Source organism: Pseudoalteromonas distincta, from assembly GCF_005877035.1.
Lineage (GTDB): Bacteria > Pseudomonadota > Gammaproteobacteria > Enterobacterales > Alteromonadaceae > Pseudoalteromonas > Pseudoalteromonas distincta.
This window is the reverse complement of sequence record NZ_CP040559.1, coordinates 173,014-230,684: the sequence shown is the minus strand read 5'-3', so window position 1 is coordinate 230,684 and position 57,671 is coordinate 173,014. Positions and strand designations below refer to the sequence as shown.

The 57,671-nt window shown below is 39.4% G+C and carries 54 protein-coding genes (1 of these 54 running past the window's edge); 29 read left to right on the top strand and 25 right to left on the bottom strand.

Going from position 1 to position 57,671, the window contains the following annotated elements; genetic code table 11:
• Nucleotides 1–1,414 carry the 5' portion of a catalase/peroxidase HPI gene (gene katG / locus FFU37_RS17780; RefSeq protein WP_138490160.1) on the bottom strand. Its footprint begins 767 nt before the window's first position, so the window shows 1,414 of its 2,181 coding nt (coding positions 1–1,414); its start codon is at nt 1,412–1,414; its stop codon lies off the left edge, out of view.
• Between the two features lie 905 nt (nt 1,415–2,319).
• Here katG and FFU37_RS17770 point away from each other — a divergent pair.
• Complete coding sequence (locus FFU37_RS17770) at nt 2,320–3,210, top strand: tetratricopeptide repeat protein (protein ID WP_002959108.1); 891 nt, start codon at nt 2,320–2,322, stop codon at nt 3,208–3,210.
• 666 nt (nt 3,211–3,876) lie between these two features.
• Here FFU37_RS17770 and deoD read toward each other — a convergent pair.
• The gene (deoD, locus tag FFU37_RS17765) at nt 3,877–4,581 is read right to left on the bottom strand and encodes a purine-nucleoside phosphorylase (protein WP_024596283.1); all 705 of its coding nucleotides are present in this window, start codon (nt 4,579–4,581) and stop codon (nt 3,877–3,879) included.
• Complete coding sequence (locus FFU37_RS17760) at nt 4,581–5,813, bottom strand: phosphopentomutase (protein ID WP_138490159.1); 1,233 nt, start codon at nt 5,811–5,813, stop codon at nt 4,581–4,583. The genes deoD and FFU37_RS17760 overlap by 1 nt, the downstream gene beginning before the upstream one ends.
• Nucleotides 5,814–6,005: 192 nt before the next feature.
• Here FFU37_RS17760 and udk point away from each other — a divergent pair, with 192 nt between their 5' ends.
• The 3 genes from udk (at nt 6,006) to FFU37_RS17745 (ending at nt 8,886) form a co-directional block, all read left to right on the top strand.
• Nucleotides 6,006–6,638 (top strand): uridine kinase, encoded by a 633-nt coding sequence (gene udk, locus FFU37_RS17755; RefSeq protein WP_024596281.1) that lies wholly within the window; start codon nt 6,006–6,008, stop codon nt 6,636–6,638.
• A gap of 17 nt (nt 6,639–6,655) precedes the next feature.
• On the top strand, nt 6,656–7,882 hold the full coding sequence (locus FFU37_RS17750; protein WP_138490158.1) for a NupC/NupG family nucleoside CNT transporter: 1,227 nt from the start codon (nt 6,656–6,658) through the stop codon (nt 7,880–7,882).
• A gap of 293 nt (nt 7,883–8,175) precedes the next feature.
• The gene (locus tag FFU37_RS17745; RefSeq protein ID WP_138490157.1) at nt 8,176–8,886 is read left to right on the top strand and encodes a substrate-binding periplasmic protein; all 711 of its coding nucleotides are present in this window, start codon (nt 8,176–8,178) and stop codon (nt 8,884–8,886) included.
• A 446-nt stretch (nt 8,887–9,332) separates the two neighbouring features.
• Here FFU37_RS17745 and FFU37_RS17740 read toward each other — a convergent pair whose 3' ends face one another.
• From FFU37_RS17740 to FFU37_RS17685, 12 genes are all read right to left on the bottom strand, one after another.
• Nucleotides 9,333–9,542: a cold-shock protein gene (locus FFU37_RS17740; protein ID WP_002959120.1), complete on the bottom strand. Its 210-nt coding sequence runs from the start codon at nt 9,540–9,542 to the stop codon at nt 9,333–9,335.
• A 240-nt stretch (nt 9,543–9,782) separates the two neighbouring features.
• Nucleotides 9,783–10,499, bottom strand: coding sequence for a hypothetical protein (locus FFU37_RS17735; RefSeq protein WP_138490156.1), 717 nt, complete (start codon nt 10,497–10,499; stop codon nt 9,783–9,785).
• Nucleotides 10,496–11,236, bottom strand: coding sequence for an iron transporter (locus FFU37_RS17730; RefSeq protein WP_138490155.1), 741 nt, complete (start codon nt 11,234–11,236; stop codon nt 10,496–10,498). The genes FFU37_RS17735 and FFU37_RS17730 overlap by 4 nt, the downstream gene beginning before the upstream one ends.
• Complete coding sequence (locus FFU37_RS17725; protein WP_138490154.1) at nt 11,223–11,576, bottom strand: cupredoxin domain-containing protein; 354 nt, start codon at nt 11,574–11,576, stop codon at nt 11,223–11,225. The genes FFU37_RS17730 and FFU37_RS17725 overlap by 14 nt, the downstream gene beginning before the upstream one ends.
• A complete protein-coding gene (locus tag FFU37_RS17720) occupies nt 11,569–12,882 on the bottom strand; it encodes an ATP-binding protein (RefSeq protein ID WP_138490153.1) in 1,314 nt (437 codons plus the stop codon). The genes FFU37_RS17725 and FFU37_RS17720 overlap by 8 nt, the downstream gene beginning before the upstream one ends.
• A 26-nt stretch (nt 12,883–12,908) precedes the next feature.
• Nucleotides 12,909–13,568 (bottom strand): response regulator, encoded by a 660-nt coding sequence (locus FFU37_RS17715; protein ID WP_138490152.1) that lies wholly within the window; start codon nt 13,566–13,568, stop codon nt 12,909–12,911.
• 7 nt (nt 13,569–13,575) lie between these two features.
• Nucleotides 13,576–14,223: a tetratricopeptide repeat protein gene (locus FFU37_RS17710; protein WP_138490151.1), complete on the bottom strand. Its 648-nt coding sequence runs from the start codon at nt 14,221–14,223 to the stop codon at nt 13,576–13,578.
• Between the two features lie 21 nt (nt 14,224–14,244).
• Nucleotides 14,245–15,015, bottom strand: coding sequence for an SDR family oxidoreductase (locus FFU37_RS17705; protein WP_039488810.1), 771 nt, complete (start codon nt 15,013–15,015; stop codon nt 14,245–14,247).
• Nucleotides 15,012–15,701, bottom strand: coding sequence for an iron-containing redox enzyme family protein (locus tag FFU37_RS17700; RefSeq protein ID WP_138490150.1), 690 nt, complete (start codon nt 15,699–15,701; stop codon nt 15,012–15,014). The genes FFU37_RS17705 and FFU37_RS17700 overlap by 4 nt, the downstream gene beginning before the upstream one ends.
• Complete coding sequence (locus FFU37_RS17695; protein WP_138490149.1) at nt 15,694–17,163, bottom strand: AMP-binding protein; 1,470 nt, start codon at nt 17,161–17,163, stop codon at nt 15,694–15,696. Before FFU37_RS17695 ends, FFU37_RS17700 begins: the two co-directional genes overlap by 8 nt.
• Entirely contained in the window at nt 17,160–17,813 is a 654-nt protein-coding gene (locus FFU37_RS17690) for a thermostable hemolysin (RefSeq protein ID WP_138490148.1), read from the bottom strand. Before FFU37_RS17690 ends, FFU37_RS17695 begins: the two co-directional genes overlap by 4 nt.
• A 152-nt stretch (nt 17,814–17,965) precedes the next feature.
• Nucleotides 17,966–20,047 carry a TonB-dependent siderophore receptor gene (locus tag FFU37_RS17685; protein ID WP_138490147.1) on the bottom strand — a complete coding sequence of 694 codons (2,082 nt, stop codon included), beginning with the start codon at nt 20,045–20,047 and terminating at the stop codon, nt 17,966–17,968.
• Nucleotides 20,048–20,215: 168 nt separating this feature from the next.
• Here FFU37_RS17685 and FFU37_RS17680 point away from each other — a divergent pair, with 168 nt between their 5' ends.
• From FFU37_RS17680 to FFU37_RS17660, 5 genes are all read left to right on the top strand, one after another.
• Entirely contained in the window at nt 20,216–20,839 is a 624-nt protein-coding gene (locus FFU37_RS17680) for a fused MFS/spermidine synthase (RefSeq protein WP_033020771.1), read from the top strand.
• A complete protein-coding gene (locus FFU37_RS17675; RefSeq protein WP_138490146.1) occupies nt 20,832–21,716 on the top strand; it encodes a spermidine synthase in 885 nt (294 codons plus the stop codon). The genes FFU37_RS17680 and FFU37_RS17675 overlap by 8 nt, the downstream gene beginning before the upstream one ends.
• Before the next feature lie 133 nt (nt 21,717–21,849).
• The gene (locus tag FFU37_RS17670) at nt 21,850–22,317 is read left to right on the top strand and encodes a MarR family transcriptional regulator (protein ID WP_002959150.1); all 468 of its coding nucleotides are present in this window, start codon (nt 21,850–21,852) and stop codon (nt 22,315–22,317) included.
• 8 nt (nt 22,318–22,325) lie between these two features.
• Nucleotides 22,326–23,390: an HlyD family secretion protein gene (locus FFU37_RS17665; RefSeq protein ID WP_024595850.1), complete on the top strand. Its 1,065-nt coding sequence runs from the start codon at nt 22,326–22,328 to the stop codon at nt 23,388–23,390.
• A 10-nt stretch (nt 23,391–23,400) separates the two neighbouring features.
• Complete coding sequence (locus tag FFU37_RS17660; protein ID WP_138490145.1) at nt 23,401–24,450, top strand: DUF2955 domain-containing protein; 1,050 nt, start codon at nt 23,401–23,403, stop codon at nt 24,448–24,450.
• A gap of 113 nt (nt 24,451–24,563) precedes the next feature.
• Here the strand turns inward: FFU37_RS17660 and FFU37_RS17655 are convergent, their stop codons facing one another.
• Nucleotides 24,564–25,721: a benzoate/H(+) symporter BenE family transporter gene (locus tag FFU37_RS17655; protein WP_002959155.1), complete on the bottom strand. Its 1,158-nt coding sequence runs from the start codon at nt 25,719–25,721 to the stop codon at nt 24,564–24,566.
• 378 nt (nt 25,722–26,099) lie between these two features.
• Here FFU37_RS17655 and FFU37_RS17650 point away from each other — a divergent pair, with 378 nt between their 5' ends.
• From FFU37_RS17650 to FFU37_RS17620, 7 genes are all read left to right on the top strand, one after another.
• Nucleotides 26,100–26,804, top strand: a complete 705-nt coding sequence (locus FFU37_RS17650; RefSeq protein ID WP_138490144.1) for a protease inhibitor BamI-like protein — start codon at nt 26,100–26,102, stop codon at nt 26,802–26,804.
• Nucleotides 26,805–26,930: 126 nt separating this feature from the next.
• The gene (locus FFU37_RS17645; RefSeq protein ID WP_002959157.1) at nt 26,931–27,674 is read left to right on the top strand and encodes a zinc-dependent metalloprotease family protein; all 744 of its coding nucleotides are present in this window, start codon (nt 26,931–26,933) and stop codon (nt 27,672–27,674) included.
• Between the two features lie 119 nt (nt 27,675–27,793).
• Nucleotides 27,794–29,122: an IS4 family transposase gene (locus tag FFU37_RS17640; protein ID WP_039588252.1), complete on the top strand. Its 1,329-nt coding sequence runs from the start codon at nt 27,794–27,796 to the stop codon at nt 29,120–29,122.
• A gap of 172 nt (nt 29,123–29,294) precedes the next feature.
• Nucleotides 29,295–30,611, top strand: a complete 1,317-nt coding sequence (locus FFU37_RS17635) for a DUF5666 domain-containing protein (protein WP_138490143.1) — start codon at nt 29,295–29,297, stop codon at nt 30,609–30,611.
• 105 nt (nt 30,612–30,716) lie between these two features.
• Nucleotides 30,717–31,250 carry a hypothetical protein gene (locus tag FFU37_RS17630; RefSeq protein WP_039488825.1) on the top strand — a complete coding sequence of 178 codons (534 nt, stop codon included), beginning with the start codon at nt 30,717–30,719 and terminating at the stop codon, nt 31,248–31,250.
• A complete protein-coding gene (locus tag FFU37_RS17625) occupies nt 31,250–31,942 on the top strand; it encodes a response regulator transcription factor (RefSeq protein WP_138490142.1) in 693 nt (230 codons plus the stop codon). Before FFU37_RS17630 ends, FFU37_RS17625 begins: the two co-directional genes overlap by 1 nt.
• The gene (locus tag FFU37_RS17620) at nt 31,932–33,266 is read left to right on the top strand and encodes a sensor histidine kinase (RefSeq protein WP_138490141.1); all 1,335 of its coding nucleotides are present in this window, start codon (nt 31,932–31,934) and stop codon (nt 33,264–33,266) included. The genes FFU37_RS17625 and FFU37_RS17620 overlap by 11 nt, the downstream gene beginning before the upstream one ends.
• Nucleotides 33,267–33,363: 97 nt before the next feature.
• On the opposite strand, the gene FFU37_RS17615 is transcribed toward FFU37_RS17620, so the two are convergent.
• A complete protein-coding gene (locus FFU37_RS17615; RefSeq protein ID WP_138490140.1) occupies nt 33,364–34,584 on the bottom strand; it encodes an alkaline phosphatase family protein in 1,221 nt (406 codons plus the stop codon).
• A 163-nt stretch (nt 34,585–34,747) separates the two neighbouring features.
• Here FFU37_RS17615 and dgt point away from each other — a divergent pair, with 163 nt between their 5' ends.
• Nucleotides 34,748–36,214, top strand: a complete 1,467-nt coding sequence (gene dgt, locus FFU37_RS17610; RefSeq protein ID WP_138490139.1) for a dGTPase — start codon at nt 34,748–34,750, stop codon at nt 36,212–36,214.
• 72 nt (nt 36,215–36,286) lie between these two features.
• Nucleotides 36,287–37,930, top strand: coding sequence for a cell surface protein (locus FFU37_RS17605; protein WP_138490138.1), 1,644 nt, complete (start codon nt 36,287–36,289; stop codon nt 37,928–37,930).
• Between the two features lie 293 nt (nt 37,931–38,223).
• On the opposite strand, the gene FFU37_RS17600 is transcribed toward FFU37_RS17605, so the two are convergent.
• From FFU37_RS17600 to FFU37_RS17590, 3 genes are all read right to left on the bottom strand, one after another.
• Nucleotides 38,224–39,102, bottom strand: coding sequence for a bile acid:sodium symporter family protein (locus FFU37_RS17600; RefSeq protein ID WP_138490137.1), 879 nt, complete (start codon nt 39,100–39,102; stop codon nt 38,224–38,226).
• Between the two features lie 295 nt (nt 39,103–39,397).
• Nucleotides 39,398–39,979, bottom strand: coding sequence for a uracil-DNA glycosylase family protein (locus FFU37_RS17595; protein WP_138490136.1), 582 nt, complete (start codon nt 39,977–39,979; stop codon nt 39,398–39,400).
• A gap of 150 nt (nt 39,980–40,129) precedes the next feature.
• Nucleotides 40,130–40,486, bottom strand: a complete 357-nt coding sequence (locus FFU37_RS17590; protein WP_039488837.1) for a VOC family protein — start codon at nt 40,484–40,486, stop codon at nt 40,130–40,132.
• 227 nt (nt 40,487–40,713) lie between these two features.
• On the opposite strand from FFU37_RS17590, the gene FFU37_RS17585 reads away from it, so the two are divergent.
• Genes FFU37_RS17585 through FFU37_RS17575 form a run of 3 tightly spaced genes read left to right on the top strand, consistent with a single transcriptional unit; the run spans nt 40,714 to nt 42,985 of the window.
• On the top strand, nt 40,714–41,055 hold the full coding sequence (locus FFU37_RS17585) for a hypothetical protein (RefSeq protein WP_138490135.1): 342 nt from the start codon (nt 40,714–40,716) through the stop codon (nt 41,053–41,055).
• Nucleotides 41,052–42,653, top strand: a complete 1,602-nt coding sequence (locus tag FFU37_RS17580) for a PepSY-associated TM helix domain-containing protein (RefSeq protein WP_138490134.1) — start codon at nt 41,052–41,054, stop codon at nt 42,651–42,653. The genes FFU37_RS17585 and FFU37_RS17580 overlap by 4 nt, the downstream gene beginning before the upstream one ends.
• Nucleotides 42,650–42,985, top strand: coding sequence for a DUF3325 domain-containing protein (locus tag FFU37_RS17575; RefSeq protein WP_138490133.1), 336 nt, complete (start codon nt 42,650–42,652; stop codon nt 42,983–42,985). The genes FFU37_RS17580 and FFU37_RS17575 overlap by 4 nt, the downstream gene beginning before the upstream one ends.
• Before the next feature lie 209 nt (nt 42,986–43,194).
• Here FFU37_RS17575 and FFU37_RS17570 read toward each other — a convergent pair whose 3' ends face one another.
• Entirely contained in the window at nt 43,195–43,716 is a 522-nt protein-coding gene (locus FFU37_RS17570; protein ID WP_007583597.1) for a lipocalin family protein, read from the bottom strand.
• 130 nt (nt 43,717–43,846) lie between these two features.
• Between FFU37_RS17570 and FFU37_RS17565 the strand changes: the two genes are divergently transcribed.
• The 4 genes from FFU37_RS17565 (at nt 43,847) to FFU37_RS17550 (ending at nt 46,208) form a co-directional block, all read left to right on the top strand.
• A complete protein-coding gene (locus FFU37_RS17565) occupies nt 43,847–44,302 on the top strand; it encodes a YaiI/YqxD family protein (protein WP_002959175.1) in 456 nt (151 codons plus the stop codon).
• Between the two features lies 1 nt (nt 44,303).
• Nucleotides 44,304–44,861, top strand: coding sequence for a DUF6942 family protein (locus FFU37_RS17560; RefSeq protein ID WP_138490132.1), 558 nt, complete (start codon nt 44,304–44,306; stop codon nt 44,859–44,861).
• Nucleotides 44,862–44,880: 19 nt separating this feature from the next.
• The gene (locus tag FFU37_RS17555) at nt 44,881–45,273 is read left to right on the top strand and encodes an ACT domain-containing protein (protein WP_002959178.1); all 393 of its coding nucleotides are present in this window, start codon (nt 44,881–44,883) and stop codon (nt 45,271–45,273) included.
• A gap of 122 nt (nt 45,274–45,395) precedes the next feature.
• Nucleotides 45,396–46,208 carry a TIR domain-containing protein gene (locus FFU37_RS17550; protein ID WP_039488845.1) on the top strand — a complete coding sequence of 271 codons (813 nt, stop codon included), beginning with the start codon at nt 45,396–45,398 and terminating at the stop codon, nt 46,206–46,208.
• Between the two features lie 198 nt (nt 46,209–46,406).
• Here the strand turns inward: FFU37_RS17550 and FFU37_RS17545 are convergent, their stop codons facing one another.
• The 4 genes from FFU37_RS17545 to FFU37_RS17530 form a co-directional block, all read right to left on the bottom strand.
• Entirely contained in the window at nt 46,407–47,063 is a 657-nt protein-coding gene (locus tag FFU37_RS17545) for a class I SAM-dependent methyltransferase (RefSeq protein WP_138490131.1), read from the bottom strand.
• Nucleotides 47,064–47,091: 28 nt separating this feature from the next.
• On the bottom strand, nt 47,092–50,742 hold the full coding sequence (locus FFU37_RS17540) for an SbcC/MukB-like Walker B domain-containing protein (RefSeq protein ID WP_138490130.1): 3,651 nt from the start codon (nt 50,740–50,742) through the stop codon (nt 47,092–47,094).
• Nucleotides 50,739–51,986, bottom strand: a complete 1,248-nt coding sequence (locus FFU37_RS17535; RefSeq protein ID WP_039488853.1) for an exonuclease SbcCD subunit D C-terminal domain-containing protein — start codon at nt 51,984–51,986, stop codon at nt 50,739–50,741. The genes FFU37_RS17540 and FFU37_RS17535 overlap by 4 nt, the downstream gene beginning before the upstream one ends.
• A gap of 78 nt (nt 51,987–52,064) precedes the next feature.
• The gene (locus FFU37_RS17530; RefSeq protein WP_002959190.1) at nt 52,065–52,301 is read right to left on the bottom strand and encodes a hypothetical protein; all 237 of its coding nucleotides are present in this window, start codon (nt 52,299–52,301) and stop codon (nt 52,065–52,067) included.
• Between the two features lie 579 nt (nt 52,302–52,880).
• Here FFU37_RS17530 and FFU37_RS17525 point away from each other — a divergent pair.
• The 4 genes from FFU37_RS17525 to FFU37_RS17510 all read left to right on the top strand — a co-directional run bounded on the left by FFU37_RS17525 (nt 52,881) and on the right by FFU37_RS17510 (nt 57,632).
• The gene (locus FFU37_RS17525) at nt 52,881–55,328 is read left to right on the top strand and encodes a M1 family metallopeptidase (RefSeq protein ID WP_138490129.1); all 2,448 of its coding nucleotides are present in this window, start codon (nt 52,881–52,883) and stop codon (nt 55,326–55,328) included.
• Nucleotides 55,328–55,822, top strand: a complete 495-nt coding sequence (locus FFU37_RS17520; RefSeq protein ID WP_138490128.1) for a DUF6702 family protein — start codon at nt 55,328–55,330, stop codon at nt 55,820–55,822. Before FFU37_RS17525 ends, FFU37_RS17520 begins: the two co-directional genes overlap by 1 nt.
• 321 nt (nt 55,823–56,143) lie before the next feature.
• Nucleotides 56,144–56,761, top strand: coding sequence for an HAD family hydrolase (locus FFU37_RS17515; protein ID WP_138490127.1), 618 nt, complete (start codon nt 56,144–56,146; stop codon nt 56,759–56,761).
• Nucleotides 56,762–56,906: 145 nt separating this feature from the next.
• Entirely contained in the window at nt 56,907–57,632 is a 726-nt protein-coding gene (locus FFU37_RS17510) for a YebC/PmpR family DNA-binding transcriptional regulator (protein WP_002959197.1), read from the top strand.
• The last annotated feature ends 39 nt before the right edge of the window (nt 57,633–57,671 follow it).

Genomic DNA, 57,671 nt, shown 5'->3' with positions numbered 1-57,671 from the left:
CCCACGCTGTATTTATTAAATCACTCGCACTTACACCGCAATCAAGTAGCTGTGCTTTTAAGCTTATGATTTCATCGTCTGATAATGTGTAATCAACTGCTGGAATAGGATCTTGCCAAATTAGGTCTTCGCTTGGTACATCTTTACCTAAGTAACATGCTTTAGGACCTAAATCGCGGTGAGTTAGCTTAAACCATGCGCGTGCAAATACATCAGAGAAGTATTCAAAGTCGTTATAAAAACGCTCAATAATTTTACGGTACGCAGGGTCCACTTTCATGGCCATATCGGCATCGGTCATCATTGGGTTTAAACGAATTGATGGATCTTCTACGTCTACTGGTTTGTCTTCTTCTTTAATATTTACAGGCTCCCACTGATGAGCGCCAGCTGGGCTTTTAGTAAGTTCCCATTCGTAATTTAAGAGTAAGTGGCAGTATCCGTTATCCCATGTTGTTGGGTGTGTGGTCCATGCGCCTTCAAGGCCTGAAGTTACAGTATGACGACCAAAGCCGCCTTCTTTGGTACTGTTCCAACCTAAACCTTGCTCGTGTACGTCTGCTGCTTCTGGCTCTGGGCCTAAATGCTCTGCTTTACCATTACCATGAGTTTTACCCACTGTATGGCCGCCCACTGTTAATGCTGCTGTTTCTTCATCGTCCATCGCCATGCGAGCAAATGTTTCACGTACATGAGCCGCTGTTTTAAGAGGATCTGGTATACCATTAACACCTTCAGGATTAACGTAAATTAGGCCCATTTGTACTGCGGCTAATGGATTTTCCATTGTGTCTGGTTTTTCTACATTGTCGTAGCGCTCATCACTTGGTGCTAACCATTCTTTTTCAGCTCCCCAGTAAATATCTTTTTCTGGATGCCAAATGTCTTCACGGCCGCCCGCAAAGCCATAAATTTTTAGACCCATTGATTCGTATGCCATGTTACCTGCAAGAATAAATAAATCGGCCCATGAAAGTTTGTTACCGTATTTTTTCTTAAGTGGCCATAAAAGTCTGCGTGCTTTATCTAAGCTTGCGTTATCTGGCCATGAATTTAAAGGCGAGAAACGTTGGTTACCAGTACTTGCGCCACCACGACCATCAGATAAACGGTACGTACCCGCTGAGTGCCATGCCATACGAATCATTAAACCACCGTAATGGCCCCAATCGGCAGGCCACCAATCTTGGCTGTCGGTCATAAAGGTTTTTAAGTCGGCTTTTACTTCGTCTAAATCTAGAGATTTAAATTCTTCTGCGTAGTTAAAATTAGTACCGTATGGATTTGATTTAGTATCGTGTTGATGAAGAATGTCTAAGTTGAGTGTGTTTGGCCACCAATCGGTGTTTACTTTAGAAACAACTGAATTACTACCGTGCATAACAGGGCATTTACCCGCTGTTGGCTTGCTCATTGTAAAATCCTTAAAATAGAAAAGTAAAATACTTAATCAATCAGTATTATTGCTTATGTGTTTATAACTTTTTAAAAAGTAACGGTTATTTTTATTTAATAGGCTTACTTTTTACTCAGCGTGCCTACCTAAGTGCTTACGTATCCTTAATATAGGCGTATAAATTATGCTACGCCAGCCTCAACATACTATTTAAAACGATTGCTCCAATTTATATTTTTGATTGCCCTTACGTTAGTGATGTATTTAACAATAGGCTTAAAGTCGGGTTTAAAATAATAGTAAAAAAGTCAGATGGCGCTCATATAAAGTATTACGCAAAATAAAAATTTAAAAATCGGTGAATTAACCTTAATCTTTTTACTAGACCTGTGATCGAATTGAAAAATTTCGGCGTAATGGTATGTGAAGGGTTTGAAAGTGGCTTTAGTTTACTAAAGCGCACATTGGAATACCCCCCTTCACCATGAAATTGTAGTTAGATAGTTATAATGATAAAGGTGCATTACTTAAGCCCAATGCACCTTTACTTTATGAACCGAATACTTTGAGTATTCTTATATTTTTAACTAGTTGAATTGAATTAAGTATTTGTTCATAAAGATTCAGTTAGTATGAAGTTGTTCTCCTGTGAACCCCTACGACATATTGTTGTTTTAAGCAGTTTTTGCCAGCTCACCTTGAGCTGGTTTTTTTTTGCCTATTTTTACTCAAATTACCTGAGCATGGGTAATATGCTCACGCTTTACCCTATTATTGCTAAGCTCACTAGGCTAAAAAAATTTTACAACTATTGCTCCTATCTAAATTAGGTCAATTTTAATCCACAAAGAACAACACGCCCTAGTGCCATTAAGCCCTGCATGTTAAAGTTATTACAGTAATTAATTTAATTAGGCGTACCAATGCGTTATTACCTATCTGTACTTTTTGTTTGTTTAACTTTGTTTTCAGGCATAGTGAACTCTGCTGAAAAGCAACCAGCTTCACCTACAGCACAACAAGAGCAACAAGCTCTTCAACAACTCAAAGAGCCTATGTATAAGCCGCTAATGGAGCGTTACATATTAGATGAGCTAAAAGCAGTTAGGCAAGATCAGCAAAAGCTTCGTGAAGATGTAACTAAGCAGGTTACTCATGCGCAGCTTGATACTGCAGATCGCGCATTAACGTACACTACAGATACCATTAATAATGTATTTTTTATAATTACCGCTACGGCGTCGATTTTAGTTTTAGTGGGTTGGAACTCGTTGCGCGATGTTAAAAACAAAGTAGAAGATATTGTAAATACGCGTGTGAGTGTAATTACAGACGAGTATGAAGACCGATTAAAAATTCTTGAAGAAAAATTACGCGTTCGCTCAGAAGAAATACTCAGCAACCAAGAGCGCATATCGGTGACTAACGAAGTTCATTCGTTGTGGATGCGCGCAAACCTAGAAAGTGATTTTGCGAACAAAATTGAAATTTTTGATGAAATACTCAATCGCAAACCTGAAGATGTTGAAGCCATTGCTTATAAAGCCGATGCATTACTAGAAATAAACGAAACAGCACAAGCCATTGAGCTGTGTAACCAAGCCATTGATATAGATAGTGACTATGGTTATGCCTATTGGCAACGAGCCTGTGCTTATGCACTTACGCACAAACATGCTGATGCATTAGCCGATATTAAAATGGCACTTGAATACTCTCCAAACTTACGTAATGAATTATTACACGAGAGCGCATTTGCAAGCCTGCATGACAACGACAGCTTTAATACAATAGTGGCTGGTGAAGTTGTTTAAGCACTAAGAATTTGGCCTGTATGATTAGGCGCAACACCATAAAAAAGGGCTTTGGCCCTTTTTTTGTTTTTAAAGGTAAATTTTGTTGTGTAATTAAGTAATTAGAAGCTACGCTTCTCGCGCGAGCAAGCTCTGCGCCTACGTGGAAAACTTAACGCGGTGGTTAAAACTCACTTATAGACGCGCTGCTTGCAGGCGTTTAAAAACGTAGTTTTTAGGATGGGTGATTAAGTAATTAGAAGCTGCGCTTCTCGCGCGAGCAAGCTTAGCGCCTACCTGAGAAACTTACACTCAGCAGTTTAATTTACCTGTAGACGCGCTGCTTGCAGGCGTTTAAAAACGCAGTTTTTAGATGGTTGAATTAATACCAACCCGCAATAATACTTAATCATTTTTAGGGGCTAAACGTGTCGCTACCTGCGTTAAAAAATTCTCATTTAGAACAACTAAATAGCGAATTTTTTGCCTAGCTATCAACACGTTTTTCCATCCTCAAAATAGATCACTTAATTAAGCGAATTGGTATAAGTAATTAGAAGCTGCTACCCATTTTTTCAGGCATAAAAAAAGCCGCATAAAATGCGGCTTTGGAGGTTAGTCTCACTTCACTTTGGGCGTGTCTCCAAAACTTAGTGAATACGTTACCAAGGAACTGTTATGTATTATTTAAGCTATTGACTCTAATGCAATTTTAACCATTTCGTTAAACGTGCTTTGACGCTCATCAGCAGGTGTTGCTTCACCGGTGATTACGTGGTCACTTACTGTAAATAATGCCATTGCGTTTGCGCCGTATTCAGCTGCAACGCCATATAAACCGGCTGTTTCCATATCTACTGCTAGCATGCCTAACTTGTCTAAGTCTTTATAGAACGAGTCGTCTGCTTGGTAGAAAGTGTCGGTTGTAAATACGTTACCTACTTTTGCTTCTATTCCTAGCTCTTTAGCGGCGTTTACACCGTTTAAAAGTAAGTCAAAGTTAGCAATAGCAGCAAAATCGTAGCCACGAACACGTGCACGGTTTACGTTTGAATCTGTGCTTGCACCTTGTGCAAAAATTACGTCACGGATTTTGATATCTGTGCCAATACCGCCACACGTACCAATACGTATAATATTTTTAACGCCAAAGCTTACAATTAGCTCACGTGCATAAATAGACATTGATGGAATGCCCATGCCTGAACCCATGATGCTTACTGGCTTACCTTTGTAAGTACCAGTGAAACCGTACATATTACGAACACCTGTAACTTGTACTGCATCATCTAAAAAGTTTTCAGCAATATATTGCGCACGTAGCGGATCGCCTGGCATTAATACTGTTTCGGCGAAATCACCAACGTTTGCACTGATATGCGGAGTACTCATTAATTGTTTTCCTTTTTATTTGGCGTTGTTAGCTCATTTAAAAAGCTGTCGCCGTAATCAAGCGCAGATAAGTTAAACCACTGTGCCAGTGTTTGACCGATATCTGCAAAGCTGTTGCGTTCACCTAGAGGTGTGTTACTCATACCTGGTTTATATGCAATAACCGGTACGTATTCGCGAGTGTGCTCAGAACCTGGAAAGGTTGGGTCACAACCGTGATCTGCAGTGATCATTAATATGTCATCTGCGTTTAACTGCTTTAGTATAGTTGGTAAATAGTCATCAAATTCTTTTAATGCTTTAGCATAACCTACTGGGTTACGGCGATGACCAAATTTTTCATCAAAATCAACTAGGTTAGTAAAGATTAAGCTGTGTTCTGGTGCGCTTTTCATTACTTCGCTGGTTTTTTCTAGCAAGTTCATAAGCCCAGGTGCTTTATGCTTTTGGGTTATGCCCTGATGCGCGTAAATATCTGAAATTTTACCAATACTAATTACTTCGCCGCCGTCTTTTGCTAACACATCTAGCAATGTTGGTGCTGGCGGAAGCACTGAATAGTCGCGACGATTACCCGTTCGAGCAAAGTCTTGGCTATTTGAACCCAAAAATGGCCGCGCAATCACTCGTCCTATATTCATTTCATCAAGTAGCGCCCGTGCGATTTCGCAAACTTGATAAAGCTTCTCTAGGCCGAATGACTCTTCATGCGCGGCTATTTGAAACACGCTATCAGCTGAGGTGTAACAGATTGGTTTACCTGTTTTTACGTGCTCTTCACCTAGCTGTTCTAAAATGGTTGTTCCCGATGCATGGCAGTTGCCTAAAATGCCAGGAATACCAGTACGAGCTATAAACTCGTCTATAAATTTTTGTGGGAAACTTGGCTGTGTTTTTGGGAAATATCCCCAATCAAATAACACAGGTACTCCTGCCATTTCCCAATGACCTGATGGCGTGTCTTTTCCGCTAGATAATTCTTTAGCGTAACCCCATGCTCCTTGAGAAGCTTGGCGGTCTGAAATTAAACACGGTTCTCCACCGGCAGCTTCACATGCATCCACTAACCCAAGTTTTGATAGGTTAGGAAGCGATAATGCAGCGCCTGTTTCGTCGTAATATGCTTTTAGTAAGTGAGCGAATGTATTAGCCCCAAGATCGCCGAATTTATCTGCATCTGGTGCTGCACCGATTCCTAGGCTATCTGCCATTAAGATAATTGCTCTTGCCATTTTGACCTCACTTTGATTCTAGGTGGTTACTTTATCCGCTGATCGATTTTTCCGTACAGGACAAAAGTCCTGTTTCATAAAACCTAAACATTATAAATTTGCATTCTTAAGCGAAGCAAAAGAGATTAATCGTGTCTTTTTTGCTATTGTGATCTACCAACAATATATCCTTCTGTGTGGGTGAGAACTTTAGTGACACGAACTACTATTATAGCTATTGCAGGCGCGTCTGCGTCGGGCAAATCTCTTTTTAGCCAAACTATATACAATGAATTGGTTAATGAGCTTGAACCAGGCGCTATCGCCATTATTGAAGAAGATGCTTACTACAAGGATCAGTCGCATTTACCGATGGCGCATCGTACGCAAACGAATTACGACCATCCTGATGCATTTGAACATGCGTTAATGCTTGAGCATTTAACACAGCTTCGTAGTGGAAATTCAGTTGAAGTACCAACGTATGATTATGCACAGCATACACGTAGCGAGAAAACTCGCCGAGTGCCTGCTGCTAAAATACTCATTGTTGAAGGTATTTTATTATTGAGTGACAAAGCGCTTAATAAAGAATTTGATATTAAAGTGTTTATAGATACGCCTTTAGATATTTGCTTAATGCGTCGTATGCAACGTGATATGGAGCAACGAGGCAGAACATTACAATCTGTTGTTGAGCAGTATCAAGCAACTGTTAGACCGATGTTTTATCAATTTATTGAGCCTTCTAAGCATAACGCAGATTTAGTTGTGACTCGAGGCGGTATGAACCGCGTTGCGATTGATATAATAAAAAGTAAGATAAAATATTTACTACAAGAATAACAACGGGAAACATTTGTATGACAACATTTATGAGCTTAGTGGGCATGTGTGTGCTACTAAGCATTGCCTTTGCGGCATCAACTAATCGCAAGGCAATTAATTTAAGAACCGTTGGTATAGCATTTGCGATGCAAGTAGTTATTGGCGGTTTTGTCCTGTTTTTTGAAGCAGGAAAAAATGTGTTAACGAACATGTCAGCAGCCGTATCGTCGGTTATTGGTTATGCAAACGACGGTATTGGGTTTTTGTTTGGCCCACTTGCCTCACAAGACACATTAGGTTTTATTTTTGCGATTCAAGTTTTGCCCGTTATCGTGTTTTTCTCAGCACTTGTTGCTGTGTTGTATCACCTCGGCATTATGGATTGGATAATTAGGATTTTAGGCGGCGGTTTACAAAAATTATTGAAAACCTCTCGCACAGAATCGCTTTCAGCAACGGCAAATATTTTTGTTGGCCAAACTGAAGCACCGCTAATAGTTAAGCCATTTATAGCAACAATGACTAAATCGGAATTGTTTGCAGTGATGGTAGGTGGCTTAGCCACTGTGGCAGGCTCTGTAATGGCTGGTTACGTTATTATCGGCGTAGATCTTAAGTATTTAATAGCAGCGAGCTTTATGGCTGCTCCAGGTGGTTTTTTAATGGCCAAGATGATTGTGCCAGAAACTGAAACGCCTAAAGATAACTTAGCTGATTTAGATTTAGATGACGAAGATAAGCCTGTAAATGTAATTGATGCAGCTGCATCAGGTGCAGCAAACGGTATGCATTTAGCACTTAATGTTGGTGCAATGTTACTTGCTTTTGTAGCGCTAATTGCACTACTAAACGGTTTATTAGGCGGTATTGGTGGGTGGTTTGATTACCCAACATTAACGCTTCAAGAAATATTAGGTTATGTATTTGCTCCTGTTGCATGGTTACTAGGTGTGCCATGGGATGAAGCAATTATAGCCGGCAGCTTTATTGGTCAAAAGATAGTAGTGAACGAGTTTGTTGCTTACTTAGACTTTATAAATTATCGCGATACGTTAAGCGCGCACACACAAGCAATTGTTACTTTTGCTCTATGTGGCTTTGCTAACCTATCATCGATAGCCATTTTACTAGGTGGGTTAGGCGGTATGGCGCCTAGTCGGCGGAAGGATATCGCACGCTTAGGGCTCAGAGCAGTGTTAGCAGGATCTATGGCTAACCTTATGAGCGCAGCAATTGCTGGGTTTTTCCTCTCGCTAGCTTAGAAACTTATTGAGATGAACACCGGTGTTGCAAAACAAGAGGATAGCGCTTTAAGGGGTTAAAGCTCTATCTGACTTGAACGATACTTCACCAAGGGCCGCAAGGCCCTTTTATCGTTTTAGGCCTTCCAGATTTATACACTTCCAACCTTCAAGCTATTTAACCTTATTTATGGTTATACATAACTCAAATAAACCAATATCTTAGTAACAAAGTCACATAAATATTTTTTGTGTTTTTCGTATTTTCAGCCACACTTATATTACTTAAGCTAACCGACTAACGATCCGCTATTGTGAAATATATTCTTTATTCTCTTTTTTTAATTTGTTCTGTGTATGTTCAAGCAAAAGAACCCATCCTTGTTGTTACAGAGTTAGCACCGCCAAACCAAGTGTTGATTGATGGTGAGGTAGCAGGTGAAGGCACTCAATTTATTAGAGATATATTTGCTGAGGCTGATCTAACACCTAACATTCAAATGTACCCTTGGGCACGTGCTTATAAAATTGCAGATGAGCTTAAAAATACCTTTATATACAGCCTTGCACGCACTGTAGAGCGAGAAGACAAATTTTATTGGATAGGACCTGTCGGACGTTTTGAACTAGGCTTTATTGGCCTATCAGAGCGAGATGATCTTATTATAAACACTACTGAACAAGCCAAAGTGTACAAAATTGCTATGCAGCGTAATGACTTTTCAACACAAACCCTCGCAAAACTGGGGTTTGAAGTTGTTTTAACCTCTGATATTCAAAAGTCATACTCTTTACTACTCGCTAAAAAAGTAGATTTAATTGTAGATGATCCTTTATATATGAAGCAGATGAGCGACTACCTAAAGCTCAAACCGGCACACTTAAAGTTTATTTATAAAATAGATGAGCTAACAATTGATGCTTATTTAGCTGCGAATAAAAAAACAGATATGCATTTAATAGAAGCACTGCAAGCTGCTTTTTTAAAAATAAAGCAAAAAAAAGGGCTCCCTTATGAAAGATAAATCATTGAAGGTAAGTATGCTTATGGGCGACAAAATCATCTTTCATTTTTAACTTTTTATATTCTTTGTTAAATCGCTTTATGACACACAACTACTTACTTATTAAATTCGATGCAATTTAGCATGCGCACAAATAGGTAATTTTTGCAGCCTTACAGCACCTTTCCCACTTTATAGTCAAAGGTTCCAGCTGATGCATTACTGTAAATATGAGCCAAAAATTAGATCTATTTTCTTTTTAAAAAATTATAAGAAGAGAAATGGGCGGTATTAATCACAAGCTTAAACTCACTTGCATTAACACAATTGCTTAAAAGAATGGCTTAGAAGAATAGAAAAACAAATACTAGGAGGGGCTAATAACAGGCGTTGCTTGGTTTATGTCAAATTTCAGACACAAAAAAAGCGCCTTAAGCGCTTTTTTTCATTTTACTTAAAAAGTAAAATTATACAGCTGTGATGTTATCAGCTTGTGGACCTTTTTGACCTTGTGAAAGAGTGAACTCTACACGTTGGCCTTCAGCTAAAGTTTTGAAACCTTCGCTTTTGATTGCTGAGAAATGTGCGAAAACGTCTGGGCCATTTTCTTGCTCGATGAAACCAAAACCTTTAGACTCGTTGAACCACTTAACTGTACCTGATACGATGTTAGACATTGTAATATCCTGATATAAAATAAAAAATATGCTCATAAGAGCGGGTGTAGCAAAAAATGAGATGGTACTTTAAAAACTTCAGGACGGTACTACAAGTATTACTTATACAACATCGAAATGGAGATTTATAGCTTACATGCTTTCTTTCTAGCTGCAGCCCACTATATAGATTTTTTAAAATATGTCAAGTACCTATCTATAATCAGAGTGATAAACAACCAAAACCGCTTTCCTTGGTTATTAAAATTCAAATTCTAATGCGAGCCTAAAACTATGGTTTTTTTCTGATTGACTTACTTCGGTGATAAAACCCGCTTCCCACTTTAATTGCTTTTGCCCATCAAAGCGCTGTAAACCTATAAAACCAGGCCCTATACCGACAAAGTCTTCTCCTACGTAGACTTCAATAGATGGCTGAAAAGCAGAACGATAGCGATAGCGATATTGTGCTCTAAACTCGCTTTTCCATTCATTTTGAATATCCTGTCCCCACTCATAAACCAAAAAAGCGTTTAGTGTAAGGCTCGTTTTTCCAAATTCTTTTTCGATCACAAAACCCGAAGTTGCTTCATACACATCTTCATTATGTTTTTTTTCAAGCTCAAATAATGCCCCCCAATCGGCCCATAATTTACCTTGCTCAATTAATTGCCAGCGTAGCTCAAGCTCATAAGCTTCTAAACCAAAGTCACCGTTATCGTCTCGCTCACCAACGATGTAACCTTCTAGCGCCATTGTATCGTTAATAGCACCGCCACCACCCAAACGCTGCGCTAGTATGTTGCCACTATCTGTTTGGTGCGACACTAACCGCCATTCAAACTCTCGCTCAAAAGGTAAAACATAGGGGTGATATACCTTATCAACAACAATTCCATCGGCCTTTGCTGGGGTTGAAAGTACCAACAAACAAAAAACGGTAAAGCTAAGCGCTAAATATAGGTTGAGTGCTTTCATACACGTTCCTTAGAAATTGAAGCCGAAATAACATAACAAAGTGATAAAAATATCACGCTACTTGTACTATATATAAGTACACTCATTAGATCCGGGGTAGCCTCGTAACCAACCAGGGCGCGCAGTACGCGCCCGAGTTCAGAGTTTTCGCTTAATACATCGCGTAAATCCCACACGGTTGCGGTGTTGGTAATTAAGTCTATTTGGCTTGCCAAATCCAGTGCAACTAATAACTTAGCCGCGCTGTTAAAAGCAAGCAAAGTAAAAAGCGGATACATACCAAAGCGGTGCTTAATTGCATTCATTAAAAAGTACAGCAATACGCTAAAACTTAAACAAATTCCAACACCTAATAAAGTGCCAATAAATAAGCTTTGCCCTGCATCATTACTTTGCCAAAAACTGGTGAGGTAAATAATATAGTGGCTTAAATACAATGTTATTGTGCTTATAACAGCAATATAAAAAGCCGCTGATTTTTGTTTTATTGCAAATACTAATACGGCTATAAATATAGTAATACATAGCCCTATTTGTGAGTACTCTAGCCCTTGGTGTTCAAACCACTGGCTCACCCATGATGCACTTTGCATGTACATAAACGACATGAGCGCGCCAATTAGTAAAGCAGATCCTATTTTTAAAGCGCTTTGTTTTTTAACCACTTGTAGTAGCACTAATAAAATAGCCACAGGTAGCAATTGATTAAGACTCATGACTAAACTAGTTATTAGCATGCTGCGCCTCCTCATCACCAACTATTACAACGCCCCTTGCTGTATTGGGCGAAAACTCACCAAAAAATTCGTAATACCCTTTACTAAGCGGCCCTATATAAATAATGCTTTTACGGTTTGGGTAGAGTACTTTTTCTCTGTTTAGATCAAAGCTATCAAACTCTTCTGGTGTGCTATCTTGGTTTTCTATCAATAGTTTTACTTTTTTATTCGCGGGAATGGTAATTTGCGAGGGATAAAACAAATGATCTTTTAAAATAATAAGGTACTCTTTACTCGCCGCATTGAACGACAAAAATAGCAAACAACAAAGGCACCGATTAAATAAACGTTTAGTCACTCTTCACTCCTGTAAAAGTAACCTTAACGGTTAGTCCGCCTAAAGGGCTATTCGCTAAATGAATAGTTGCGCCATAAATAGCAATTATGTGTTGAACAATCGCCATACCTAAACCGGCACCTTGCTCGCCTGATGGATGCTGATCGCCACCTACGCGATAAAAACGATTGAATATTCGCTCTTTTTGCTCTTCAGTCATACCCGCACCAGAATCATCAATTTGCCAACTAAAGCCGTTATTACTTGATACTAATTTAATTATAATTTGACCATTTTTGGGTGTGTACTTTATGGCGTTGCTAAGTAAATTAGCGATGAGTGTGGTTAATGTAAACTCATCACCATTAATAATAAAGTCATCGCCTTCAAGACTAATGGTTTGGTTTTTTTCATCTATTTTGTCGTATTGCTCCGATACGACTTGCTGAGTAATCGTTAGCAATGATTGTTCGCTAAATTGCCTCTGCCATTGTTCAGGCTGAGTGCGTCCTAAAATTAGCATTTGCTCAACAATATTACTTAAGCGATTAATGCCCTGCGACATAGCTTGTAATTCTTGATGGTCTTGCAGATTACTTTGTTTATTAGCCAAATTATGCACATTAATTTTTAAACTACTAAGCGGGGTACGTAATTCGTGAGCTGCATCTGAGGCAAAAAAACGCTCCCTTAAGTAGGCAGTTTCTACGCGTTTAAATAAGTCGTTTAAACGATTAATAACAGGTTTAATTTCCTCGTCGGTTACTTGCCAGTTAATTGGCGTAAAGTCGTTCGCTTGGCGAGACGCCAACTGCTTAGATAATCGAGTAAGGGGGGTTAATGCGTATTTAACAAAAAAGCTAATAAAAATAGCAAGCAGAGGGACTGCCCATAGCATAGGTAACATTGCAGATAAAATAACGGCTTCAGCTAATTCAAAACGCTTTGCCATAGGTTCAGCAACGATGACTTTACGGGTATTTTTACTCATCACAAATACTCGCATACGCTGCCCTGCTACATTAGCCGTTTGAAAGCCCTCGCTAAAACTAACATGGTTATTCGTTAAACTCGATGAGCCACTAAGTAAATTATTATTTTGCCAAATTTGATACAACAACTGAGCGCTATTATTACTTACTTGTACTGCATCTGTGCTTAGTGCCAATGGTTGCTCAATTAAAACGCCAGCCACTATTTTAAGTTCATCATCAAGCAAACTTTCGCCGTGGTGCATACTTTTTTGATAGCCTTTTACTAATGCTAAAAAGCAAGTTAGCACCATCATTGAAAGTAAAATTAAGGTCAGACGTTTACGAATTGACATTTTCAACCTCGAAAAACAAATACACTCTAACGTTTACCAACCACGTAGCCAATGCCACGTAAGGTTTTAATAAAATCACTAGGGAATTTTTTACGAAGATGATGAATATGCACCTCTATGGCATTAGAGCCGACTTCTTCACCCCATTGGTAAAGTTTGTTTTCGAGTTGTTGTTTTGATTGTACCCTTCCCTGATTTTCCATCAGCGCTTTTAAAAGCATGTATTCTTTTCGAGGTAGTGCAAGTGACTGCCCACTTAGCTTAACTGTATGAGCAGAGGTATCCATTACTACATCACCACAGCGTAATAAGCTTGATTGTGTTTGATTAATGCGCCGGCTTGCTACACGTAAACGGGCAAATAGCTCAGCGGGGTCAAACGGCTTTGCAAGGTAATCATCTGCCCCCATATCGAGCCCTTGGACTTTGTCGTCAATACTGCCGCGTGCAGTTAAAATAACCACTGGTATTACTTTTTTTTGCGCTTTAATATGCTTTAAAACTTGCGAGCCGTCGCCATCAGGTAATCCTAAATCGAGAATAACAAGCTCAATATCACCACTAGAAAGGCACTCTAGGGCGTGTTTTACTGTGCCACTGTGCTCTACGCTGTAGCCCTCTTGGCGCAAAGAGCGAATAAGCCCTTGCGCCACTAAACGATCGTCCTCAACGAGTAATAAATGCATTATGTGTTTATCTTTTTAATTTTTTATCTACTTTTGCCAATAACTGACTTATTGCTTGTTGACGATATTTATCTGCTTTTGCCCGAGTATCACGAATCCCAGCAGCTTGTGCTACAAGTAGTCGCGCTTTAGCTTGTTTATAATCGCCTTCGTCATACAAGTATTCACCGTATAAGTAATTAGTATCAATGCCTTCGAGATTAAAAGCGAGCGCTTGTTTAAATAATTTTTCAGCTTTGTCGTCATCACCAAAACCAATTGGCCAACCAGGTACTTTGCTATAAAGCGTTGCAAGGCTTGCGTAAGCGGAGCCATTTAGTGCAGTGCCATCAATCGAGAGTGCATTTTCGAGTGACGCTTTTGCTTCTTTTGCTAAACCAAGTGCGCCCAAGCCCCCTTTTGCGCCAGCAAAACTAGCTAACACAATGCCATTCCAAATATGTGTTTGCGCTGAGCTTGGATAGTTTTTAACAAATAATGCGCTTTGCTCACTTAGTTGCGTAAACGCGTCTATTTGCGCATCGTCTTCAAGTTCGTAATTAGCAATTGCCCACTTTTGTTGAATATCGGTTAAGTCTTGCGCTTCATCTGCGTGTACTGTAGTTGCAAATACAGAGGTTAGTATTAAATAAAATGCGAGTGTAAATTTATACATAATTTTGCCTTTGTGTGTTTGTTAACTTAAAAAACGTTTAATTTTAGGAAGTTGCTTTGCAATAGCGTTATCAACAACGCTGGGGAATACGCCATTTATGCGTGCAAATAATTTTTCAGGAAAACCAATAAAGCGCCTTGTTTGGTTTGAACTTATAAGAGCTAATAACTCTTGAGCAACTAATTCTGGCGAGTCCATTTTATTGCCGAGCTCTTTATTCATTGCCCGCGCTTTACTGCTATTAATGGATGTATCTGTTGCTCTTGGTGCTAAATAGGTCACTTTAACGCCTGAACCATTCAACTCACGTGATAACGCTTCTGTAAAGCCACGTAAACCAAATTTACTGGCGCAATAAAGCGTTTGAAACGGGTAGCCAATACTGCCAAACGATGATCCCACGTTAACAATGGTGCCTTTGGTATACGCTAACTGCCCTAAAAATAGCTGGCATAATTTAATAGGCACCGACAGATTAGTAATGAGCATATTATCTATTTGCTCATTACTTGTGTGCTCAAGGCTTTGCATTGTATTTATACCGGCGTTATTAATAAGTAATTTAACGCCGCCGAGTTGCTTGGCTTTTATTGCTAGGTTAATACGTGCTGTATCGTCGGTTAAATCGCCCGTAAATATTTCACTGTCTGGGCATGCACGGCTCAACTCCTCAAGGGCTTGGGTATTTCGCCCTACAAGTAGTAACTTCCACCCTTTTGCATATAGGGCTTTAGCAATCGCTTGCCCTATTCCGCCTGTTGCACCAGTGAGCACACACAAAGAACTACTCATGCCAATTTGCCTTGTGCACGTGCTTTAAAAAATGGTTCGTCATCGAGTCCACGAAATATATCGCCGTATAAACGATAAAAGCGCTTTGCACCATGAAGTATGGCTTGCTGATCCGCCTCATCCGTTATTTGGTTCATTAGGTTTTCAAAAAACTTTACATGCTCTATATCAAGCGCGCCGTGAGAGGTTAAATAACTAAATGCTTTTTTAGGTAAGCCCACAGCATTTGCAATGTTTGAAGCGGCGCCATCCGCAAGCGCTATAGAAGTGCCTTCAAGCACATGCACCATGCCAAAAAAGCTCAACGGATTTTTACGTGCAATGGAGTCGTACGCATACGACACCATCATTTCGGTAGCAAATTGCGGCTGACTACACCGTACTGTTTCTTTGTCAAAACCACAGGCTGCAATGTCATTAAGTACCCACTCTTGATGACCAATCTCTTCTTCAATGTATTCTGCGACGGCTTCGCGCAGCCATTCTTGATCGTCGGTTAATCGTGCACCAACCGACATCATTAATGGCACAGTATGCTTAACATGATGATACGCTTGCGCTAAAAACGAGGCGTATTCTTCAAGTGATGCTTCGCCTTTAAAAACACGCTGAATAATCGGCGCTGCAAGCAGGTAGTTTTGCTCTTGTTTAGTTTGCTCTTTAAGGGTGTTAAAAAAATCACTCATTAATTACTTCTCCAAGTCGGTAAAATTGATCAAACACAGCATGGTATTGCTTACTTATGGCATCTCGTTTTGGGCGATTATTTGTTGTTAATAATCCTTGTTGCACACTTAATGGGGCAGCTAAACGATGCCACTTTTGAATTCGAGCATAGTCGGGTAGTTGTTTATTAATTGTCTTAATGTACTGCGCTAACACTGGGTTACTTAGCTTTGTATCGGCGTAAATAATGGCACTGAGAAAAGGTCGCCCCTCACCAAACACAACGGCTTGTAAAATACCGCTTTGACTGAGTAATAGTGATTCAGGCCACTCGGCACTGATGTTGCGCCCCATGCTGGTAATAATTAGATTTTTTAATCGGCCTTTTATCAATAAAGTATTTTGACGCTGCTCGACTAGATCGCCGGTTGCATACCACTGGTTTTTGTTGTGAGGTTGATGGTTTAAGTAACCTAAAAACAAATCGCCTTTTATAAAAAGCTGGTCATTTTCAATTTTGGTTTGAATATGAGGTAACACAGAGCCGGCACTGTGGATGTTATCGTTTGTGGGTGTATTTAAACTAACTACAGATGCCGCCTCAGAAAGTCCATAACCTTGGTACACCGGTAAGTTTAAGCTACGTGCTTTTACTATTAGCATTTCGCTGACAAGCGCACCACCTACGGCAATAAACTGTAACGAACTAGGCGGTTGCCACCCATCTTCTGCAAAAGTAACTAAGCATGCTAATAGTTCAGGCACTAAAATAAGCGTATTTGGCTTAACTTTATCAATAGCAGCTATAAGCTGTGCGGGCTGTTTTAATGCAGTACCAACAAAGCCTAATTCATTTAACGGCATTAAATGCACTGTACCGCCACTTTTTAAAGGGGCATACACACCGGCTATATTTTCAAGCAATACAGCAAGCGGCAATAAACATAAATGCACAGGCTTTTTAATATTAATTTTATCGCACAGAGATTGAGCTACCTGCATTTGGCTATTTGCAGATAAACACACGCCCTTTGGTTGCCCAGTCGATCCTGACGTAAATGTTACTTTTTGAGTATCTGGAAAATAACTGACGGGTTTAGCTACAACAATTTCGTAAATATATAATGTGTAACACTCAAATAAAGTAATTGATGCGGTCGGCTCCCCAAATAAAGGGTTTGGTATGTCGCTCATAAATATATTAGCGCCGCATTGCGCTAGTACATATTGAGTTTGTTGTTCACTAAAAAAGTGAGCAATTGGCACAGCCACTTTATTCGAAACCGCAGTAGCGGCATCAATAACAAGCCAAGCTGGCGTATTATCGAGCTTATAAGCGATACATTTGCCGTTAAAGCTATGTAGTATTTTTACTATTTTTTGTATTTGCTGGTTAAACTCATCCCCGTTAATTTCAAGTGTTTGTTCTTTATTGTGGGCAATAATTAATGGCGATATTGCATGGGTATTATAGTAATTCATACGTTCACCAACGCATTTACCAAAGAATTGATATTTGAGTGGTTTTGCTGCATCAAACTATAAAGCATTGGGGTATTTAATACTTGTTGGTGAGCTTGCTCTAGGCTCACAATGCATACGGTAGGCTGATTAGCGTAGTAACTTCCCCAACTTAGCGGATGCTCAACAACAAAACTGTTTGCCACAGCAATTTCAGTGCAGTTAACGCCTAATAAGCGCAGCAGTGCACGTACTTTTTTAGTGGCGCAAAATACTAAATGTTTTGCTCCTACACTTTGCAGGGCTTCATTAACAACAATAAAATGCCCAAGCGTTGCTTTGCGATGTGTAGAGCATAGATTGCCAAGCTCAAATACTTTATTACGCAGTGTGTCCTCAGGTAAAAAATGCTCAATGGGCTGTGCTAAGTATTGCTCTATAAATAGAGGAGCTGTTGCTTGCCTTAAACCCAATGTGCATTGCCCTTCGTTTGTCGTGTATTGGCAAAGTAATGGCATAAAAGAGGTAAGCGTGGCGTTGTAAGCGACTAAAAACCCTTCTTTAACTGTGTTTTCTAACGCACTTCTATGCTCATCATTAACGCGAGCACTAACAAAGCGTGAGTTATTTTGAATATAAACGGGTGATGAAGGTAGGTGTGCTAATTGCATAAACATCGCTCATATAAAGTGTATGTTTGTAACTTAGCGAGCGAAACTTAAAGAAAACTTAAGAAACCTTAATTTAAATAAAAAAGCGCCTTAATTATTAAATTAAGACGCTTCAGGATGAAAACTGTTTAAAAGCTTAATAAGCTAAGCTATTAAAAATTATAAGCTATCGACATTTTAAATTGCGTAGGCGCCCCCGGATAAACCCACAAAGCGTTGTAACTACTTTGAGCGTAGTCTTCATTAAAAATGTTATTAATGCTCACATTTAGCTCTGTTTTATCTGTTAGATTTAATTGACCAAACAGGCCGACCAATTGGTAACTTGGTAGTCTAAAGCTCAAATCTGCGGCATCACCTAGGCGGCTGCTGGTATATTGGTAACTTGCACCAAATTCAAGCTCTTTACCCATTAACGCTGTTTGGTGGCTAAGTGTAAGGTTTAGGTTATTTTTTGGTACATTAACCAGCGGGCTGCCTTTTTCAATTGGCACGCCCCAATCGGCATTAATAATGTCGTTTGCTGTGGTGGCGTCTATGTAGGCGTACGATAAGTTAAACGCGGTTGCATCAGTAATATAGGTGTTTAAATCAAGCTCAAACCCTTTGCTATCAGCTTTACCAATAGGCGCCGAAAATCCAACATTTACAGGGTCTGCCACTAACATATTACTTTTAGAAGCATCAAAAAATGCCACAGTACCGTTTACACCTAAGTATTCAAACTTAGCACCAACTTCAAACGAGTCGCTGTACTCAAAGCCAAACGGGTCGCCGTTTGCATCAGTACCGCTCAGTGGTAAAAAGCCTTCAGAGTAACTGCTGTAAAAGGTTATAGTATTATTTAGTTCATACACTACGCCAACGCGTGGGCTTATTTGGCTCTCAGAACTGGTTGAAAACACACCGCTGTTGGTTTCTAAAATATCTTGGTCTACGCTATCAAATCTAAGACCAAGTAAAAGTTTAAACTTATCAGTGATATCCATTTGATCTTGAATGTAAATACCGTAAGCGTTTTGCTCTTCATCATTTTCATAAAGTAGCGAAACAGCAGGACGTTCACCAGAATAATCAGGCTCAAAAATATCAATAGTATAAGTGCCATTACCGCCACGATAACGAGAAAGCGCCGTGCGCAAATCGTATTTATATGCATCAATACCTATTAATAAATGATGCGAAATGCCGGCTGTATCTAAACTTCCACTAACTTCAAACTTTACACTTAAATCTTCTACTTCGTAGTCACGATAGCGCTGCTGGCGGGTAAGTGTGCGGCCATCGTCAAATAACGATTGGCGTGACGGTGCAAGTTCTGCATCTGACGAAAAACCCGTTAAGCTAGAGTCTCGATAATTTGCACCTACAACGAGTGACCATTCATCGTTAATATCGTGATTTAACGTAATTTGATGGCCTCGAGAGTAAACCTGAGTGTCTCCATCGTTTGGGTTACCTAAATAGCGCGAGCTTGGTACGGTGTCAAAATCGTTATCGAGTACGACAACACCACGGTCGAATAGCTGAGCTAAATCTACGTATTCAAACTCATAAGTTACACTGGTCGATGTGTTTATTTGATGATAAATAGACGGCGTAATCACTTTTTTATTGGTGTACACCTCATCGCGGTAGCTGTCACTATCTTGCCATGCGCCATTTATTCTAAACGCGGTGGTATCGTTAATGCCTTGAGTGTAATCGCCTTCAACGCGATTAAAACTGTCGCTACCTAAGCTTAGTTTTAGCTCACCCTGTGAATCAAACTGTGGCTTTTTAGTCACAATATTTACAGTCCCGCCTGGCTCTGATCGCCCATAAAGTGCTGAACCTGGGCCTTTTAGTACTTCAATGTAGTCAATGTTAGATACATCACGCGGGCCGCTAAAACCACGCCCACCGCTAAAGCCATTAACTAAATAGCCCGATGGCATATTTTCGTTACCCGAAAGGCCACGAATAGAAAAGCTATCCCACAATGCACCGCTATTGTTTTTACGTGAAATACTAGCTGAAAAATCAAGCGCATCTTGTAGTTGAGTAATTCCTTTTTTATTAAGCTCAGCACTATTAATACTAACTATAGATTGTGGCATTTGCTTTTGAGGAATATCACCGCGATAAGCTTGTCTATAAGTGACAGATATTTTTTCGATTTCTTCTTTTTGATCTTGCGCGATACTGGGCGCACTAATTCCTAGGCAGGCTAAATAAATTAAAGAGTACTTCATGTGATTGATTAACTAAGTAAGTGTTATAGTATAACAAAATTGTAGCATGTGTTACTTTATAACAAAACTTCTTTTTAAAAAATCACTGAGCGATTAATTAATGCACTAGCGACTGCCGTGTCATCACGTTAGTATAGTGTTCTACTTAAGTTACATAACGATAATTACATGAGCATAAAAACAAACGCGTTAATTTACTTTTTAGCTTTTTGCAGCGGTTTTTGCATTATGGGGATTGAACTTTTAGGAGGGAGAATTCTCGCCCCTTTTTTTGGTAGTAGCGTACATATTTGGGGCAGTATAATTACAGTATTTATGCTTAGTTTATCTTTTGGGTATTTACTTGGCGGTAAACTCAGCACTAAAAATGCATCACTTACCAAATATGGTTTAATATTTTTAATAGCCAGCATTATGGTGGTGCCTATTACATTATTTTCGCAGCCAATAATGGAATTTATATTTACCCATATTGAAGATAGCCGCTACGGCTCACTCTTAGCGTCAACTGCTTTATTTTTTATACCTACCGTTATTTTAGGCATGATCTCGCCCTACTCTGTGCGCTTACTGGTAACCGATAGCGATAAAAGCGGCCAAGTCGCTGGGCGTTTATACTTTGTAAGTACGCTTGGCAGTGCACTGGGTACTATTATTACTTCTTTTTACTTTGTACTCGCGTTTGACGTAAATACAATTATTAGCGCCTTTGCTCTAACGCTTGGGTCACTGGGTTTAGTCGCGATTGTAATTAATACCTTGGTTAGTAATAAGGAGCTTGCTCATGCTTAAATATTTACTACTGCCGTTAATTGCATTTTCGGGTTTTGCGTGCAGTAAAGTTATCCACGAAGAGCGCTCGCTTTATCGCAATATTATTGTTGAAGAAACGAGCGACTTACGTTGCCTTAAATTTAATACTAAAAGTAACCAAACAAGCCAAAGCTGTATGTATAAAAACAATCCCGACAAACTTGTTTTTAATTACACAAAATTGACTTTTGCGAGCCTTTTAGTAGCCGATAACCCTAAAAATGTACTTATTATAGGGCTAGGTGGCGGTACGCTTTCTAACGTTATTCATGAGCTATACCCCACTGCAAAAATTCATAATGTTGAAATAGACCCAGCAGTAACTAAAGTTGCACGCGATTACTTTAACTTTATAGAAAACGATTTAGTGACATCAAGCGTGCAAGATGGCCGTATTTTTATAAAACGTGCCGCTATTAAAAAACAAAAGTACGATTGGATTATTTTGGATGCATTTAACGGCGACTATATTCCGGAGCATTTACTTACTAAAGAGTTTTTTGAAGAAGTACAAAGCGTATTAGCCGAAGGCGGTGTTGTAGCTGCAAATACGTTTTCAAGTAGTAAACTTTATCAGCATGAGTCGGCAACTTACCACGCTGTATTTGGCGACTTTATAAATGTAAGTCGCGAAAATCGTAGTAATCGTATTATTTTAGCGGGACTTAAATCAATGCCGAGCGAAGCGCAAATTAACACGCGTGTAAATGCTCTCGCCCCTAAATTAGTAAAATACGGTATAGACATAAAAGCGATTAGCCAATTTATGCAATTTACTAAAAACGCCCAAGATTGGCCCGCAGATACAAAAGTACTTACCGATCAATACTCCCCTGCTAATTTACTTAACTTTTAAACTCCTGCTAAACCTCACCATTTTTACAAGTGAGGTTTAGCAAATATTTTGCCACTTCCCGCACTTACACATATTTACTTAGCAAGCTAAGTAATGATAAAATAGTTAGCTTGCTAACTATGTTGGGATGGCTATGCCTACACACAAACCTTTTCACGAAACGCTCGATTTAACTGTTATCGGTAATATGGGCCGAGTTCATCGCTTATGCCGCGAAGCGGTAACCATTGCGGTTGAGCCTTTAGGGCTTACTCAATCGCGCTGGACTGCGCTAATGCATATTAGTATGCGTGGTGAGGGACTAACACAACTTGAACTTGCTAATAGCTTAGGGATAGAAATGCCCTCACTGACTCGTACACTTAAGCAATTAGAGGAGCAATCGTTAATCGTTCGCCGTGTAGACAAACATGATAAGCGCAGTAAAAGACTCTATTTTACTGAGCAAAGTGATGCCATTTTACATTCATTGCAAGAGACTATTTCCGATATAAAAAATCAGTTATACAGCGGTTTATCTGTTGAGCAACTAGATGCGATTGCATTTGGTTTGATCAAAATGGAGCAAAACGCCCTTAAATGTATTCAAGTTAATAAGTAAGGCTAAAAATGACACCGGATCAAAAGTTTGCACGCTATGTAAGGTTTTCTCTCATAGGGTTTATCTTAGTATTTATTTACTATTTAGTGGCCGATATGGTTTTGCCTGTGACACCACAAGCACGTGTTTATCACCCTGTTGTGCAAATATCACCGCAAATTAGTGGCCGAGTCACTAGTGTGCAAGTTAGTAATAACCAATCAGTTAAAGCAGGCGATATATTATTTAGTATCGATGAAGGCCCATATAATTTAGCTAAAGAACAAGCTCAACTCGCCCTTGATGATGCCAAATTACAAAATAAACGCCTTGATACCAATGTTAAAGCGCTTGAGGCACAAATAAGTGCTGCAAACGCTAAACAGCATGAGCAAAAACTATTAAAAAGCAGAGGCGAAAAGCTCTATAAGCAAAAGTCTATATCGGAGCAAGAACTTGAAAGCATTCGTGCTAATTTTGAAGCGAGTAAAGCAAATGTTGCAGCCCTTGAAGCGCAGTTAGCTGAAGCGGTTTTAGCTAGAGGTGACTCAGGTAACAAAAACTTAGCCATGCGCCACGCTGCTAACCAGTTAGCACAGGCTGAGCTAAATTTATCCTACACAAAAGTGCGCGCATTAAGTGACGGCGTAGTTGCTAACTTACAATTATTAGACGGCGCATACGCAGTTGCAGGCAGCCCATTATTAGCTATTGTTGCTAAAAAGGCAGATTTAGTTGCCGACTTTAGAGAAAAGTCACTCTCAAATATGAAGCAAGGCACCCAAGCGCGCGTAGTATTTGATAGCCGTCCAGGTGAAGTTTACGACGCAATACTTGAAACATTTGAAGCAGGCGTTAGCAGTGGTCAACTTAGTGCTAATGGTTTACTAAGTACAACAGAAACCAGTAATCGCTGGGTGCGTGATGCACAGCGTCAACGCATTCACTTAAAGCTCATTAATCATCAAGACTTAATAGCAAACATGCCTAGTGGCTCACGTGCAACAGTACAGTTATTACCAGAATCAACAATTGGGCAATGGTTTGGCTCTGCACAAATCAGGTTTATTAGCTGGTTACACTACATTTATTAATGGAGGCTTTATGACTCAAATTGTTAGCCAAGGCCCACAATTAGACTCCAATGGCCTTCGCCAAGCACTGCGCATTGCAGGTGGCTGTACCCTTGGCTTTACTATTAGTAAATTAATGAACTGGCCCAATGGTATATTTTTTACCGTTTATCCTATGTTGATATTGGGCATGGTACCTACGTTAAGTCGTGGGCTTATAAATCAATTTATAGCATCTGCTGCATTTAGCGCACTTATAGTGCTGATAATGCAGGGATTGTTTTCTCACTTGCCAGTCGTTATGACATTGTTAGTGTTTGGTGTTTTCTGCTTTTTATTTCATAAAATGAGTAGCGGTAGTGCCTTTTTATTTGGCGCTTTAGGCGTAATCAGTCTTTCTATTCAGCTACATTTTTCCAGCTATGTTGATCAAGGAAGCAGTATTTATCCGTTAATCTTAACTAATGGTTTGGCTATATTCTTAACCGTTATTATTGGAGCATTAATGCATGGCCTATTTCCTGATGTAACCGCAAGGCCCGGGCGAGTAATGCCAGCTAAAGCAAAAGAAAGTATTCGCCATGAGGTATTGTTATGCTCAACCGTGGCTACGCTCTCTTTTGTTGTTTTTCAGGTTCTTGATTTACAAGACTCAATATCTGCGCAGGCAGCTTCTGTGCTTATTTTATTTTCGTTGTGCTGGAAAGCCGCAGGTATGGCCGGTTGGCAGCGAGCAATTGGAACGCTTATAGGCTGTAATGCAGCGTTACTATCGCAACTATTTTTGTATAGTCACTCTGATTTTTTACTTTTTCCGATGGCTATTTTATGGATACTTTCGTTTGTTTTTGCGCGCTTTCATATTTTAGGCGGAGGCATACCTGGCATTGGTTTTGGTGTATTGACTACATTTGGTATTTTGTTTGGAAATTCACTCGGGCCAGGCCAAGATCTTGTTTATAGTGCAATGTACCGGTTTAGTTCGGTATCTGTGGCTATAATCTTAAGCTTATGTGTTGTGTATGTTATGCACCATATACTTAATCGGTTTAGCGTAACTCGCCATCATACTTATGATTAGGTAAACTCTGTTTGTAAAACTAAAGGCTGCAATTGCAGCCTTTTTAATAAGCTTGGTTAAACTATTTTAATCATCTATATGAGCAATAATTTCGCTTTACATATTCACAGTTTTTAGTCTTTCCTGGTGATAATAAGCGTTAGCACACCCGCTATAATCCCCCAAAAAGCAGACCCTACTGAGAGCAATGTTAAGTTAGATGCAGTTACTAAAAAAGTGACTATTGCGGCCTCAGTATATTCAGTACTACTAAGGGCTTGCTGCAAACTATTAGCAATGGTGCCAAATAGCGCAATGCCCGCCAAAGCTAAAATAAGTGCCTGCGGTAAACTTGCTACCAAGCCAACTAATGTAGCTGCGCACAACGCCATTAAAATATAAAATACGCCAGCCGCTATACTCGCCCAATAACGTTTATCATGATTTTTATCCGCCTCATCACTCATACATATAGCTGCGGTAATCGCGGCTAAATTAATAGAGTAGGCTCCAAAAGGAGCACTAAGCATATTTACAAAGCCAGTAACATTAAGAGATGCAGATATAGGCGCTTTATATTTATGTGCTTTTAAAACCGCAATACCCGGTAAATTTTGCGAAGTCATGGTAACTATATAAAGTGGTAAGCCTATACTAATACATGCTTGCAAGTGGAAAGCGGGTTCAATATAAGCAAATTCGCTCATTTTCCAGTGCAGCGCGCTGGTATCAATATGGCCCATTTGCCAAGCGAGTAATACACCTATAATAAGCACGCTTAACATAGCAAAGCGGGCAAAAAAGCGTTTACCAATAAAGTACATAACGACCATTAAGCCAATTACTAAAGGCATGTCGTTCATAAAATTAAACACATCGATACCAAAGGTAACAAGCACGCCGGCCAACATGGCGCATGCAAGCTCACTTGGAATACGGTTCATTATTTTTTCAAACCAGCCCGTAACCCCCGACAAAAACACGAGCAATGCACTGAGCATAAACGCGCCAATAGCCTCATTTAAGTTATACCCTTGGGCACTTGAAATAAGTAATGCAGCTCCCGTGGTAGACCACGCAATTAAAACAGGTACTTTGTAATAGTACGATAAACCAATTGACGTTGTGCCCATCACTAAACCGAGCATTAAAATCCAACTAGCTACTAAATCGGGCGTACCACCAAGGGTTATCACTACCTGATAAATTAATGCAATAGAACTCGAAAAACCAATAATTACAGCCACAAGTCCTGCTGTAATTCGGTTAAGCAACTGATCAGACACCTTCATAAATTCCTCGTAATGCATTTATGCAGCACACAACATACGTGCCCAATAATTACATTGCAATTAGCGATTGGTTTACAAAAGGTGAAATAAATTCACTTTTTATTTTTCATTGTAATTAACGTCAAAAAGTCACTTTTAACCATTGTATTTAACTAAACAAACAAGTACCTATAACTGCGCCAAAGCCCGCGTAAACACTACTAAAAACCAATACTAAAAAGAGCAAAAAACACACCAAAAATAAATATCCTTATATTTTATAAGGAATTATAAAATTAAGAAATAATTCTTTTCGGTTACATTTATTATCTTGATCTAATCCATTTAATAATATAAAACGTAACAAATAGTTAACCAAAAACACTAAAAGAGAAACAAATGAAGAGATCTGTCGTCTTACTAATTGCTATACCATTATCGGCATTTGCAGTTTATGGGCTATTTTTTAATGCAGATGAAACGGGCGAACCTATCGCGCCTGTTGCTATTGATTTTGTTCCTATTGATTTACAAAAAACGCGCAATACACATCCCCCTGCACCTATTGATATGAGTAAAGATCCAATTACCGTAAAACCCATTGTTGCCCCTGACAACAGCTTACCGTTTGAAGAATTTGATGCCGTAAATCGCTTATCAGACAAAGCAAAGCAAGTGCTTATAAACGCAAAAGTTTTACCTACCGACTTACATAACGAGGCCTATATTGAGTTTGATTTAAATTCTTTACAGGCGTTAGAGACTGGCGAAAATTTTGATTTAGCTATTCCGCAAACAGCCGAAACATTCACCGCAGAAGTGACTAGTGTGGTTGAGTCTGAAAATGGCGATAAGAGCATATTTGGTAAAATAGTGGGTGTTGACGGTCGCATGCATAATACCGTTTTAACGGTAGGTAAAGATGCCGTATATGGCCAATTTACTGCACCTTCTGGCAACTATGTATTCGAAAGTAAAGGTAAGTACGGATGGATTGCAGCAAAACGCGATTTATATAAAAGCCACATAGAGCATGAAGTAACCGCACCAAAGCCCAAATCAGATAAAAGCATCGATATATTTGCACCAAAAATTGATGGCTAACCAATAATCAAAATATAAAAAACAACTAAAGCCGCACTATAAAGCAGCTTTAGTGTGTCTGCTTTTTATGAGCTCAACCAAGTTAAAAACAAGTTCCAACCACAACAAGAGTAAGGAAATACAATAATGAAAAAAGTAATCACAACAACCGCACTGGCTGCGGCATTATGTGCAGCAAGTGTTGCACAAGCAGAAACAATCGATATCGGTATTTTATATACCGACCAATCAGCTGCTGCAACTAGCAATATTGACACTAAAATAAATCAACTAATTGCTTTTAGTAATCAGGTATATAGCCAAAATGGCGTTGATATAACACTACGCTTAGCTGGCAAACAAAACTTAGGTGACTACGCAGTAACGCCGTCTGAGGATTGGTTAGATTCGGTTACAAATAGCAGCTACGTAGATGGTTTACGCAGCGATTGGAAAGCCGACATGATTGCCGTATTAGGTACTGGCCAAAGTGCTGGCAATGGGCTTATTTCATGTGGTTTAGCGTGGGTTGGCCAAGGCACTAATGGCAATCTATATAGCTCAATGAGCAGCCGTATGTACTCAATCACTGCAATTGATTGTGGTGCAACTACATTTGTACACGAACTTGGTCATAACCAAGGTTTAGCGCATTCACGCAAACAAGGTGACACATCTGGCGGTGTATATGTAGATGGCATGGGTCATGGCGTACAAAATGAGTTTGCAAGTATTATGGCTTACCCTCACGTTTACGGTAGCGCAACTCAGTACGATTACTTCTCTAACCCTAACTGGAGCGTAAACGGTATTGCATTTGGTATTACAAACCAAGCGTATGCAATTCGCACGGTTACTGCTACAAAAACAAGTATTGCTAACTTTAAATAAGTAGCGCATTAAAAAGTGGGCTAAATAGCCTAATGCCGATCAGTTAAGAAAATGACCGGTTGACCGATCCAAACGATCATGCAAAATCCGTAGTTAGGAAACTAACTACGGATTTTTTTGTGAATATAGAACAAGCACTGCAAGCAACACTTGAAGAAAGCAGCCGATACCATACCTTTGAAAAATTATCAGAAATTCTTGACCCTGAAATCATTGAACAAGGTTTTCAACAAGCAGGGATTGCAACCGTTCGTAAGCGAAGATTACCGCTTGAAGCCGTTTTGTGGTCAGTTATTGGCATGGCATTGTTTCGAAAAGAATCAGTTTGGAATATCGCTAATAAGCTAGATATCATGTTACCTGGCAAGAACCAACTCGTTGCTCCAAGTGCGATGGTACAGGCTAGACAAAGGTTAGGTGATGATTCCGTTAAACACGTTTTCAATAAATCTGCTCAATCAATGTATAAGCAACAGTCATTCGAAACATGGAATGGTTTGAACCTATTAGCTGTTGACGGTGTTGTGTGGCGAACAGCCGACACGCCTGATAATCGTAAAGCCTTCTCTTCAGGTAGCAACCAATACGGTGATACAGCCTTTCCTCAAATACGCATGGTCTGTCATATGGAATTGACCAGCCATCAACTTCTCAGTAGCGAGTTTGATAACTATAAAACCAACGAGATGAAATTAGCTGAGCGTTTAATTGAACGTACACCAGATAATTCACTGACTATGTTTGATAAAGGATATTATTCTTTAGGCCTGTTAAACCGTTGGCATCAAACTGGGGAGATGAGGCACTGGCTGATACCAGCAAGGCCCGACTTACAGTATGAAATCATCTCCAGCGCGGGTAAAAATGACCATATCATTGAATTGAAAACCACAAAGCATGCACAAAAAAACTTTCCCGATGTTCCTGAAACGATTAAAGCGAGATTAATCAGCAAAACAATAAAGGGCAAAAGCTACCGTATATTAACCTCGATGACGGATAGATTGCGTTATCCAGGTAATGAAATTGTTGAATTATATTGTCATCGTTGGGAGATAGAACTTGGGTTTAGAGAAATCAAACAAACCATGCTTGATAGCGCATACCATTTAAGAAGTAAGCGTCCAGACATGGTGCGTCAGGAGCTATGGGCCGTGTTACTCGCCTATAATTTAATACGAAGAATAATGACGATGGCGGCGACAGTCACAGGGATATGGCCTAACCAGCTTAGTTTCTCTAGCAGTTCGATGGCTGTCATTCAGTATTTCTCGTCAGTATCTATAATGAGCCCAGGGAACATTCCAATACACTGGCAGCACTTACTCGATACACTGGTCTTATTTAAGCTTCCAGCTAGACGAGAGGATAGAAGATATCCCCGATGGGTTAAGCCAAAACCATCTAAGTATCCCCATAAAAAGAAAGATGCCAGTCAGCTTAACTGACTGGCATTAGGCTAAATAGCCCACTTAAAAGTTTTAACATGTTCTTCCCTGCAGAGCGCTTACGCGCTCTTTTTTATAACATTAACAAAAATTAATGTTCTGTCCACCTTCTTGATATACATGGTTAAGTACAATTACTCCATCAGCAATAGTTATTAACTTGGAGTTTCCCATGACCAACCAATCAATTAAAAATACAGCAAAACTAATCTCATTAAGTGCTATTACACTTGCGTTAACAGCATGCGGCAGTAGTTCGTCAAATAACGACAACAACGAGCTAACTGCTTCAGCTAATTTACCGAGTGTGATCATTGGGCAAGTAACAGGTGTAACGTCGGATTCAATTACTGTAAACAATCATATTATTGCAGCAGGCTCAGCAGAAGTAGAAATAGAGGGCAATAACGCAACTCTTGCTAATATAAAACAAGGGATGATGGTAGAAGTAGAAACAAATGGTGCCCGCGCAACTGAAATAGATTACGACCCCGTATTTAAAGGTCCTATTAATATAAAAAATGATCAAGTAAATATTGCAGGAATAACACTCAGTAACTTAAACAGCAGCGACTTTAGTCAAGGGCAATTATTTGAAATAAGTGGCTACAGTCATTCATTAAGCTCATTAACGGTTACCTACCAAGCCCCTATTACTAACAGCCAATCAGAGCTTGAAGTGCAAGGCAGTATTACCAATTTAAACCAGCAGTTGCGTACATTTACTTTAGGTGATTTAGTTATTAACTACCAACAAGCTGATATAGACGGCACACTAAGTAATGGTCAACTTGTTGAGGTTGAAGGTTTTTATAATAATGCAATATTTAGTGCAACCGAGGTTGATGCAGAGCAAAGCCTTAGTTTTACCGATAATATAGACACCGAGCTTGAAGGCGTAATCACCTTTGTAAATAACAATATGAGCTTAATAACATTAAACTCGCAGTGGCAAGTTAGCATTAATGATCAAACTCAATTTGAAGATGGCACCACCGCTAATCTTGTTGTTGGTCAAGTTATTGAGGTAGATGGTGTATGGCAGCAAGCCGATAATAAATTACTTGCTCAAGAAATAGAATTTGAATCAACAAACATCAACTCAAATACAACTAATCAGCAGTTTTCGGTAGCCGGTGTTGTTAGTTACGAGCAAGATATAGCGACAATAAATGGCATTGAATTTACATTTAATAGCCAAACTGTATTTGAGGATGGATTATCGGTTAATACCCTAGATGGACAGTGGGTTGAGCTTGAAGGCACTTATAACAATGAGAAAAACAGCGTAAGCGAAGTTGAACTAGAGGACGATACAAGTGAGATTAACTTAACCGGTTTAGTGTCGGCAAATCAAAATCAGCAAGCAACGCTTTGGGGTTACATAAGTGAAGATAACTCATTAACGCAATATTTAAATCAAACCGTAGAATTAGAATGCCAATGGGTTGCAAGCAACCAAGTAAGAGCATGCGTTTTAGATGACTAGTAGCAATATAAAGCGCTGATATAAAGAATAAATCATACGACTAAATAAATGTGTTTAGCCCTCTTATTTGGTAGGCTAAACACATTAAAACAAGAGCATACTTACATGAAACATATTTTTTTGAGCGCCTTATTTTTTTGCAGCGGGTTGTGCTATGCAAGCAGCTCTGCAATTTTTGACAAACTTAATAATGCAGACGAGCCATCACCACAAAGTATTTTAAAAAATATAGAAACCGAATACCTAAATACAGCCGTTATTGTAGAGTTTGAGCTAGAGTTCGAAAAAGGACAAACCACCTACGAGGTAACACTTTTTGAGCAAAAACATAATCGCTTTATTGAATTGCTAGTTGATGTAAAAGGTAAACTTATTGAGCTTGAATATGCCCCGCCAGAGCTTGATGAAGACGACGAAGTTGCAGCCGCTAAATTAATGCGTAAAAAAAATTACCGCATGTATCAACTTGTCCAGTCGTTAGATTCAACACAAACACAATACTTAATAGAAGCTCAACTTGAGCAAGATATGGGCGTAACTTATATGGTTGCCACATTTGTATCGTTAAAAGGGCGCCATAAAAAAGCCATTGATCTCGCAACAGGTAAAAACCTACCACTACTGCGTTGGGGCAATTAATGAAATTACTTTTGGTTGAAGACGACAAACAAAACCGCGAGTTTTTATACAAAGCCTTTAGCGAGCTAGGCTACACCGTAGATACCGCACAAGACGGTCAACAAGCATTATTAATTGCCACATGCGAAGAACACGACGCGATTATACTAGACCGAATGCTACCAAAGCTAGATGGTTTGCAAGTACTTGCTGCGCTTAGAGCAACAGGAAAAACAACGCCTGTACTAATACTCTCGGCGCTTGATAAAGTAGACGACCGAGTTGCAGGCTTAAAAGCAGGTGGCGATGACTACCTTATAAAGCCCTTTGCGTTTTCGGAATTGGCCATTCGTGTAGAAAACATAATTAAGCGCCCTTTTCATAACCAACCACCACAAACCGCGTTAAGTTTAGCAAACGTAAACCTCGATTTTCGTCATCACAAAGCAGATGTAGCTGGGCAAACACTTAACTTACAACCTAAAGAATTTAAACTTTTACATTTTTTACTCGATCATAAAAATAAACTCGTTACGCGCACTTTGTTGTTTGAGTCGGTATGGGAATATAATTTTGACCCTGGCACAAATGTAATAGATGTACACATAGCAAGGTTACGTAAAAAGCTAACATTGCTTGGTGCAAAAGTACAAATAGAAACAATACGAGGCGTTGGCTACCGATTACAAGTAGAGCAAAATAATGATTATTAACTCCAACCTTTGGCAACAATTTAACCCGCGTTTTAGTTCTGTATGGCGACTTACACTCGCGTTTGCCACCATTACATCGGTTGTTTTAGTGCTATGCGTTGTGCTTATATATCAGCTATTATTGGGCGAGCAAACACGCCAAGTAGAAAGGCGCTTAAACGCCGAGCAAGTTCGTATTGCGGGGCTTGCTAATGAATTTGATAAAGCGTCTTTTTTTCAGCAACTAGCGGTATTTCGTAACGAGGGCGAAATTTTAATATTTTGGCAAAGCGATGACGAGCAATTTCAGCAATTAAGCTTTTTACCTAACGATATTCCAAAGTTGCCAAACACCCTTGAGTTTCCTGTGCTCGACACCCAACGTGGGCAAATTAGGCTACTTACCACCGGTATTGTAAACACCAAACATGGCAATATTGTTATTGCCACAGCCACCGAACATTTAAGCCGCTTAATTACTGAATTTAAAACCATTGCAACCTGGGCTTGTTTGGTCAGCTTGTTACTTACCTGTGTGTTTGGCTATATTTTTGCGCGCAGGCATTTAAGGCGTGTAAATTATTTTAATAACGTAGTAGAACAAGTTCAAAAAGGTGATTTATCGGCGCGTGTAGTGCATAAACAACACGGTGATGAGTTTGTAAAACTAGCCAAACATATTAATACCATGCTAGACACCATCGAAGAAAACTTTGCCTTAGTGCAAGGCATTACCGATAACATAGCACACGATTTAAAAACCCCACTTACTCGATTGCGCTTACAACTAGAGCGCCAAGCAGTAAAACAGCCAGAGCTTGGGCTTGAAATAGAACAGCTTGATACTGTATTACATACCTTTGATGCCATGCTTAAATTGACTCGCCTTGAGCATGGGCAATTTCCGTTAAAGTTAGAACCTATAAACTGCCAAACACTTATTAATGACTTAATAGACATATTAGAGCCCAGTGCACAGCAAAATCAGCAGCATATAAATGTAATTAATCAGGGGGAGTTAGTACTTCAAGGCGATAAAAACTTACTTTTTCAGGCTTTATTTAACCTAGTCGAGAATGCTATTAAATACGCAGGTAATGAAGCAACTATACACATTACGCTTACCAGCAATCATATAAATATTAGCGATAATGGCAAAGGAGTAGAACCCACACAATTATCGCAACTCACTAAGCGTTTTTATAGGGGCGACCCCGCAAGGCAAAAAGAAGGGTTTGGATTAGGTTTAGCCACCGTAAAAGCAATATGTGAACGCCACCAACTTGTGCTTACTTTAACAAGCGACGAACGCGGCTTTACCAGCACTATAAGTGTATGTAACTAGTAAGGAGAACTAGTACAGGTAATGAGTATAAATATCTCTGCAGTTAAACATAAAAAAGCGGCTATTAGCCGCTTTAAATATCACAAAACCGGTCGGCTTAATGCACAACCACTTTTTGCTTAATTGCTGGCATTAATGTTTTACCATTGCCATCTACTTTGTTTAACAATTTAAGCCCCATCACTTTTGCAAGTACTGGGTAAATATCAAGGTTACTCACTTCTTTAAGGCTTACACCTTGTTTAAATGCAGGGCCTACAGCAATAAATGATGCAGCCATATCCTCGGTATATGCATAACCGTGAGTCCCTAAATAGGTTGGTTTTTTACCATTGGTAAATACCGCTGGCGCTGTAGTTTGCACCACAATATCGCCTACGCGAGTGCCTTTATTGTAATGATACGCTGCTAACTGCTCGTCAGTTAATACTGTATAACGACCGTTTGCTGCTTTTTGTAAACGAGCTTTATAGCCGGCTATATTCGCATTTATTGCATCGGGTTGAGTGTATATGAGTAAACGTGGACCGGTGTTTTTAACTAAAAAGTTTTCATCTTGAGGCAGTGTGGTTACATCAATACTTTTATCTGGATCTATACTCGCCATACCATGATCCGAGACAATAACTAAGTTTACCTCTTGCTCTAATTTACTTAAGCGAGTTTGTAATTGCCCCATTAATTCATCAAGCTGTTTAACTGCATCTCGCGTTTGTGGTGCGTCTGGCCCAAATTCATGCCCCATGCTATCAACTAGCGAAAAGTAACTCGCAATAAAACGTGGGCGCTGTGCTTTTGGTAAACTTAACCACTGAATAATTTGATCAACACGGCTTTGGTAATCGCTGTATTTAGAATAGTGATAAAAGTAATCTGGTGTCATGCCGTTAAATAACGCATCTGACTCAGGCCAAAAATAAGTAGCCGATTTAAGCCCCTGCATTTTTGCTAAATTCCAAAGCGGAATACCCTTTACCCATGTGCTATCGCCTAATGCTTTGCCCATGCTGTAACAGTCGTTCTTACGCGCTTTATCACAAAAGCTATTATCAACAATGCCATGGTTTACCGGCAGTAAGCCCGTAATAATAGAAATATGATTAGGAAACGTTTTAGTTGGATAAACAGGTATTAGTTTTTGTGCGCGAACACCGCGCTCGGCCATTGCTTTTAAATTTGGCGCACCGTGTTTTTCAATATAATCCCAACGCAGGCCATCAATTGATACAAGCACCACAGTTTGCTCTTTTGCAGCAAATGCGCTGTTCATTCCTAACATTAGGCAAATTGATACTGCCTTTAAAATCCACTGTTTCATTATAAACACCTATAAATGCACAACAATTACTCAAAAAATTATTTTAAAGCAAGTTGTTACTTTATGATACAAACTGATAGATTAAACCCTGTATATTAAAGACAAATGACTATGTGCTAAAAACTATGCCAGTCATCAATTGTAAAAAAGGACAAGTATAAAGATGACCATAGATTTTAGTAAAAAAATAACGCCAGCACGAATGTACCGCACAACCTCTAACTTACAGATGGCGCTAGAAAGCGACCGTGGCCGTATTATTAACAGTGCCGCTATTCGCAGGCTGCAGCAAAAAACACAAGTGTTTCCACTTGAGCGCAACGCAGCTGTTCGTTCGCGCTTAACTCACTCGCTTGAGGTACAACAGGTTGGTCGTTTTATAGTGCAACGTATTTTTGCTAATTTAAGCTACCAACAACAAAAAGATTACGGCTTAACCGATCTAGAACGCCCCCTAGAAAGCTTAGTAGAAATGGCCTGCCTAATGCATGACATAGGCAACCCACCGTTTGGACATTTTGGCGAAGCGGCAATAAACCACTGGTTTAATAACAACCTAGCAAGCGTAACACCCGAGCGCTGCAAAGAGCCCAATACCGGTATAGGTGTTGTTTTTAAACACCTTGCGCTTGATATTTGTAACTTTGAAGGCAACGCTCAAGGCATACGTATAATTCATTCGTTGCAAACGCTTAATTTAACTTACAGCCAAAGTGCTGGTATTTTAAAATACACTCGCCCTGCTGGGCTTGATGTAAAAGACATACCGCAAAATAAAAACTACTTAATGAAAAAAGTGGGTTACTACTACAGCGAAAAAAACTTTGTTGAAGCGCTACAAAAAGAGCTCACTATTGAGCCTTACTGCCGCCATCCTGCAAGTTACATAATGGAAGCCGCCGACGACATTTCGTATTGCCTAGCCGATATAGAGGATGCTGTTGAAAAAGGGATCATAAGCACCGAATTCTTATGTACACAGCTTAAAAGTCATTATAAAAAAGCACTCATAAACCTAACAATAGACGACACAGAGCACCAAACTTTTGTAGATAAAGCAGTTGACTACGCACATGAGCGCGCCAAAGCACAACCGTATAACTTTAACAGCGAATTTTTTATATACCTGCGCGTAGCACTTTTACATCCGCTAGTTGGACATGCTGCAAAACGCTTTATTGAGAACATAGAACCTATTTATCATGGCGATTTTAACCAAGCACTTTTAGAAGATAGAAGTCATCTACACGCTGTAACCAAAATGCTAAAGCAAGTTGCACTTGAGCATGTTTTTTCAAATAAAGAAGTCGAAAAATTAGAGCTGCAAGGTTATAGAATAATTAATGGCTTACTCGATTGCTACAAACCGCTACTTCAATTGAACAGCGATGACTTTAGGCGCGCTCTAAATGGCGATTCACGTTTATTAATTGAGTCGCGACTTGTTAAAAAGCTCTCTAAAAAGCACTTAAATAGTTACCAACACGCAATAGATGCGATGCAAGAAGAGCCCGATCACTTTGCAGCGTACGAATTTTATTATCGCTGTAGATTAATTCAAGATTATATAAGCGGTATGACAGACCAATTTGCTTACGATGAATATCGCAGCCTTATGGTTATTGATTAGTCGTATTACTCTGGATAATTTTCAATTTTGCGCTTAAAATCAAACTATTAATATTTAAGCGCGCATAACTTTATGATATCAAAACTAATTAGATTTACCCTTTGCTTTGCCCTATTTTATAGTGCGCAAAGTGCTGCATACAACGAAGCTATGTGCATTTTAATTAAACAAGAAATGCAGCAAAACAGTAATAATAAAGCGAGTCAAAAATATCGTAAGGCAGCGCGTGATTACAAAAACAACTGTAATAAGCCAAAAGAAATTCAAGCACAACCAAAGCCACAGATAATAGAGCCAGAGCCGGCGATTATTACTCAGCCGCAACCTAAAATTGTTGAACCTGCCCCTGTAATACAACCCACTGAAGAAGCTGTTAAAAATAGCATCAACGAGCAAACACTTAATTTAACTGATGATCAAAAACAACAAATTAACGATCAGCTAAATACCAACAGTAACGAAATAGTAATTGATGCAGAGCCAACAAAAGCAGCACCCGAGCAAGTAGTTACAGAGCAAAAAAACGAAGCTGTGATAGAGCAAGTAAAACCGGCAACGCCAGAGCAAAGCGTTCAACCTACGCCTGAAAATCCTGTACCTGTAAAACCAGCACCTGTGTTAACTAAACCAGCGCCAGTAATTGCGCCGCAACCTGTAGCGCAGAGCCCAAGCTCGTTACTTTTACCCACTTTAATACTTGTTATAGTGATACTTATTGGCGCTATGGTCGTCGTGCGCCTGCGCCGTGCAAAACAAAGTAAAACAATGGCAGAACCTACTATGGCGGCTCCACCTGAAGTTAAATCAGAAAAAATTGCTACGCCAGCTAAACCTGAAACTACAAAAGAGCCAGAGATTGAGCCTGTCGTCATCAACGAAGTAACTCAAAATAATAAACCAGTTGAGAGCAGCGTAGAGGCAAATGAAGAGCCTTTAGAGCCTACGAACACTTCACAAAATGCTGATATTGAACATATACCACCGCAAATTTCAGATGAGCAAAACAACGTAGTTACATCATCGCAAACAAGAGAAATTGAGCCTGCACAAATAGAGCCAGCAGATACTTTAGAGCAAACAAGTACCGCTACGTTTAACGAAGTAAAACAAAAACCAGAGCCTAATACAGCCGAGTTTGAAGCAGCAGCAAAAACAACCTTAGAGCGCATTAAAAATGCCAGCAGCTTTCATGAGCCAGAGGTACGCGACTTTGACCCAGATGCAAAGCCTGAAAAAAAACAGCGTAAGCACCATACTGCTCATATAACGGAGCCTGCGCCAATAGAAGCCGAACATAACACTGTAGAGCCGGTTATTAGTACTCCTGAGCCAGTAACAGCGAGTGAGCCTGTTGTAGATTTACACGCTCCAGAGCAAATAGCTGACGCTCAATCGACTACATATACAACAGAGCAAGACTTTAAAGAACCAGAGATACGTACATTTAATCCAGATGCACCATTACCTGGTGAAAAGCCGATGCCTAAAAAACAAAGCGCAGCACCTGAGCAAGCACAAACAACACCGCCAGTTGATGAGCCACAAAGTGAGCCTAAAAAAGCAGACAGTAACAATCCATTTGCTAACTTATCGTTAGACTCAAGCTGGGATCCTGACTCAACTGAAAAGCCCAAAATAGAAGAGAAAAAACGCGCGCCTAAATCGCAAGCATTAATAGATGCAGAAGAACGCGCTAAAAACATGCAAACCAAATAGTAAGTTTTAAAGTAGCGCCTCATATTTGAGGCGCTGTTTTTCACCGTATTACTTACACTCTTATCCCATCCTAAAATGCGCCTTAGTAATTAGAAGCTTCGCTCCTTGCGCGAGCAAGCTCAGCGCCTGGCGCAATATTCAAGCTTGAGAGTGTTTTATAAGCCTACAACTTGTTGACGCGATGGGTGCAGTGCATACATTTAACTGATGGTATTTTTAGGCTGGAGTTTACGGCTACGTTATCCGCAGCCATAAATTAAAGTAACGTGGTCAACATGCCCTAATTAAAAGTCCTAGTTAACAGCCCTAGCGGTACGTTTATTTTTAAGCTTTAACCCGCCAATTAATAACAGTGGCCCTATAAACATGGCAAGGCCATACACGCCACCGGTAACTGCGTATTCTGGTTTATTTAAAAAGCTAATAGCGATTAAAATAGCTAACGATGCATTTTGAATTCCAACCTCAATTGAAAGCGTCAGCGAATCAGTTAAATTTAATTTTGAACACTTAGCAATTAACCAACCAACAACCATTGAACCAATATTAAGCGCTATGCACGCCCAAAATACGTTGTTAAATGAGCTAACTAATAAATCGCGCTCTTTTATTACTAGTGCGGCAATCATCATAAGCATAAAAAACAACGAGAAGCGTCTAAAAAACGGCTCTGCTTTAATGGCAAAATCACTTTTAAAGTGACGTAACCAAATTCCTATAGCAACTGGCACTAAGGTAATAAAAAATAGCCCTAATGAAGTAGTTAAAATAGAAAAAGTAGCATCGTCTGCTGGGGCAAACTGACTCATAGCAAAGCCAATAATAAACGGTGTGGTTATTATACTAATTGCGGTAGAGGCAGCTGTTAAACTTACCGAAAGCGCTAAATTAGCTTTAACAAGCTGACTTACTACATTTGACATAGTACCGCCGGGGCAAGCAGCTAATATCATTAATCCAATAGCGATAGGCGTTGGTAGGTTAAGTAAATAACACAGCCCTAATGCTAATAAAGGCATTGCTACAAGTTGGCCTATTAAACCCATGACAATGCCAAGCGGGTTTTTAAATAGACGAGTAAAATCGTTTGTTGTGAGCCCAAGACCCATACCAAACATAATAAGTGCAAGAGCGAGCGGAAGTATTACTTCAGTTAATATAGATGCATTCAAATTAGACAGCCTCGTTTGTTATTGTTTTTAATTAGAGTGTTAATTTTTAAGTTAACTGTATACCAATTCGCTTAATTAAGTGATCTATTTTGAGGATGGAAAAACGTGTTGATAGCTAGGCAAAAAATTCGCTATTTAGTTGTTCTCGGCAATTGCTCCTGCATTGCTCTACCTTCTGCATCCATGCAGTCGTAAATGAGAGTTTTTTAACACAGGTAGCGACACGTTTAGCCCCGCAAAATGATTAAGTATTACTGCGGATTGGTATAATGCCCCTTTACAATAACTAGAAGTATTACTTATTTAAAATAGCAGCAACGTGCTTATCTAGTTCCGGAAGTACATCTTGTTCAAACCATGGATTCTTTTTAAGCCATATATTATTACGCGGACTGGGGTGTGGAAGTACTAAATAATTTGGCCAATACTCACGCCACGATTTTACTAACTCCGTAAGTGGCATTTTTTTAGTCTCCGGTAAATGATACGCCTGCGCGTATTTACCTAATACTATTGTCAGCTCAATATTTGGTAGTGCAGCCAATAATTGCTCGCGCCATGCTGGGGCACATTCTTTTCTCGGTGGTAAATCACCCGACTTACCCCTACCCGGGTAGCAAAAGCCCATAGGTAAAATTGCTATATTATTGGCATCGTAAAATTCATCACGTGTTAGCCCAAGCCATTCTCGTAGGCGGTTTCCGCTTGCATCATTAAACGGCACGCCTGTTTCGTGAACTTTTATGCCAGGTGCTTGCCCTGCAATTAAAATGCGTGCGTTTGGGTTAAATTGTATAACAGGGCGAGCCCCTAAAGGTAAATGAGGTTCACAGATCACGCATTTACTAACTTGCTCTATTAATTGGTGACTATTCATGTTTATTTGGCCTTAAATGCTTAATATTTATCCTAAATGGCCATTTAGGATAAGTGAGTTGGTAAAAAATCGGTTTATTTTAATTAAAACGAGCGTTAGTTAGTAAAATCGTGATCTTTAAGCTCATTCGCGCTAGAAGCCTTGTAAAACCTAGTGTTGCTCTGCCCATACAGCAAATTCATTGCCGCTCGGCTCTGCAAAATGAAACCGGCAACCACCCGGAAATTCAAAAATAGGTTTTAATATTGTGCCACCATGGAGTTGTACTTTTTTATACGTAGCGTGAATGTCGTTACTATAAAAAACCAATAACGCAGCACCATTTTGAGTTAGCGATTTAAGCGGCGCATTAAAAAAGCCACCATCAAGCCCTTGGCCACTAAACGCCGTGTATTCTGGGCCGTAGTCAGTAAACTGCCAATTAAATACACGACTAAAAAAGGCCTTAGTCGCGGGTAAGTCGCATGCAGGGAACTCAACGTAATTTAGTTTTTCGTGATCGCTCATCGTTATTCACTCTTTATTTTTACTCAGTTTATTAACCTTAAGCTTTACATAGAGCCTGTGCAATATCATTAAATAATATCAGATCAGTATTTTACTAAGTAACCAAGTACGTATAACTTACTTAAAAATTAAATATCACAAATGAGAATAACTATCTTTTGTATTTGTAACATATATAATAGCGCCTTTGTTTTATCCTCAGCTTTAAATAAAGGGATTAATTAACTATGCAGGCACCTTTGCACAGTGCGCCATTCGATAAGGTTAACGTAATTGCGCTTATAGTAAAAAGCGTAAGCAGTTATCGAGTTTTGGTATTTTTACGTTTTTTTATTGCCATAATTGGTGGCTATGCTTTTACCTCTGCAAGCACTGCGTTATTAAGTTTTGTATTGCCAATAGCTAAACAAGACGCTGTGCTGTTTAGTGTTTCAATCAGCATCTTAATTTATGCCGTAGTATTTATTTATGCCTTTAGCGTTAAATCATTAAAAACAGTGTGGATCAGTATTTTACTAAGTACAGGTGCGTTTATCGGATTGCTTGTATTACTAAAGGGTTGGGTATGAAAGACAGCTTTTTCAGATCGATGACTTGGTTGCACACTTGGGTAGGGTTACTCGTTTGTTGGTTATTATATTTAATATTTTTTGCAGGAACACTTAGCTTTTTTAGAGACGAAATAACCTTATGGAATCAACCAGCCATACATAATGTACAAGCCCAAACACAGCGTATAGAAGCGCAAAAACAACAAATAATTACAGGGTTCGATTACTTAGCTAACCATGGAGCTAACTCATCAAGCTGGCGTATTACATTACCCGAGCCACGCATTCCTTATTTAATTTATGGTTATGCAAAACCAAAAGAGCCAGGCCAGCGCCGCAGCCGGTTTGAAAACACACAGCTAAACCCTAATACCATGCAAGAGCTTGAGCCCTTTGTAGATACTAAAGGCGGTAACTTTTTTTATCGGCTGCACTATGATTTACATTACATGGATGCAATAACCGCACGCTGGATTGTGTGCTTTGCTAGCTTTTTTATGCTGATTGCCATTATATCGGGGGTGGTTATTCATAAGCGTATTTTTAAAGATATGTTTAGCTTTAGGCGTAACAAAGGTAGCCGTACATGGTTAGATGCCCATAACTTAAGCTCTGTGCTTGCCCTTCCTTTTCATTTAATGATTACTTATACGGGTATAATTACACTTATATTTATGTTGTTTCCCTACCCTGCGCAAATCTCTTATGATAACGGCATGCGTGGCTTTTTTAACGATGTAACCCCTCGCAACACCATGACCGATAAAGCCCAAGGCGAATCATCAATGGTGCCGATTCAACGCATTTTGGATCAGGTTTATACTAAGTGGCCTCATGCAGATATTACTCGCGTACAAGTTAATCAACCAAATATGGCAGCTTCAACAATTACCGTATTAGTAAGCGCAGGTAAAACACTACGTGACCAAGCACCACGCTTAATATTTAGTGGTGCTACAGGGCAAATGGTCGCTAAAACTGATGACGAGCTAACTAGCAGCAAAGCGCTTTACGAATCGCTTAATTCTATGCATACAGGGCGTTTAGCTACGTGGTTGTTGCGCTGGTTATACGTATTAGGCGGTATTGCAGGCTGTGTAATGATTGGCTCTGGCTGTATTATGTGGGCTAAACGAATTCGCGAGCGAACTAAAAATAACGTTAAACCTTCGTTTGGTTTAAAACTAGTTGAAGGGTTAAACCTAGCCACTATTATGGGACTACCACTGGCAACGTGTGCATTTTTTATTGCTAACAGACTACTTAGCCCAACTACCGCAGAGCGCGCCGATAAAGAAATACTCGCGTTCTTTTTAACATGGCTAGCGGTTGCTCTTTTAGCACTTATAAAGCGCGACACACTGCAATGGCGAGTTATGGCAGCTATAAATGCTGTTGCATGTTTAAGCGTACCGGTTATTAATGCACTTACAACTAACGGTAATATAGTTAGCTATTTGATGCACAAACAGTGGGCTTTATTTACTTTTGATGCACTGTTTTTGTTATTTAGTATATTGTTTTTTATACAAACCGAAAAATTACGTACTGCTAAAAACAACTCAGAAATAACCAGCCCTGGTCAATCTAATAACCTTAAAAGGCAAAAACCATGATTGATTTACTTGGGTTTAGTCTATGCCTGCTCAGTTTTAACTGTTTTGCGCTGACTAAGTATAATCATTTTAAAGATGTATTTAAAAAACGCCCTACAGAACCCCAACGTAAAAAGCTGCTATTAGCTGCTTGGATCAGTATTTTACTAAGCTTGGTGCTTTGTATAGTTACTCAAGGTGGATATGGAGCATTACTATTTTGCGGATTTATGAGCCTAAGTGTCTTAATTATAATGATTTTTTATAATTTTTTAGTAGGCTACGTAAAGTGGTTTAGTGTTTTAAATAGCGTGTTAGTTGTACTAAGTGGGTTGTTTTTAGCATTAAACTAGCCTTAGTTAGTAAAAACATGATCCGTTACTTTCCCATATATTAGGCAAAAAAAATGGCAAGCTATATAGCTTGCCAACAATAGGGGATATTCAGTGTTTCTAATACTTGCTGTCTCACGGCAAGTACACACAATATAACCATAATATATTTAAGTTACTTTACAGTTAGGTGACTCTTTTATTACTACTGTAAAGGGGCTTTACATTGTTTATTGCTTAACCCAAATTATTTCATCGGTAGCAAAGCCCAACTCTTTAGCTTTAGTTAAAAAGTGTTCTTTAAGCTCTTTGCTAACCGTTGGTGTACGCGACAGAAACCACAAGTAATCTTTGTTGTAACTGGTTATAAATGCATATTGATAATCGGGTTGGTCAAGTTCAAAAATCACGTAAGCGCCATAAAATGGACCAAAAAACGAGACTTTAAAATGTCCGGTGTCGGTGCCCTCAACAAACTTGGCTAAGCCTTCGGCGTCATCCCATTTTTTATCATCCGTTAAATACCCTTTGTTAAGGACCTTTACTGTGCCGTCGTCGTTAATTGAATAAGTCGCGGTAACTTGCTCCATACCTTCTTCAAATGAGTGATTGAGCCGCGCTATTTCAAACCATTTGCCTTTATATTTTTGTATATCAAAGTTTTTAACGGGTGTTATTCCCTCTGGAGGGCTGGTGCAGGCACTAAGAAAAAACAACCCTGTAATAAGTAAACCGTATTTTATAGCCTTCATGTAAGCTCCTTTTTAAATTACATAAATAGTACGTATTATCTAAATATAGATGGATATAAAGTTTGCTAGCCGATTAAAAAAATTTGCTATAGGATCATATTAATTCTAAAGCAATAAAAATGACCATAGCATGAAAATTTGGGTAGATGCAGACGCGTGTCCTGTTGTTATAAAAGAAATACTTTTTAGAGCTGCAGAGCGTATGAAAATCGAGACTATTTTAGTGGCTAATCACGCAATGCGTATTCCGCCGTCAAAATACATAAGCCGCGTTCAAGTATCGTCAGGGTTTGATGTAGCCGACGACGAAATAGTAAAACGTGTTGAAAAAGGCGATTTAGTTATTACAGGCGATATTCCGCTAGCAAGTGAAGTAATTGATAACGGCGGGCAAGCACTCAACCCACGTGGCGAGCTTTATACCACCGAGAATATCCGCTCAATACTTAACGTGCGCGACTTTATGGATACCATGCGATCAAGTGGCGTAGAAATGAGTGGTGGGCCGCCGCCACTTAGCCAAACCGATCGCCAAAATTTTGCAAATAACCTCGACCGTATTTTAGCGCAAAACAAGGCTAACTAACTTGAATACCCAATTAGTTGGCTTAGGTGATACGCAATTTAGCGTGGCGGTATACTTAGCAAAAGCGCCGCCAATGCCGTTTTTTGAAACACTTGAATGCCTAGAACCGGTTATAAATGAGCAAATAAATACCATAAACCAGCACTGTGGTAATGGTTGGCGCAAAGTGTTTAACGTGTATGCAAAAGTGCTATTTGCCCTGCCAAGTGAGCATTATTCATTTGCCAAACAAGCCCCTACTTGGCAACAATATCGCGATGAATTTTTACTGCAAAAAAACAGTAAAACCGCCCTGCTATTTAGCGCGCCTGACACTACTATTACTTGCCCAGATAAAGCTACTAGCAATAAAAACCAGCTACATATAATTGCTGGGCGTACGCACGCTAAAAACTTATTACAACAAGGTAAGTTGCATGCACAATTTGATTGGCTTGACGACGAGTTTGCAATAGACACAACTAACAACATTATTGTGTGCCCATATTTTGATTATAGACAGTTAAGTAATATAAAAATTGCGAGATTAAGCGAGCTAGTCGCGCAGCTAAAAAAATAACACATTGTAAGGAACGACCATGGCCGGAATTTTAGAGTTAAACGAATTATTAAAATCAATGCAGCCAGCGCTTAAGCAAGGCGAGTATATTTTTTGTTGCTTAGCAGGGAAATTGGCTGATTATGTTCACTTAGAGCCACTTGCCACTTATGTTGAAGAAGAAGGGCTAACCCTTATTTTAAAAGCTGAAACCGCCGATAAAGCAGGTATTACTTACGAGGGTAAATATAATTTAATTACCCTTAACGTACATTCAAGCTTAGAGGCCGTTGGGCTAACAGCTGCGGTATCTGCAAAGCTAACTGAGCATGGCATTAGCGCTAATGTGGTAGCTGCGTTTTATCACGACCATATTTTTGTACAAACAGACAAAGCACAAGCTGCAATGAAAGCGCTTGGAGAGATTGGTTAGGATTTTTGCTAGTATGGTAGCAAGCTAAACATTTTAGTATTAATGTAATAAGCAGATACTAAAAACATATAACTTTATTCTTATTGCTAAAAGAAAACTCAATTAAGTAAGGAGACAATAAGTTGAGAAAACCAAGACTATTTATAGCTTCTTCAGTTGAAAGCTTACCCGTAGCTGAAGCTGTAAATGTTAATTTAGACCATGAATTTGAAGTAACGCTATGGAAAAATGGTACTTTTAAACTCTCATCAACAGTGATCGATGATCTTGTTGAAAAGTCGTCATTTGTAGATTTTGCACTATTTATATTTGCTCCAGAAGATATCGCTACGATCCGAAATAGACAAGAACATGTCGTAAGAGATAATGTAATTTTTGAAATGGGATTATTCGTTGGAGCTATAGGTAAATCTAGATCATTTATCCTGAAGCCTCGCGATATTGAAATGCATCTACCAACCGATTTATTAGGAGTAACTCCTGCTGATTATGATTCTGGACGTTCTGATTATGATTTGGTTTCAGCGACTAACCGTGCTTGTACATTAATTAAAGCTGAAGCAGAAAGGCTAGGAGTGATCAATAATCAAAATAGCTCTGGGATAAAAAGAAATATTGCGAATCCATCAGTTTATAACCTTAAGGCACAAGATTATAAATTTTTAGCAGCTTGTCTACAAAGTTATACGTCTGACCCTGATGGTCTCCCATTTTATAGAATTTCTAATAACTTTAGTTCTACAGATGACTCTATTTTGCAAATATCGTTGATCAAGTTAGAAAGAATGGGATATTTAAGTAAAGCTATTGAGACAGATCAACATAGTGAATGCGATTTTTATACTTATTCAATAACCGAGATGGGGATTGATATATTGCTGCAGAATGAAGACTTACTTCAACCTCAAGGCTATAAACCTGATATACAATTTTAAGTTTACATTACACTATGTGAGCTACCATTTAACTTCCCCGTCGGGTGGCGCTTCGCTTAACCGACCTACGCTTAGAGAAACTTCGGAGTTTAGAGAGGTTATATTAAAACACCGAACTTGTTAGTTCGGTGTTTTAATTGAAGCTAAAGAGCGAGTGCTTATTTAGCTTGTTTGGTATTGTACAAATTTAATACAACGTTAAACTACATACCCACTAAAACCTAGGGCTTTAAAATACAGCTTCGGAATGCCAAATTTGCACTCATTTAGCAGTTCGCTTAAGCGCATTCTATCAAGCGGGTAAAACTCATTTTCTAAGTCGTGCCCTGTTTGTGTTTTACCTGTTTCGGTTAAACCCAATTGCGCGCACGTTGTAAGCTGGGCTTCGCGCTCAAATGAAGTTTCGGGGCGCATTAAATCCGCAATATAAAGGTTTGCGTCTTTTTTAAGGCTTCCTTTAATTGCTTTTAATAACTCTTTTTTATCGCCGTTATCTTCTAAAAAATGCATTACTAGTAAACATAAAACGGCATCGGCTTTAACCGATAACTTATCAACGGGGCCATTATGTACATCTACGCGACTTGTTATGCCTTGTTCATTAAATTGCTGCTTTGCGATAGCGAGCATATCGGCTGATGTATCTTGCGCAGTAAATTGCCATGTAGGGTTTAGTGCAGCCAGTGCAAGTACTTCTTTGCCTGTGCCTGCCCCTACTACCAAAATATGTGCATTATCGCTTAGCGTTGCTTGTAGTTGCGCATTAGTAAGTTGATGTAATAACTCATAACCAGGAACTAAACGGGTTATACGGCTATCGTATTGTGTTGCTTGTTCGCCTGTAAACGTTGGCATTGTATCTCCTTGTTGGCAGTAATGTTGTTTATAAAACTTCAACTGTGGAATATCCACCTGGCTTTTTGGCTACATGCACTTGAGTGGCTACACGCTCGCTCATTTGTGTTACGTGCGATATAACGCCTACTTTTCTGCCTTGCGCTTGCAAAGAATCCAAAGCGTCCATTGCAATGCTTAGGGTTTCGCTATCTAACGTACCAAACCCTTCGTCAATAAACAAAGAATTGATTTGTACTTTGTTAGACGAAAGCGATGCTAAACCAAGTGCAAGCGCTAGCGATACTAAAAATGACTCACCGCCCGAGAGCGTATTAACAGAGCGTTGCTCGTCAGCCATGTCGCGGTCGATAATTGCAATGTCGAGCGTTTGCGCTATTGCGGTTAATTCGTAGCGTTTGTTGAGTGTTTTTAAATGGCTGTTGGCATAGTGCAATAATATTTTTAACGTTTGTGTTTGTGCTAAGTTACGCATGGTTTTACCCGTTGCATCGCCCAATACTTTATTAAGCAAGTGCCACTGCTCTACCTGTGTTTTAAGCGTAGTTAACTCAGCTTGTTTGCCTTCAAGCGCCTTTGCGTTTTGGTTGTGTTGCTCAATAGCGGTATTAGTTGCTAGTAATGAATTTTGCAGCTGCGTTTGTTGCTCATTTAAGCTGCTTAATTGCGTACTTAAAGCCTCTGCACTTTGTGTTGGTTTATCGCTACTGTTGTGTTTTTCAAGCGTAAGTTGCTGCTGTTTTAATGCGGCATTTGCATCTGTTAACGCTTGAGTTAACTGCTCGTGCTGAGTTAAATGCGCTTTAATAGTCTCGCTACTTAGCGTTAGTAAAATTTTGACCTGTTCGTGCGTAACATCGCTGTATTGCGCTTTAAAGTCAGCAAACCACTGGTTATAACGTGCCTCAAGTGTTGCTAGTTCTTGGCTGTTTTCAAGTAAGCGTTGCTCCACATTTTTAAGCGTTATAGCGTGTTCATCTCGTTGTTTTATAGCGTCGTCATAGGCTTTTTGACTCGCTTGAACCTGCGATTGCTTTTGCTCTTGCTCACTTGTGAGTTTTGCTTGATAGTCGTCTGCGCTTATTTGCTCGTTATTAAATAAAGCTAAGCGCTCACTTTGTACAGCGTCTAATAGCTCTTTTGCTTTTACAAACTCTTCATTAAGTACTTTTAGCGATTGCTCGCTTTTACTAACAAGCGGGCTAAGCTGCTTTATTTGCTCACTAGCTGTGTCTTGGCGCTTTTGGCTTTGCTCAAGTTGCGTTTGAGTTTGCTGATACTGCGTAACCTGCTTGTTCAGCTCGCTAAGTTCAAGCGTATTGGCTTGTAGTTGCTGCCAAAAATCACTGTTTTCAAATTGATTATTGAGTGTTGTACTAAGCTCGTTAATTTGCGCACTTAGCTCGCTTTGCTTACTCGTTAACTGGTTTTGCTGGTGTGTAAGCTCAAGGTGTTTATTACTCAGTTGCTGCTGTACTTGCTGCTCTGCTTTAAGTGCTGCTTGTAGCTCGTTTACTTTGGTTTGCAGTGTACGTTGACGTTTTTGTTGCTCAAAGTATTGCGCTTTTTGCTGCGTTAATTGCTTATAAGTTACTTCAAGCTGATCAGGCGTTAAGTCGTTAAGCTCATTACGTGCGCCTTGCATGGTATTTTTAATGTCGAGCTGTTTGGCTTTTGCTGTTTGTATTATTTGCTCAAGTTGTCCGTGTTCAGCAGTTAACACAGCATGTTGAGTTTGGTGCTTATGCAGCTCGCTTTGTGCATGGTCAAATTGCTTTTTAGCTATATTAAAAGCATTTTCAAAATCAATAATTAAGTTATTTAATTGCTGATTTTGATTTACCGCATACGGGTGCTCAGTTGCACCGCACACTAAACAAGGCTCATTAGGGCGAAGCTCAGTGCGTAAATGCTCTACGTTTTCGCTGGCTCTTAAACGCGCTTGGTTAAGTGCGTACTCGCTGCCTTTAAGTGCTTGCTCGCTGGTTATTAAATGCTGATTAAGTAAAGCATGGGCTTGCTGGCTTTCATTTAGCTGCTGATTAAGTACTTGCTGGCGTTGAGTGCTTTGTTTTAGCTCTGCATTAAATTGCTTATAGCGCTCTCGCTGCTCTTTTAAGTAATCAATACTTTTTAGCTGCGCGTCGCAGTGCTCTGCATTAAATTCATTAAGCTGAGTATTTAAAACTTGCAAAGCTGACTGCTCGCTCGTAAGTAACGCCTCGCACTGCTGCACTTTATTATTTTGTGTATTTAAACGCTCGCTCTGACCTGCAAGCTCGGTATTAAGAGTTTGGCTTTGTGCAAGGTTTGCAGTTAATTGCTGTTGTGCATTTAAGTAGGTATTAAAGCTTTGCTGATAGTAGCTCCAGTCTTTTGCTAAAACGTGCAGCTGTGCATGCTCATTAAGCCATTGCTGGCTTTTAGTTGAGTCGGTATTAGCGAGTTCTAGCTCGTTATTGCTTTGTTTAAGCTGCTGTATGAGCTCATCAAGTTGAGTTTGCTCTTTGGTTATTTGCGACTCTGTGCCTTTTACAGCTTGAGTTTGCAAAGCAATGCTGCTGTCGAGCTCTCTCGCTTTTGCTATAACGGGCGCTGCATTTTGTTTTTGCTCATTGGCGTTATTAAGTAGCTCAGTATGCTTAGTAAGCGCGGTATTACGCTCGTTAATTACCGCTAAATGATCAACACTTTTAAGCGATGTTATTTGCTGATCTAGCGCCGTATTTTGATCGGTTAATTGAGTAAAACGGCTGCGGTTATCTTTTATTTCAAGCGCTTGTTTAGCTTGTTTTGCCTGCTCGCTTTGTGAGGTAATACTTTCAAGCGCTGAGCTTGCTTGTTGCTGGGTTTGCTGTGCTTGCAGTAAGTTTTGCTCAAGCACTGTAGCTTGCTGATACCAGTTAAGTCCTTTTTCGGTTTTGGTCTGCTCTTTTTTAGTGTGTTCGGTTTGCGCTTTTAAATCGGTTAACTTGGTTTGTTGTAGCTCAAGTTCATCGCTCGTTAATAAGGTATAGCTTTCAAGGCCTGCTTTAAGCGCTTCAAGCTTTGCTACTTGCTCTTTATGGCGCTCAAAAATACGCACGCCAATACGGCTAAATTTATCGGTGCCTGTTAAACACTCTAAAAGTTGTGCTCGCTCATCGCCAGTGGCTTTTAAAAATGCAGCAAACTCATGTTGCGCTAAAAGTACGGCACGGGAGAACTGCTCAAAGTTAAGCCCTATTTTACTCTCGACTTCTTTTATTGTATGGCTTTTGTCAGCTATTAAAGTTTCGTCTGGCAGGGTAATTAATGTGTGCTCTGCTACTTTAAGTTTGCCTGTTACTTTTTTATGGGTGCGTGAAATTGTATAGCGCGCACGATAAAGCTGTTTATCTTGTCCTAAAAAGTCGACCTCGGCGTAGCCTTCCCATGTGCCTCTGCGTAGCAAGTTTCGCGCATCATTAAGCTTAATGCTGTCGCCGTTAAACTCAATTAAGTTACCTTTATCGCCGCGCAGCCTCGCTGTTTTTGTATAAAGGGCTAAACAAATAGCATCTAAGAAGGTACTTTTACCAGCACCGGTATCGCCTGTTATCGCAAATAAGCCTGCATCTTTTAATGGGGCTTTAGTAAAATCTATTTCAGCGTCAACTATTGAGGCTAAATTATGAATACGAACTGCGGTTATTTTCATAGTTGTTCTTGCTCCGTAAGCTCGTTTATCACATCACTTAAAAGTGCTTTTAGCTCATCGGGTACGCTTTGCCCTGCCATGTCTTTATCGTTTGCGAATGCTTGTTCTAATAGGTTTAGTGGGTTGAGCATTTCAACTTCGCTTAAATCTTCAAATACGGTGTTGTCGTCATTTTGCGCTGATTGCTCACGTACACGTTCAATACCACAAAATTTAATATGCTTGCCTTCAAGTGCTTGTTCTATTTGTTCTCTGAAGGTGGTGTCGGTATCGCTTGATTTAAGCTTTACACGTAAATAAGGCGCTATTATATTTTGTGCGGTGTCGAGCGCTTTAATTTGCTCGCATAGTTCGCTTAATGGTACACACTCCCCTTTTGGTAAAATAATCACATCGGCAGAGCGTGGAATGTAAAGGGGGTTTACAGTTGTACTAATATGTTGTTTTTCATCAATAATAAACTCAACAACATTTACTTGGTGCGTGTAGTTACGCTCTGAAAACGACATAGGGATAGGTGTGCCGCTGTAGCGAATAATATCGCTTTTAGCGACTTGTTGCGCTTTGTGTAAATGCCCAAGGGCAACATAGTTGGCTTGTTTACCAAATACATTGGCTGAAATAGACTCCTCACCACCTATCACTAAGTTACGCTCAGAATCACTTGAGATATCCCCGCCTTTTGCGTGTAAATGTCCCATAACTATTAATGGTGAGTTTTGCTCGTTTATATTAGTAGCTTGTTCTAGTGCAAGCTCGTAAGCTTTTGCAACGCCTTGAGCATAACTAGGGCCGCTTTCGGTTTGGCTAAGTAAACTTACATCGCTTGCACGTAAAAATGGCATAGCGACGATTACAGCGCGTTTACCATTGGTATTTATGGTAATAACAGTTTCATCGGGTGTTGCGACATCAAAGCGCCCTACTACGTGAGTATCAAACTGTGCAAGTAATGGCTGAGCTGCCAAAATACGATTTGCAGAGTCGTGGTTACCCGCAATAATCACTACATGTAATAATGGGCATGCTTTTTTGGCGTCTTTAATAAATTGATAAAGCTGATTTTCGGCGCTAGCACTTGGAGTCGCTGTATGATAAATATCGCCAGCAACTAGAAGTAAGTCTATTTGTTGTTCAACAAGAGTGGCTAATAACCATGTAAAAAAGGCTTGATGTTCAACACGGCGATCGTGTTCGTAAAATTGTTGGCCAAGGTGCCAATCTGAGGTGTGGAGGACTTTCATGTCGCGCTCTTAATAAAACCGTAAGAGCGCCAATATACCCAAGGCTGTTAAAGATGCAAGCCTAAGCCGTGCATTACCTTAGGTTAAACTGTACCAAGCTGAAAAAACAACCGGTAATGCTAAAAGTGCCATTAATAATGGAATTTTTAACGTTTTAGTTTGTTTTGCGTGTAGCGCCTTTAATGCATTAGTTTCGTTGCACGCTGCTACTTTATCGATATAAAAATAACCCGAATCGAGATACTGCTTACAGTTATTCTCACTTGCTGGAATCGCAATTAGTTCTTGTTGTTTTTTTAGGATGTAAAAATCCATAAGCCCACCGCATTTCTTGCTAGTAATCGATATTAATTTGAGGATAAATGTGACGAATTTATTTGCCTCAAATAAAAAGGTTGGCGATTTTAAATATAAACTGCACTAAAGATCAACCTAAAATTGAACTATTTATCATTTATCGTAAAAATAGCGAATATTAAGGAAGTTCGGCAATATTTGAGCCAATAATTCAGCTGTTTTCACTGTATTTTTGTTCAGTAGAGTGGGCTTTTAGCTCATTTTACTTATTGCAAATTTGAGGCATTTATACATAGGATTATTGGTTTACCTGATAATGCTAAAGCAATACTTTTTTAGCAAAGTAGGTAAAGTTAATGTGCTTTTTCCAAGCTCTAAAACTTGTATTTAATAGCTCAAAACCATTATTAAATCCCACTTTTGTAAACCCCCTTTACAGTTTTTATTTATTCGTATTTTGTTACAAAATAATTGTACTTTTCAATCTAGCAAACTAAGTGAACATCACCCTAAAAATACGGTACTTGGTCGCTAATTTATTGAAGCTAACTGGTATATTTGTCAAAGTATGCTCACAAAATTATATTAGGACTAACAATGAAAAAAATAGGTCTTACGCTAAGTGCTTTTGTATTGCCTTTGGCAATATCTAGTGCGGTTATGGCGTCTTCGGTTGAGCAAACAAAAGGTTCTTTTGTTGATAAATTTCGTCAATTAGACGAAGCGCTTCCTACACCCAACGTTTATCGTAGTGCCGCTGGCGAACCAGGTGAAAAATACTGGCAGCAACGTGTAAACTACGATATTGATGTAAAGCTAGATGAAAAAAAGCACCGTATTACCGGTAGCCAAAGCATTGAATATAAAAATAACTCTCCGCATACACTTAAATATTTATGGTTACAGTTAGATCAAAATATTTTTAAAAGTGATTCTATTGCCGAAACAACTAAAACGTTTAAAAGCACTTTAGAAAGTCTACCAGCTCAAAAGCCTGCTAAATTAAGTTTAGGTGACTTACGCCGTCAGCAATTTATGAGCGACAACGAACTGGGTTATACAATCAGTGGCGTAAAGGATGACGATGGTAAAGAGCTACGCGTAACTGTAGTTGATACTTTAATGCGCATTGATTTAAACGAGCCATTAAAACCAGGTAAAGAAGTAGAATTTAGCATGAACTTTGCCTTCAACATTGTTGAAGAAGATGCTGTAGGTGCACGTTCTGGTTACGAGCACTTTGAAGAAGATGGCAACGACATATTCTTAATTGCTCAGTGGTTCCCTCGCTTAGCGGCTTATACCGATTACGAAGCATGGACAAACAAGCCATTTTTAGGCTCTGGTGAGTTTACGCTTGAGTTTGGTGATTACGATGTTGAGATTACTGTTCCGGCAGATCACATTGTATCGGCAACAGGTAAGCTTGATAACGCGAGCAAAGTACTTACAAGTACTCAGCGCAAACGTTTAAAGCAAGCTGAAACATCTAAGCGTCCTGTGTTTATTGTTAACGCAGAAGAAGCGCTAGAAAACGAAAAAGAAGGCACCGACAAAACTAAAACGTGGCACTTTAAAGCACAGAATGTTCGTGACTTTGCTTGGGCGTCGTCTCGTAAGTTTATGTGGGATGCAAAGGGTTATCAGCAAGGTGGTGACGTTCAGCCTTTAGTTATGGCAATGTCGTTCTTCCCTAAAGAAGGTGGTGACTTATGGAAAAAGTACTCAACTGAAGCGGTAGTACACACAATGGAAGTGTACTCTAAGTATTCGTTTGATTACCCGTACCCAACTGCACAGTCGGTTAATGGCCCCGTTGGTGGTATGGAATACCCAATGATCACCTTTAACGGTCCGCGTACTAAGTTACAAGATGACGGTACTCGTACTTATTCTCAGGCTGAAAAGCGCTTTTTACTTGGCGTAGTTATTCATGAAGTTGGTCATATTTACTTTCCGATGATTGTGAACTCAGATGAGCGCCAATGGACGTGGATGGATGAAGGCTTAAACAGCTTTTTAGATGGTGTTGCTGGTCGTGAATGGGATCCTACTATTCCTTGGGGTGTTGAGCCTCGCGATATAGTGAGCTACATGAAGTCTGAAGTCCAAGTACCAATTATGACTCAGTCAGACAGCGTATTACGTTTAGGCCCTAATGCTTATACTAAACCTGCCGCAGCCCTTAATATTTTACGTGAAGTAATTTTAGGCCGTGACTTATTCGACTTTGCATTTAAAGAGTATGCTCAGCGCTGGAAATACAAGCGCCCTACCCCAGCTGATTTTTTCCGCACAATGGAAGAAGCCTCTGGTGTTGATTTAGATTGGTTTTGGCGTGGCTGGTTTTACACCACAGACCATGTTGATATCTCTTTAGATAAAGTATATCAACTACGTTTAGACACTAAAAACCCTGATATTGATTACAGCCGTTTACGTGATATTGAAGCAGATAAGCCTACGTCATTATTTGTTGAGCGTAACCGCGCCGAAGGTAAAAAAACATGGGTTGAGCAAAACCCTGATGTTACCGATTTTTATGACGAAAACGACCGCTTTACTGTAACCAATAAAGAACGTAACTCGTACAATAAGTTTTTAAAAGGCTTAGAGCCGTGGGAGCGTAAAACGCTTGAACGTGCTTTAGAAGAAGATAAAAACTACTACGTTATGGAATTTTCAAACCTAGGTGGTTTGGTAATGCCTATATTACTTGAGCTAACATATGAAGATGGCACAACTGAAGAGCGTTATATTCCTGCTGAAATTTGGCGTCGTAATTATAAAAATGTTCAAAAGCTAATTGTTACCGATAAAAACAAACCGCTTGTATCAGTTACTGTAGATCCTAATTGGGAAACTGCGGATGTAGATATTGAAAATAATAACTACCCTCGTCGTATTATTCCTTCACGTATTGAAGTGTTTAAAAAGGAAAAGAGTAAAGCTAAAGTAAGTCGCGATATCATGCAAGATATTAAAACTGAGCTTAAAACTGATGAGAAGAAAGACGAAAAAGATAACGGTGAGGAGCCGCAATAATGCGCTTTTTGCTTATTATTGTTTGCCTTTTAGTTGCTGCGCCGAGTATGGCGCATCAACTAAAATCGTCAGTTACAACCGTGCTTTTTAATAAACGAACGCATAATGTTGAGTTAATGCATCGCTTTTATTTACATGATACCGAACATGCCGTAGGAACATTATTTGAAGGCAAAATCGATATTATTAGTAATAAAGCCGATCAGCAACGTTTTGCTAAATATGTTGAATCGCATGTTGCTCTACAAACATTAAGTGGTGAGCCTTTACCACTTAGCTTTGTAGGGGCGCAAGTAGATGGTAAGTTTTTTTGGGTTTACCAAGAAGCACCAATTCCTGAAAACATTGAAGGAATTAAAATGAGCAATGGCGCGCTTCGTGATTTATGGCCATCTCAGGTAAATATGGTAAACGTTGAGGGCAAAGGTAAGATTAAAACTTTAAACTTTGCACAAGATGATACTTGGCTCGAAGCCCGCTTTGAGCAAAATTAACAGTTAAAACTTCCCCAACCAACGCGCACTGCAGTTAATGTGCGCGTTTTCTTTATACGTTTAAACTGCGTTCATTTTTGATCTGGTATATGTAAATTTACGTAAAAAATGGTAGTTCAATTTGTATATTTACCATTTTTTGCGCATGCTACAACTACCAATTATATTTACTGTATTATCAATAGATTGATAGCAGTGCAAATAAATAATTTAAATATAGTTAGTTTCATTTATCCCTTTAGCTATAACTGGCTTGGGCATAAGCAGTAGAGAATTTTATGTTTAAATTTTATTTAGTAATAACTAAATTCAGGGAATGATATGACTACTCAGGTTGAGGCTATTTTTGGAGTAATTTTTGATTTAGATGGAACATTAGTTTCATCCGAACTAGATTTTACATTAATTAAAGCCCAAATAGGTTGCCCTTGCGAGCAAGACTTGCTTGATTACATTGCTCAGTTGCCCTCACCGTATATGCGTGAAGAGGCAATGAATATAGTTCACCAACACGAATTAATAGACGCACAACACGCCAGTATTTTACCTGGGGTGAGTGAAGCTATTAATGCTTTAAAGTCTAAAAATATACCGATGGCAATTGTTACTCGCAATTTTGATAAAGCGGCTGCAATTAAATTACAAAATAACCCACTTCCTATTAGTACAGTTTTAACAAGAAGCGATGCACCTGCAAAACCAGATCCCAGCGCTTTAAATGCTATTGCTACACTTTGGAACATAAATGCCAGAAACTTACTTTATGTAGGCGATTACCTTTACGATATTCAAGCTGCGCATAATGCAAATATGCGTGCATGTTTATACGCTCCAGAGTTAACGCCAGCTTACGCCGATCAGGCCGATTATGTTTTACATGACTTTGCTGACTTAGTGACATTAGTTGATAGTTATTCTGAAAAAATAGAGTTATGTTAAATAGCATGTCATTTAATTTATTCTGAAATGAGTATGTAGTTATAAAAGTTTTTATTAATCAAGTTTTGCCCATTGCGGAGCTAGCCCAATACGTTTTGAATTGGTAAAATACCGCAAAACGTAACGTATTCATTAGGGGCACAAAATGGGCAGAGCATTTGTAGTTCGTCAAAGTTCTATGATCAAAACAGCCAATGCAAAAACAAAAGTAAACTCAAAGTACGGCAAAGAGATTTACGTTGCAGCAAAAAGTGGTGATCCCGATCCCGAAGTAAACCAAACACTTCGCCGTCTAATCGAAAAAGCTAAAAAAGACCAAGTACCCGCACACGTTATCGAAAAAGCAATTGAAAAAGCAGCCGGTGGCGCAGGAGAAGATTACTCTGTTGCCCGTTATGAAGGCTATGGCCCTGGTAACTGCATGGTTATTGTTGACTGTTTAACTGACAATCCGAACCGTACTATCAAAGATGTACGTTTACCATTTACTAAAACAGACTCAAAAATTGGTACTCCTGGCTGTGTAGCGCATATGTTTGATCATTATGCGGTACTTGGCTTTGCAGGCGATGACGATGAAGTCGTATTAGAAGCATTAATGATGGCTGATGTTGATGTAAGCGATGTTGAAGCCGAGGACGGTAAAATATCGGTATTTGCACCGCCAACAGAATACTTCAAAGCTAAAACAGCCCTTGAAGACGCATTTGAAGGCATTAACTTTGAAGTAGACGAAATTACGTTTATTCCTCAAGTTAATATTGAAATTGAAGACGAAGAAGTTATTGCTAACTTTGATAAGTTTATAAATATGCTTGAAGATTGTGACGATGTACAAAATATTTATCACAATGCCATTGTAAAAAATTAAACGTAAACGGTTAAAAGCTTTAAAAAGCGTGTTTTGTGT

Excerpts from the sequence above, each read along its gene's own strand:
- FFU37_RS17770 (WP_002959108.1), top strand. The coding sequence starts at position 2,320 with ATGCGTTATTACCTATCTGTACTTTTTGTTTGTTTAACTTTGTTTTCA.
- deoD (WP_024596283.1), bottom strand. The coding sequence starts at position 4,581 with ATGAGTACTCCGCATATCAGTGCAAACGTTGGTGATTTCGCCGAAACA.
- FFU37_RS17760 (WP_138490159.1), bottom strand. The coding sequence starts at position 5,813 with ATGGCAAGAGCAATTATCTTAATGGCAGATAGCCTAGGAATCGGTGCA.
- FFU37_RS17750 (WP_138490158.1), top strand. The coding sequence starts at position 6,656 with ATGACAACATTTATGAGCTTAGTGGGCATGTGTGTGCTACTAAGCATT.
- FFU37_RS17740 (WP_002959120.1), bottom strand. The coding sequence starts at position 9,542 with ATGTCTAACATCGTATCAGGTACAGTTAAGTGGTTCAACGAGTCTAAA.
- FFU37_RS17735 (WP_138490156.1), bottom strand. The coding sequence starts at position 10,499 with ATGAAAGCACTCAACCTATATTTAGCGCTTAGCTTTACCGTTTTTTGT.
- FFU37_RS17730 (WP_138490155.1), bottom strand. The coding sequence starts at position 11,236 with ATGCTAATAACTAGTTTAGTCATGAGTCTTAATCAATTGCTACCTGTG.
- FFU37_RS17720 (WP_138490153.1), bottom strand. The coding sequence starts at position 12,882 with ATGTCAATTCGTAAACGTCTGACCTTAATTTTACTTTCAATGATGGTG.
- FFU37_RS17715 (WP_138490152.1), bottom strand. The coding sequence starts at position 13,568 with ATGCATTTATTACTCGTTGAGGACGATCGTTTAGTGGCGCAAGGGCTT.
- FFU37_RS17710 (WP_138490151.1), bottom strand. The coding sequence starts at position 14,223 with ATGTATAAATTTACACTCGCATTTTATTTAATACTAACCTCTGTATTT.
- FFU37_RS17705 (WP_039488810.1), bottom strand. The coding sequence starts at position 15,015 with ATGAGTAGTTCTTTGTGTGTGCTCACTGGTGCAACAGGCGGAATAGGG.
- FFU37_RS17700 (WP_138490150.1), bottom strand. The coding sequence starts at position 15,701 with ATGAGTGATTTTTTTAACACCCTTAAAGAGCAAACTAAACAAGAGCAA.
- FFU37_RS17695 (WP_138490149.1), bottom strand. The coding sequence starts at position 17,163 with ATGAATTACTATAATACCCATGCAATATCGCCATTAATTATTGCCCAC.
- FFU37_RS17690 (WP_138490148.1), bottom strand. The coding sequence starts at position 17,813 with ATGCAATTAGCACACCTACCTTCATCACCCGTTTATATTCAAAATAAC.
- FFU37_RS17685 (WP_138490147.1), bottom strand. The coding sequence starts at position 20,047 with ATGAAGTACTCTTTAATTTATTTAGCCTGCCTAGGAATTAGTGCGCCC.
- FFU37_RS17680 (WP_033020771.1), top strand. The coding sequence starts at position 20,216 with ATGAGCATAAAAACAAACGCGTTAATTTACTTTTTAGCTTTTTGCAGC.
- FFU37_RS17675 (WP_138490146.1), top strand. The coding sequence starts at position 20,832 with ATGCTTAAATATTTACTACTGCCGTTAATTGCATTTTCGGGTTTTGCG.
- FFU37_RS17670 (WP_002959150.1), top strand. The coding sequence starts at position 21,850 with ATGCCTACACACAAACCTTTTCACGAAACGCTCGATTTAACTGTTATC.
- FFU37_RS17665 (WP_024595850.1), top strand. The coding sequence starts at position 22,326 with ATGACACCGGATCAAAAGTTTGCACGCTATGTAAGGTTTTCTCTCATA.
- FFU37_RS17660 (WP_138490145.1), top strand. The coding sequence starts at position 23,401 with ATGACTCAAATTGTTAGCCAAGGCCCACAATTAGACTCCAATGGCCTT.
- FFU37_RS17655 (WP_002959155.1), bottom strand. The coding sequence starts at position 25,721 with ATGAAGGTGTCTGATCAGTTGCTTAACCGAATTACAGCAGGACTTGTG.
- FFU37_RS17650 (WP_138490144.1), top strand. The coding sequence starts at position 26,100 with ATGAAGAGATCTGTCGTCTTACTAATTGCTATACCATTATCGGCATTT.
- FFU37_RS17645 (WP_002959157.1), top strand. The coding sequence starts at position 26,931 with ATGAAAAAAGTAATCACAACAACCGCACTGGCTGCGGCATTATGTGCA.
- FFU37_RS17635 (WP_138490143.1), top strand. The coding sequence starts at position 29,295 with ATGACCAACCAATCAATTAAAAATACAGCAAAACTAATCTCATTAAGT.
- FFU37_RS17630 (WP_039488825.1), top strand. The coding sequence starts at position 30,717 with ATGAAACATATTTTTTTGAGCGCCTTATTTTTTTGCAGCGGGTTGTGC.
- FFU37_RS17625 (WP_138490142.1), top strand. The coding sequence starts at position 31,250 with ATGAAATTACTTTTGGTTGAAGACGACAAACAAAACCGCGAGTTTTTA.
- FFU37_RS17620 (WP_138490141.1), top strand. The coding sequence starts at position 31,932 with ATGATTATTAACTCCAACCTTTGGCAACAATTTAACCCGCGTTTTAGT.
- FFU37_RS17615 (WP_138490140.1), bottom strand. The coding sequence starts at position 34,584 with ATGAAACAGTGGATTTTAAAGGCAGTATCAATTTGCCTAATGTTAGGA.
- dgt (WP_138490139.1), top strand. The coding sequence starts at position 34,748 with ATGACCATAGATTTTAGTAAAAAAATAACGCCAGCACGAATGTACCGC.
- FFU37_RS17605 (WP_138490138.1), top strand. The coding sequence starts at position 36,287 with ATGATATCAAAACTAATTAGATTTACCCTTTGCTTTGCCCTATTTTAT.
- FFU37_RS17595 (WP_138490136.1), bottom strand. The coding sequence starts at position 39,979 with ATGAATAGTCACCAATTAATAGAGCAAGTTAGTAAATGCGTGATCTGT.
- FFU37_RS17590 (WP_039488837.1), bottom strand. The coding sequence starts at position 40,486 with ATGAGCGATCACGAAAAACTAAATTACGTTGAGTTCCCTGCATGCGAC.
- FFU37_RS17585 (WP_138490135.1), top strand. The coding sequence starts at position 40,714 with ATGCAGGCACCTTTGCACAGTGCGCCATTCGATAAGGTTAACGTAATT.
- FFU37_RS17580 (WP_138490134.1), top strand. The coding sequence starts at position 41,052 with ATGAAAGACAGCTTTTTCAGATCGATGACTTGGTTGCACACTTGGGTA.
- FFU37_RS17575 (WP_138490133.1), top strand. The coding sequence starts at position 42,650 with ATGATTGATTTACTTGGGTTTAGTCTATGCCTGCTCAGTTTTAACTGT.
- FFU37_RS17570 (WP_007583597.1), bottom strand. The coding sequence starts at position 43,716 with ATGAAGGCTATAAAATACGGTTTACTTATTACAGGGTTGTTTTTTCTT.
- FFU37_RS17565 (WP_002959175.1), top strand. The coding sequence starts at position 43,847 with ATGAAAATTTGGGTAGATGCAGACGCGTGTCCTGTTGTTATAAAAGAA.
- FFU37_RS17555 (WP_002959178.1), top strand. The coding sequence starts at position 44,881 with ATGGCCGGAATTTTAGAGTTAAACGAATTATTAAAATCAATGCAGCCA.
- FFU37_RS17545 (WP_138490131.1), bottom strand. The coding sequence starts at position 47,063 with ATGCCAACGTTTACAGGCGAACAAGCAACACAATACGATAGCCGTATA.
- FFU37_RS17540 (WP_138490130.1), bottom strand. The coding sequence starts at position 50,742 with ATGAAAATAACCGCAGTTCGTATTCATAATTTAGCCTCAATAGTTGAC.
- FFU37_RS17535 (WP_039488853.1), bottom strand. The coding sequence starts at position 51,986 with ATGAAAGTCCTCCACACCTCAGATTGGCACCTTGGCCAACAATTTTAC.
- FFU37_RS17530 (WP_002959190.1), bottom strand. The coding sequence starts at position 52,301 with ATGGATTTTTACATCCTAAAAAAACAACAAGAACTAATTGCGATTCCA.
- FFU37_RS17525 (WP_138490129.1), top strand. The coding sequence starts at position 52,881 with ATGAAAAAAATAGGTCTTACGCTAAGTGCTTTTGTATTGCCTTTGGCA.
- FFU37_RS17520 (WP_138490128.1), top strand. The coding sequence starts at position 55,328 with ATGCGCTTTTTGCTTATTATTGTTTGCCTTTTAGTTGCTGCGCCGAGT.
- FFU37_RS17515 (WP_138490127.1), top strand. The coding sequence starts at position 56,144 with ATGACTACTCAGGTTGAGGCTATTTTTGGAGTAATTTTTGATTTAGAT.
- FFU37_RS17510 (WP_002959197.1), top strand. The coding sequence starts at position 56,907 with ATGGGCAGAGCATTTGTAGTTCGTCAAAGTTCTATGATCAAAACAGCC.